Here is a 57671-nt window from a genome sequence, read left to right on the forward strand (position 1 = left end):
GCGGTGTCCTCGTTGATTTCGGGGGGATGTATCGTTTCGGGTTCGGAAGTGCGCAATTCGCTGTTGTTCACCGGGGTTCGAACGCATTCGTATTCCTCGCTCGAAAAGGTGGTGGCGCTGCCCTATACGCAGGTCAATCGAAATGCGCGGCTGACTAACGTGGTACTGGATCACGGCGTTGAAATTCCGGCCGGTTTGGTAATCGGCGAGGATCCGCAGGAAGATGGGAAGTGGTTCCGCGTTTCCGAAGGGGGCGTCGTGCTGGTGACCAAATCGATGTTGGAAAAGCGGGCGGCCGCACTGGGCTGATCCTTCGCTGAAAGAGGAAGAATGGCGCTGAATATCCTGTCGGTCACGTCCGAATGCGTGCCCTTGATCAAGACCGGGGGGCTGGCCGATGTTGCCGGCGCCCTGCCCAAGGCGATGGTGCCTCTGGGTCACCGAATGCGGGTCCTGATGCCTGCCTATCCGGGTCTGGCCGCACGGCTGGAAGACGCCCGGGAGGTGTGGAAAGAAGACGCGCTTTTCGGCGGTCCGGCGCGGGTGCTTGCCGGCACGGTCGACGGGGTAGAATTCCTGCTGCTGGACGCCGCGCATTTGTTCGACCGGAACGGCGGGCCGTACCTGTCCCCGGAAGGTTATGACTGGCCGGACAATCCCGAACGCTTTGCGGCGCTGTGCTGGGCCGCTGCGCAAATTGCGCAGTCCGGTCTGTCAGATGGCTGGATGCCAGATGTCTTGCACGCGCATGACTGGCAGGCCGGTCTGGCGCCTGCCTATCTGCGCTTTGTCGGCAACAAGCGCGTCAAGACGTTGATGACCATACACAATATTGCCTTTCAGGGGCTGGCCCCGCCGGAGCGTCTGGCGTCATTGCGTCTGCCACCTTCCGCGTTTCACGCGGATGATCTGGAATATTACGGGCAGATCAGCACCCTCAAGGCCGGGTTGGTCCACGCAGATGCCATCACCACCGTCAGCCCGACCTACGCGGCAGAGCTGATGCGGCCGGAATTCGGCATGGGGCTGGAGGGTTTGATCGCGGCACGTGCGGGGGACCTGCATGGTATCCTGAATGGCATCGACCTTGAGATGTGGAACCCCGAGACCTGCGCCAATCCGTATTCAGCAAAGACGCTGAAGAAGAAGGCCGCGGCCTCCTCTGCCCTGCGCGACCGGTTCGGATTGACCCAGACCGATGGCCCGCTTGCCATCGTGGTCAGCCGGTTGACGGGCCAGAAGGGGCTGGACCTTCTGCCCGGTCTGTTGCCGGATTTCATCGCGCATGGCGGGTCGCTTGCGGTTCTGGGCAGTGGCGATGCCGGACTTGAGGCCGCGTATAGCGGTTTGGCCAATGAATATCCCGGCAAGATCGGCGTGCATATCGGCTATGACGAAGAGCTGTCGCACGCCATGTTCGCGGGCGGCGATGCCGTACTGATCCCCTCGCGGTTCGAACCTTGCGGGCTGACGCAGCTATACGGGTTGCGCTTTGGCACGTTGCCAGTCGTTGCTGCAACGGGTGGGCTCGCCGATACGGTGATCCATGCCAATGACGCCGCTTTGGACAGGGGGGTCGCCACGGGGCTGACCTTCCATCCCACGGATGCCACGGCCTTTGCGCATTGCCTGCGGCGGTTGTGTACGCTTTTCGCTGACCGCCAAGCCTGGACCAAGATGATGCAGAACGCGATGCAGCAACCGGTGGGATGGGACAAAAGCTCGGCCCGCTACGCCGCATTATATCAAGACCTGATCGGTTGATCGTTTCGATGGCTCGGACCCCTCCAAACCGCATGAAATACCATACCCTGACCGAAGGCCGCCCTGATCCACTGGGGTCGACCTTCGACGGCAAAGGCGTAAATTTCGCCGTGTTTTCTGCGCATGCGGAAAAGCTGGAACTGTGCATCTTCTCTGATGATGGGCGCAAGGAACGATACCGCCTGCCGTTCCGGCACCGCACGGGGGATATCTGGCATCTGCATGTCGGCGGGCTGTTGCCCGGAACGAAATACGGTCTGCGCGCGCATGGGCCCTACGAGCCGCATGCGGGACATCGCTTCAACCCGTGCAAATTGCTGCTTGATCCCTATGCCAGACGCATTTGGGGCAATTTGCGCTGGTCGGATGCCACGCTTGGCTATCGCAGCGGATCGCCCAAGGCCGATCTAAGCTATGACGGTCGCGACAGCGCCTTCGCGATGCCCAAATGCGTCGTGATCGGCCCGGTGGATACCCCGCCCGATGATCGCCCCAACGTGCCTTGGGATGAAGCGGTGCATTACGAGGCCCACATCAAGGGCATGACAGCGCTGAACGAGCAGGTGGCCCCGGCCTATCGCGGCAAGTTCATGGGGCTGGCCTCTGACGCGGTGATCGAACACCTGCAAAAGCTGGGCGTGACCACGATCCAGATCATGCCGGCCCATGCCTTTGTCAACGACCGCTTTCTGGTGGAACGTGGACTGAAGAACTACTGGGGTTATCAGACCATCGGTTTCTTCGCGCCTTCTCAGCGTTACCTTGCACAAGGGCAGATCTGGGAATTCCAGGCGATGGTGCGACGCTTCCATGCTGCCGGAATCGAGGTGCTGATGGATGTGGTCTACAACCATACGGCAGAAGGCAACGAACTGGGCCCGACCCTGTCCTTCCGCGGGCTCGACAACAGATCCTATTATCGGCTGACCGACGATCTGCGCTACTATGTCAACGATACCGGCACCGGCAACACGTTGAACACGGCACATCCGATGGTCATGCGGATGGTGCTGGACAGCCTGCGCTATTGGGTCGAGGTGATGGGCGTTGACGGGTTCCGCTTTGATCTGGGAACCGTTCTGGGGCGGACGATGCAGGGGCATTTCGACCGGGACGCCCCGCTGCTGCAGGCCATCCGGCAGGACCCGATATTGCGCAACACGAAAATGGTAAGCGAGCCCTGGGATATTGGCCCCGGCGGGTATCAGCTGGGGGCTTTCTCGCATCCATTTCTGGAGCTGAACGACCGTTTCCGCGATGGGGTGCGGCACTATTGGCGCGGTGATCGGCTTCAGACCTCGGATCTGGCGAAACGGGTTCTGGGATCGGCGGATGAATTCGACCATTCCGGCCGATCGGCCGTCAGCTCTGTCAATTTCGTGACCTCGCATGATGGGTTCACGCTGACCGATCTTGTCAGCTACAACCAGAAGCACAACCACGCCAATGGCGAGGGCAACGCCGACGGCCACGGCCACAACATTTCGGACAATTTCGGCGTGGAGGGGCCCTCCGACGACCCCGGGCTCATTGCAGCCCGCGCGTTGCGGCGGCGCAACCTGCTGGCCACGATGATGCTGAGCCAGGGCACACCGATGATCCTTGCGGGCGACGAGATCGGCCACAGCCAGGGCGGCAACAACAATGCCTATGCGCAGGATAACGAGGTCAGTTGGCTGAACTGGGCCGAGGGCGACACCGCGCTCACAGCCTTTGTGCAGCGCCTGTCCGAATTGCGTCGCACCTACCCGGTGCTGCGTCAGAAGCGCTTCCTGCACGGACGTACGCGGGACTCCGATGCCCGGCTCGACATCGGCTGGCGTCGTGCGGATGGGTCGTTTCCCAAATCCGAGGATTGGTCCAACCCGGAATGGCGCACGCTTTGCGCCGAGATCCGGACAAGCGCCGATGTCGCCGATCAATTCGACGATCGCGATGCTGTTTACCTCGTGTTCAACAGTGGCGAGGCGACGGATCTGGCCCTGCCCGAGGCGGACGGGTTCGACTGGTGGCACGTGCTGGACACCACGGCGCCCGACATGGCGCCGCGCAGGATCGCGGGAAACCGTCACCGTATCGCCGCATCGTCAGTGCATCTATTTGCCCATTCCATGCCCGTTTCCGATTGCGGCGTGGACACTCAAACGAGGACGCAGCCCATGCAAGTCAAGACCTGCCAAATCACCCCGTTTCAGGATCAGAAACCCGGCACGAGTGGTCTTCGCAAGAAGACGCGCGCCTTCATGGCGCCGGACTATCTTGAAGCCTTCGTTCAGTCGATCTTTGACGGGATTGGCGGTGTGGCAGGCAAGGTTCTGGTTGTCGGCGGCGACGGACGGTTCTTCAATCAAGAGGCGAGCCAGACCATCCTGAAAATGGCCGCGGCGAATGGCGCGGCGCGCGTGATTGTCGGGCAGAACGCCCTGCTTTCCACCCCTGCCGCATCAAACCTGATCCGGAAGAACAAGACCGATGGCGGGATCATCCTGTCGGCCAGCCACAATCCCGGCGGGGTGGACGAGGATTTCGGCGTCAAGTTCAACAACCCCAACGGGGGCCCCGCGCCCGAGCATGTGACCGAAGCAATCTTTGCCCGCAGCAAGGAGCTGACAGAATACCGCATCCTTGATGCTGCCGACATCAATCTGGGGGCCATCGGTGATCAGACACTGGGGGATATGACTGTCAGCGTCGTGGATCCGGTCGAAGATTATGCCGAACTGTTGGAGAGCCTTTTCGACTTCGCAGCCATCCGCGAAATGTTCGATGGCGGGTTCCGGATGCGGTTCGATGCGATGCATGCCGTGACCGGACCTTACGCCAAGGCGCTTCTCGAAGGCGCGCTGGGGGCATCCGAAGGGACCGTCATCAACGGAGAGCCGCTGCCCGATTTCGGCGGGCATCACCCCGACCCGAACCCGGTATGGGCCAAAGGGTTGATGGACGAGATGTTCAGCCCTGACGGGCCTGACTTCGGGGCGGCCTCTGATGGTGACGGGGATCGCAACATGGTTGTGGGACGCAATATCTATGTCAGCCCCTCCGACAGCCTTGCCGTGCTGGCGGCCAATGCGCATCTCGCGCCGGGATATGCCAAGGGGCTGGCGGGCGTGGCGCGGTCCATGCCGACATCCGCCGCCTCTGATCGTGTCGCCGAAAAGCTGGGCATCGGCAGCTATGAAACGCCGACCGGTTGGAAATTCTTCGGCAATCTTCTGGATGCCGGCAAGGCCACGCTGTGCGGCGAGGAAAGCTTTGGCACCGGGTCGGATCACGTGCGCGAGAAAGACGGGCTTTGGGCCGTGTTGCTGTGGCTCAACATTCTGGCTGCGCGGAAAGACAGCGTGGCTGACATCCTCAAGGCCCATTGGGCAGAGTTTGGCCGGAATTACTATTCCCGCCACGATTACGAGGCCATTGATGCCGAGATCGCAGGCAAGCTGATGGACGATCTGCGCGACAGGCTTGGCGACCTGCCCGGGACCCAAGTGCAGGGCATGACCATCGCAGAGGCCGATGACTTTGCCTATACCGACCCGGTGGACGGGTCCGTTTCAAAGAAACAGGGTATTCGTGTGGTGATGGAGGACGGATCACGCATTGTGCTGCGTCTTTCGGGCACCGGGACGGTCGGCGCAACGATCCGGCTGTACCTCGAAAAATACGAGGCTGATCCCGCCCAGCACGATCTTGACCCGCAAAAGGCGCTGGCACCGATGATCGCCGCGGCCGAGGAATTGGCAGGCATCGAAAGCCGCACAGGCCGCGACACGCCGGATGTGATTACCTGACGGCCTTAAGCGGAGGGCCGTGCTGTCGGCCCTTCGCGCCAGTGTTCGCAGCGGGGTCCGTTTCCGGGCTGAAAATGCCGCCCAATTGATGAGATTGGCCTGCCAGGGTGACGCCATCGCCGCAAGTGTAGACAAGTGTCAGGGGGCGCGGGTTTTTGCACATCAACGTTCATCTGCCGTGGTGGGTCAGGAATCTGCCGGAACAGTCCCGATTTCTGGAGGGGCAACGTTTCTTCAACCACCTCGTTGATGCGTTGATGAAGGATCCCGACATCGTTTTGACCGTCTCGAAAAAACCGGTCAGGGCGCAGTTCTACGGCCCGGAAACCTACTGTCTTAACCATCACAGGTCCTTCACACGCAAACGGAACCTGAACGTCAAAGACGCCTATCTGCGCGGCTTTTTCTATGTCGATCAGAAAGGCTATTCAGGCTGGTCAGAGATCGCCTCGCGCACGTTCGACCCCGCTGCCATTGATGGTGATGCCGCCCGTGCGTATTTCCTGAACAAGCTGTGGAAGCCGTTTCTTCAACCCGGCAAGAGCAAATACCCGCAGCCCGACACTACGCCCAAGCTTCCCGAAGAGTTCGTTCTTGTCCCCTTGCAGGTGCCCGGAGATCAGGTGCTGAAGCTTGCGTTCTTTTCACAGGAGCGGCTTTTGAAGACCTTGATTGATCAGCCGAAACTGCCCGTCGTCATAAAGCTGCATCCGGTGGCGCAAAAAGACCATCCTGACTATTGCGAGACCATCAAAGGGCTGCATGACCCCGACAAGGGCGTCTTCGTGGTTGATGGTCACCTTCACAGGATGATCGAGGCCGCGCGGGCGGTTGTCTGCACAAATTCCGGCGCAGGTCTCGAGGCGATTTTGTTGAACCGTCCGGTCATCACCTGCGGAAAAACAGATTATCATCATCTGGCGGATGTCGTCCGAAACCCGAGTGATCTTTGGCCGACAATCATGAAGGCTACTCCCCCAGCCGAGGACATCATGCATCGCTATGCGAAATGGTTCTTTGGCGAGATGTTGATTGATACCCATCAAAGCCCTGAAATCTGGGTGGCCGAAGTCATGCGACGCATCAGGGCCTCGGGAAACTGAAGGGAGGGTCGGGTTTTGTCCGGTTTGAACATCAGGGCCAAGGTGGACTTGCAGCATGAATTGGCTGGTTCTAATGATGCGCTAAACTGGCTATATCCTAGTGGCCTTACTGGCCCTATCGGGAAGCCTCTTGCAACTATAGCATCCGCGCGAAAACCGCCGCTGTGCAGCGGCGCCAATCTCTTAAGGAGTCCCAGGATGAAAATGACGGTCGAAGAAGCCTTCGTGAAGGTGCTCCAGCGTCACGGGATTGAAGACGCTTTCGGTATCATCGGATCGGCATTCATGCCGATTTCCGATCTGTTCCCCAAGGCGGGCATCAATTTCTGGGACTGCGCGCATGAAGGTTCTGGCGGGATGATGGCGGATGGCTACACCCGCGCATCCGGCAAGATGTCGATGATGATCGCGCAGAACGGTCCCGGTATCACCAACTTCGTGACGGCGGTGAAAACGGCCTATTGGAACCACACGCCGCTGCTTCTGGTGACGCCGCAGGCCGCCAACAAGACCATCGGTCAGGGGGGCTTTCAGGAAGTCGAACAGATGGCGCTCTTCCGGGATATGGTCGCCTATCAGGAAGAAGTCCGCGATCCGTCCCGCGTGGCAGAGGTGTTGACGCGGGTGATTTCCAAGGCGTGGCAGGCGTCTGCGCCCGCGCAGATCAACATGCCGCGCGATTACTGGACGCAAGTGATCGATATCGAGATTCCGGAGCCGATCAATTTTGAACGGCCCTCCGGGGGGGAGCAATCTGTTGCCGAGGCGGCGGCCCTGCTGGACAGTGCAAAGAACCCGGTGATCCTGAACGGCGCGGGCGTGGTTCTTTCCGATGGCGGCATTGCCGCGTCCATGGAGCTGGCCGAACGGCTGGAGGCACCGGTCTGTGTGGGTTACCAGCACAATGACGCTTTTCCCGGCGGGCACCCGCTCTTTGCCGGGCCGTTGGGCTATAACGGGTCCAAGGCGGCGATGGAGCTGATCCGTGCCGCGGATGTGGTGCTGTGCCTTGGGACACGCTTGAACCCGTTTTCAACATTGCCGGGCTATGGCATGGAATACTGGCCTGCGAATGCCAAGATCATCCAAGTGGACATCAACCCTGACCGGATCGGGCTGACCAAGAAGATCTCGGTCGGTATTGTAGGTGACGCCGCCAAGGTTGCGCGTGGGATCCTGTCGCAACTGTCCGAAACGGCTGGCGATGAAGGCCGCGCGGAACGGAGGAGCAGGATTTCCGAGACGAAATCCAAATGGCAGCAGCAGCTCAGCTCCATGGACCATGAGGATGACGATCCGGGCACGAGCTGGAACGAGCGCGCCCGCGCCGACAAGCCTGACTGGATGAGCCCCCGCATGGCATGGCGTGCGATCCAGAGTGCTTTGCCGCGCGATGCGATCATCTCGTCCGATATCGGCAATAACTGTGCAATCGGCAACGCCTACCCGTCGTTTGACGAACCCCGGAAATACCTCGCACCCGGCCTGTTCGGGCCCTGCGGATACGGTCTGCCAGCTGTGATCGGCGCCAAGATTGCCTGTCCGGATGTGCCGGTCGTTGGGTTCGCAGGCGACGGTGCCTTTGGGATCGCGGTGACAGAGCTGACAGCGATCGGGCGGCCCGAATGGCCCGCCATCACCATGGTCGTGTTCCGCAATTACCAGTGGGGCGCGGAAAAGCGCAACTCGACCCTTTGGTATGATGACAATTTTGTCGGGACAGAGCTGGACGACGGCGTCAGCTATGCCGGTATTGCGCAGGCCTGCGGTTTGCAGGGCGTGCAAGCGCGTACAATGGACGAGCTGCGCGCCGCGCTGGACAAGGCGGTCAAGGACCAGATGAAGGAAGGCAAGACCACCCTGATCGAGGCGCTGATCAACCAAGAGCTGGGCGAACCCTTCCGCCGGGATGCGATGAAGAAACCCGTTGAAGTGGCAGGCATCGACGCTGCGGACATGAAGCGACAGAAGGTCTGATAGACGTCGTGCCCCGGGCTTGACCCGGGGCCTATTGGACAGACGCGCGAGGCCCCGGGTCAAGCCCGGGGCGGGGTCACTTGTCCAACGCGATGGTCACAGCTGTCGCAGCGACGATGTCTGTGGCCGAGGCGCCGCGGCTCAGGTCACAGACCGGGCGTCGGAAGCCTTGCAGATGCGGTCCAAGCGCCTGTGCGCCCGCCAGTTCCTGGCAGAGTTTATATGCGATGTTGCCGGCATCCAGAGAAGGGAAGATCAACACGTTGGCATCACCTCCGTCCACCCCTTTACGTGCCGCGATTGCCGGGTTCAGCGCCGCGTCGCCCTGTATGGGGCCAAGAAAACCCGTCGCATTGGCGGCCGTTCGAACCGTCTCGACGCTGTTTCCAGCGCCGCTGGTTCCGGTCGAGAAGGACAGAAGGGCAACCTTCGCAAATCCCATCAACGCCTGGGCTGACGCGGCAGAGGCGCGCGCGATATCGGCGAGCTCTTCGGCGTCTGGGGCCACATTCGCGCCGCAATCCGCAAAGATGATCTCCCTCCCGTCCGGAAACAGCATCACGAAGAAGGAAGAAGGCGTCGAGACACCCTCTGCAAGGCCGATGCAAATACTGGCGGCCTCGATCACCCGGCGGGTGGGAAATTCGACACCGGCGACCATGGCATCTGCGTCGCCCGCCGCCACCATGGCAGCGGCCCGAAACAGCGGCTTGGCCAGCATGCGCCGGGCAATGGCCTCTTTCATGCCGCGCGCCGCGATCAGGGCTTCGACATGGGCCTCTGTGGGGTCTGCCGGGGCCAGCGGCTCTGCCAGCCCTTCGCGTCGCAGCGTGTCGCACGCCTCTGCCACGCGTGGATCTTCAATCTCGGGGAAGACAACCCGTGCACGGCGCGCCCGCGCCAATTCGAATGCGGTATCAAGGACCGGCATGACACTCCCCCATTTTCAGTTCTGGAGACATTGATGACTGATGACGTAAAGATCAACAGGGGCCTTAAGGGCATCTATTTCGAACGTTCCGGCGTCAGTCTGATCGATGGCGCAAAGGGGGAGTTGCTGTATCGTGGCTACACGATCCACGATCTGGCGGAGCATTCGACCTTTGAAGAGGTGTGCTACCTTCTGATCCATGGCGAATTGCCGACCGCCGATGAATTGGCCGCATTTGATGCAGAGCTGAAAGCCGCGCGTCATCTGCCGTCGCAGGTCCATGACATCATCTTTGCGTGCAAGGACGGCCATCCGATGGACGTGCTGCGGACGGCGGTCTCGGCGCTGGCCGCACTTGAGGACGACAGCCAGACCACCGGCGAGGAGGCTTTCTTGCGCAATGGCATCAGGCTGACCGCACAGGTGCCGATGATCATCGCCGCGCATGAGGCGATCCGCAATGGTCGTGACCCGGTCGCGCCTGACCCGAACCTGTCGCATGCCGCGAACTGGCTTTGGATGCTGAAGGGCGAAAAGCCTTCCGAAGACGCTGCGCGGCTGGCCGATGTGGACCTGATCCTGCATGCCGAACATGGCGCCAATGCAAGCGCCTTTGCTGCCCGTGTCACGGTCGGGACAGAGGCGAACCTGCATGGCGCCATCGTTACGGCGCTTAGCACCCTGGCAGGCCCGGCGCATGGCGGCGCGGCCGAAGATGTCATGAAGATGGTCAAGGAAATCGGCAGCCCCGAAAATGCGGCCGCCTATGTCAAAGCCAAGCGCAGCAACCGCGAGGCCGTGACCGGCTTTGGTCACCGTGTCTATCGCGCCGAGGACCCGCGTGCGCGTCACATGCGCGAAGGCGTGCGCAAACTGGGCGAAGAAATGGGTGCGCCGGAATGGTACGAGATCTTGCAAGGCGTCGTCGAGGCGATGAAGCCCTATGCGCGACACGGGCTGAATGTGAATGTCGATTTCTATTCGGGCGTCATTTACCAACTGCATGGTATCCCGATGGACCTTTACGTGCCGATCTTTGCGATTGGTCGCATGCCGGGATGGATTGTGCAGTGTCTGGAACAGCAGCGCAGCAATATCCTCATCCGTCCGCTGACGCTGTACAACGGCCCGGATGTCAGGCCCTACGTCCCAGTGGGTCAGCGCGGCTAGGCCATGTCGCCCTTGGCACGGAATGCCGAGGGCGCCAAGATTTGCAGCTTCAGGCGCGGCCGGAACTACTTTGTCTTCCAGCTGTCCAGCCAGCGGCGGAACCGGCCACGGCTTTCGGCAACGCGGTCGCCCGCAGCTTCAAAGCTGTCGCCCATGTCTTCCAGCACCGGATCTATCCGCGCGCGGCGGAACCTGCGCCAGCGCACCCAGATCGCCCAGACGAAGGCGAAGAAGATCACCAGAATGATGATGCTGACCCACGGGATGATGGTCACATCCGGCCCATCGACGGGTTTGATGGCGACGGCATTGGGGAAGATCGACAATTGCCTGCTTCGCCATCCGTAATGGGTGATCGATACCCAACGCGGATTGTCGCGCGTTGAAATGGCATCATTCGCCTCGGTATACAGGTTTGCCGTGTCGAACTTGAAATAGGGCGGCCAGCGCCAGCCGGTATCCTCGTTGCGGTACACTGCCGGGTCGCCGTTCGGGCGCACCGCCTGAATGAACTGCACATCGCGGTTCACCAGAGATTCGGCCTGATCATCGGGAACGGACCAGAAGATCCGCGTCCAGTCACCCAGATCCTGCCGTTCTTCGTAGGTGTTCACGATGCGGACGACGTCGTGCTGCGGCAGCGTATAGTGAAAGAAGGCCGCGATCAGCAGCCAGAACGTTCCCCAGAATACCCACTTCACATAGCCCATAACCGGCACTCCCTTCAGTGGTTCACGACATAGATGATCGTCCCGACGATGACCACCGGAATGACATAGACTGCCAGGATCAGCTTGCGCCGCAGCGAGCTGTCATAGTCCTTCAGACCGTCGCGGACAAAACTGTCCTTGTCTCCGGTCATGCCCTCTTCGTGCCATTGGTGTTCAAGCTTGCTGCGGCGGACCGACCGGGAATAAAACGACACACCGATATAGATGGCCGTCAGGATGACAAATCCGATAATCAGAAAACGGGCCAATCCCAGCATGTCTTACCTCCCAACAGCGCCCCAGGGGCCAACTCGTGTCACAATATCGTCGCGCGGCGGCGCGGGTTCTTCCATGGGCGCGTCACGATGCCCGAACAGCGCATCCCGCGCGCCTGCCTTGTCCACCTGATACTCGCGATCAAGGAAATCGACAACGTAGGACTTCTTGGTGTCGGTCCAGCTGGCGTAAAGCCTGTAGAACAGCTGCTTGTGACAGATGAAAAGCTGGCGGATGTCCATCGGGGCAAGCTCTGCCAACAGCATGTTCACAAGGTCCCGGTCGGCGTGGTCGGCGGCGCGCAATGTCAGGAAATAGGCCGGATGCTGGGAACTGATGCGCGGCCAGTCGCCAAGCCCCTCGGCCCAGGAGGCCAGCGCGTTCAGCCCGTGCCATTCCTCGGGCAGACGGGAGGCATGGCTGCGCGCAAGTATGCGGATGTCGCGCCGCGTGGCGCCGGTCAGGTCCATGCCTGCGTCTTGCGCCGCATCCACCACGATGAAGTCCATCTTCTGGCGCAGGATCGCTGCGGCGTCGATGCCACGCGCCTTGGTGATCGGCTCTACCAACCCGTTGAGGTCCAGGAATTTCGCGATGCGGTTCCGCTCTGACATATCAAAGACGTATTTGATCGGCACATCGCCCAGCTGCGTCTTGTCGCCCGCGCAAATCGCCGCCGGATGCTCCACACCGCGAAAGATGTAGACACCGCCGAAATGGGCTGTCCAGAAATTGTCTTGCTGAAACTCCATATCCTTCAGCCGGACGGGGTTGCGCACAACATCGCCCGTACGTTTCGCAACACCGATCATTTCGGCGATCAGCACGTCATCGAACCAGGCGTCCTGTTCGGTCTTGAACCGGTTCACCATCTGCGCCAGCCGTTCAGCGTCATGCACAGTGCCTTTTGTCGTGTCCGCCTCGATCCGGATCTTGCGAATGTCGAACAGGCGGCGCGGGTCCTCGACGTCATGGACAGAGTTCACCAGCTCGCCGCCCACCGCGTCGCGGGCGCATAGCGCAAAAAGCTGCGCCTCGTTTTCCTCGATGAATTGCCGCAGGATGCCGCGACAGGTCGAGAATTTTGCGTTGAGCAGGGGTGCGGTCTTTTGCGAGGTGCTCAGCAGGATGAACTGCCGGTTCACCCCGTTGTGGTTGAGGTAGAGATGGTCGCCAAGCTCGTCGCCCACCTCGGGCGAATAGCCCGAAATGTCGATGTGAAAATCCGCCAGCGCGGTCTTCTTGCCGGTCAGATGCACCAGCGCGCGATTGTAGCGCTCTACCAGCGCGGGCGAGTCGACATGGATCAGGTTACCGAACATCAGCCCCTTTTCGATCAGGCGTTTCATGGCGGTCTCCTGTTGGGCGGGGCCCTGACCCGCGCTGCCCCTGTTCGGACAATGACGCAGCAACACTAAGGCTTTGGCGGCGCACTTGCCAAGGTTGGTTCAGATGTGGGCACTGATGGTCAGTGACCCAAGAGGGAACGGGCGATTTTGACGATATTAGACACTGATAACCCGAAATGATCGTATAGCACCTCTGCACTGGCCGAGGCGCCGAACCCATCCATGCCGATAAAGCGGTCGCCGGGACGCAGCCAGCGGTCCCATCCGAAACGCACCGCAGCCTCGATGGCGATCCGCGGGGCCTTGCCCAGCACTTGTCTCTGATAGCGTTCTTCCTGTTCGGCGAACAATTCCCAGCATGGCATCGACACGACTGCGGCGTGATGGCCCATCTGCGCCAGCCTTTGCTGCGCTTCGACGGCAAGGCCGACCTCTGTGCCGGTGGCGATCAATGTCAGGTCCCGGGCCGCGTTCCTGTCGCCAAGGACATAGGCACCACGCCGGGTGAGGTTTTCGGCGACATTGAGCCTGACCTGCGCGGCGGGCTGCTTTGACAGTGCCAGAAGGCTGGGCCCGTCCCGGCGCTCCATCGCGATTTGCCACGCTTCGGCAGTCTCTACCGCGCCGGAGGGGCGAAAGACCCGCATATTGGGCATCGCGCGAAAACTGGCGAGGATCTCTACCGGCTGGTGCGTCGGCCCGTTCGATCCCACACCGATGCTGTCATGGCTGAACACAAAGAGCGCGGGCAGCCCCATCAGCGCGGCCATCCGCATCGCCGCCCGTTCGTAATCGGCGAAGGCGAGGTAGGTGACGTTGATGGGGCGCAGCCCGCCATGTGCCGCGATCCCGCAGGTCATCGCGCCCATCAGATGCTCTCGCACCCCGCAATGCACATAGCTGCCGCTCCGGTCGCGGGATGTGAAGGCTGTCCGGCTCCGCTTGTGATTGGTCGGCGCTTCCAGATCGGCGCAAAGCACGAGTGTTTCGGGCAGGTCGGTCGCCAGCGCGTCGCAGACATCGCCCGAGGACTGGATCGTCGCGCGCGGGGTGGTGCTGCCTGCGGCGTGGCTGGCAAGCCGCGCTTCGGTGGTTGCCCAGATGCCTGGCAATATCCCGCTTTGCCAGCGGCGAAACCGCTCTGCCTTGGGGTGGTTTGCAAGCCTGTCCTGCCAGGATGCATGTCGGGCGGCCCCCTGAGCCATCGCGGCGGACCAGTCGGCGCGAATTGGGGCGGGCACGTCAAAAGCAGGGTGACCCCAGCCAAGCGCGGCGCGCATTGCGGCCGAATCTTCTGGCGTCAGGGGGGCGGAATGGCCGCCGCGTTGACCCTCCAGCCGGGGAATGCCGCGCGCGATCACGGTTCTGCAGGCAATCAGTGACGGGCGCGGATCGTTGGTGGCCGCGGCCATCGCCTCGTCCAGTGCTGTGATGTCATGCCCGTCCACCTTTTGCACATGCCAGTTGGCGGCGCGAAACCGTGCGGGGACATCCTCGCTGATCGACAAGGCGGTATCGCCGTCATCCGTTATGTGGTTGTCGTCCCAAAGGAAGGTCAGCTTGCCCAGATGCAGATGCCCGGCGAGCGAGATCGCCTCCTGTCCCATACCCTCTTGCAGACAGCCGTCACCGACAAAGGCCCAGGTGCGGTGATCCACCAGTTCGGTGCCGAATTCGGCGGCCAGCCGCGCCTCTGCCACGGCCATGCCGACGGCGCATGCAATACCCTGTCCCAGCAGGCCGGTGGTGATCTCGATCCCGGCGTCCTGTTCAATCTCCGGGTGGCCGGCGCAGACCGCCCTCAATTGGCGAAAGGAGCGGAGCGCATCGATGCCGACATGCGAGTAGCCTGACAGGTGCAGCAGCGCGTATAGCAGCATCGAGCCATGCCCGTTCGACAGGACCACCCGGTCGCGATCCGGCCAGAGCGGATCGTCCGGGTCCACTTTCAGGTGGCGGGCGTAGAGCGTGGCGGCAATCTCTGCCATGCCGAGCGGGACGCCCTGATGCCCTTCGCCCGCGTTCAGAATGCTGTCGAGGGCGAGAAAGCGGATGGCATGTGCCATGGGTTGAATGTCGGGCATGGGCCGTCCTCTCGTCAGTGGCGCGTGGCGTTGTCGGTGACAAGCCTAGCGGGTCCCGCAGTCCATTGCTGAAAAGTTTATATGATAAGAATTGCCAGCAACACCGTATTAACGCAGCCTGACGCCTGCTAGACATCTGAAGAAGATTTCGATCTGTGGGAGGATCCAATGACCCAGCAAGACCGGCCCGGCGTGCTGTCAAACACGTCGCTGGAGCGGCGCGCGTGGAATATCCGCCGCAAGGCGCTGTTGATGGGCGAAGTGCAGGGGCAGGGCTATATCGGGCAGGCGCTTGGCGTGGCCGATGTTCTGGCGACCTCCTATTTTCACGCGATGCGCTACCGTGCGGATGATCCCGAATGGGAAGGGCGCGACCGTTTCTACCTGTCGATCGGGCATTACGCCATCGCGCTTTACTCGGCCCTGGTGGAGGCGGGGATCCTGCCGGAGGATGAACTGGAAACCTACGGTATGGATGACAGCCGGATGCCGATGTCCGGCATGGCCTCTTACACGCCGGGGATGGAGATCACGGGCGGGTCGCTGGGCCAGGGGCTGGGCATCGCGGTTGGGGCCGCACTGGGGTTGAAGCGCAAGAAGAACCCGGCCTTTGTCTACAACCTGATGTCGGATGGCGAACTGGGCGAAGGGTCGACATGGGAGGCGGTGATGTCTGCCGTGCAGTGGAAGCTTGATAACCTGATCTGCATCGTGGATTTCAACAACCAGCAGGCCGACGGGCCAACCCGTGATGCGCTGGCCGTGGGGCCCGAGGCGCCGAAATGGGCCGCGTTCGGCTGGCACGCGCAACAGGTGGATGGCAATGATCTGGAGGCGCTTGTGGCCGCGTTCGATACCGCACGCGCTTTGCCAGAGCCAAAGCCGCGCGTCATCATCTGCAACACCACCATGTGCAAGGGCGTGGACTTTCTGGAGGCGCGCGAGATCACCCATTTCGTGCGGGTGGAGCCCGGCGAATGGGCGCAGGCGCTGGAAAAACTGGAAGAGGGGAAGCCGCAATGACCCTCGATTCAATGAAACGCAAATACGAACCGCGAAAGGTGGCGGATCAGAAGGTTGCGACCTCTGCCATGATCGCCTCGCTCGCTGCCGAAGGGTACGATACGGTTTCGGCGCCGTTCGGGCATGCTTTGATAGAGGCCGCGCGTGGCGACGACCGCATTGTCGGGCTGTCCGCGGATCTTTCGAAATACACTGACCTGCATGTGTTTGCAGAGGCTGCGCCGGACCGGTTCTACCAGATGGGCATGGCAGAGCAGTTGTTGATGTCGGCGGCGTCAGGCATGGCGCGCGAAGGGTTCATCCCGTTTGCCACGACATATGCCGTCTTCGCGTCGCGCCGTGCCTATGACTTCATTGCCATGGCGATTGCCGAGGAGAACCTGCCGGTCAAGATCGTCTGCGCGCTGCCCGGACTGACCACCGGTTACGGCCCCAGCCATCAGGCCACAGAGGATCTGGCGATCTTTCGCGGGTTGCCCAACATGACCATCATCGACCCTTGCGATGCCTGCGACGTGGCCGGAATGGTGCCTGAAATGGTCGCGCATCATGGCCCGGTCTATGCAAGGTTATTGCGCGGCAAGGTGCCGTCGGTTCTGACACGCTACAAGCCCGATTACCGGTTTCAGCTGGGGCGCGCGCAGATGATCCGGGAGGGCGCGGATGTGCTGGTGATCTCGTCGGGCATCATGACGATGCGCGCGCTGGATGCCGCAGAGGCGTTGGCCGCAGAAAAGATCGACGTGGCTGTGCTTCATGTACCGACGATCAAGCCTCTGGACTTGGACACCATACTGGCCGAGGCGGGCAAAGGCGGGAGGCTGGTCGTGACGGCCGAAAACCACACCGTGAATGGCGGGCTGGGCGAAGCCGTGGCCCGCCAGCTTCTGGTCGCTGGTGTCGCCCCGCAGTTCCGCATGATCGGGTTGCCAGATGAATTTCTTGAGGCGGGGGCGCTGCCGACCCTGCATGACATGTACGGGTTGTCGACGGCCAAGGTTGCTGAGCAAATCAAGGGCTGGCTTTAGAGGACAGAGGTGCCCGGTCAGGCCGGGCAAGGGTTTCGCATAATGGAGGGGGAGGCGCATATGGGCCTGCTGGACGGGAAGACTGCGATCATCACCGGGGCTGCCAGCCCACGTGGCCTTGGCAAGGCGACGGCGAGGCTTTTTGCGGAACATGACGCGCGCGTTGCCATCGTCGATCTGGATGCAGATCAGGCGGGTTCTGCTGCGGATGACCTGCCGGGCTCGGGCCATATCGGGTTGGCAGGAGACGTCACCGACAGGGATGCTTGCGATGCGGTGGCCAAGGCGGTGCTTGAGGCATTCGGGCGGATCGACATTCTGGTGAACAATGCGGGGATCACCCAGCCGCTGAAACTGATGGAAATCACGCCCGAGAATTACGACGCCGTTACGGACGTGTCCTTGCGTGGCACACTTTACATGAGCCAGGCTGTGATCCCGCAGATGCGCGCGCAGAAATCCGGCAGCATCGTGAACCTGTCGTCAGTCTCTGCGCAGCGCGGGGGCGGGATCTTTGGCGGACCACATTATTCTGCCGCGAAGGCCGGCGTGCTGGGGTTGACCAAGGCGATGGCGCGCGAACTGGCCCCGGATGGCATCAGGTCCAACGCGATCTGCCCCGGCTTCATTGCCACCGATATCACCGCGGGCAAGCTGACGCCCGAGATGAAGGCGCAGGTTCTGGCCGGTATCCCCATGGGCCGCGCGGGCGAGGCATCGGACGTGGCCGGCTGCGCGCTTTTTCTGGCCTCGGACCTGTCGGCCTATGTCACCGGGTCAGAGGTGGACGTGAATGGCGGGTCGCTGATCCACTAGCGTCCGGTTGCCTACCTGCCGTCCAGATACCGCCGCTTGGCCTCTTCCTGACGGAAAAGGTCGCGCACCATTTCTTCGATCGCGGCCTCGTCTGATTTGTCAGCGTAGCGGAATTCACTATCGGCGTAGCGGTTGATCTCCTGGATGACCATTTCGACGGTGATCGGGCGGCGCAGATCCTCGATCATGGCGCGTTTGGCGTCATAGGGTTTGAAGAGGAACAGATCAGGGTTTTCCATCCATTCGTCGGGCAGTTCGAAATCCATCGCGCGGACTTTGACAGCGTCCGTGATGTTCTTGATGGCCCGTCCGGTGAACCGCTCATCCGCCTGCTGAATCGCCTTGAGATAGATGCCAAGCTTGGCAATCGTATCCAGCGCGCCGACCTGCGAATGCACCTGATCGAAGACCCGCATCAGACCGTCCTCGTGTGGACGGGCATGAGATTCGAATGACGCCGCAACAGCGCGTTTGATTTCCTGCGCGGCGTAAAGCTCATGGTCGCCCAGCGGGATATCGTGGTTCTTGCCCATCAGCAGGGCGAGGATATCGACATAGTCCTCTCGCGTTTGCGGCCCGTCGACGAGGAAACGCGCACCCGCCCGTTGGCGGAGCGCATCATCCACATTCTCGGGATAGTTGGAGAACATCCCGAAAGTGCAGTTGCCGCGCACGACCGTATTGGCACCGGCAAAGCTCTCCATCAGAACGGCGGTGATCTCCAACTGTCCGGCGCTGGATTGCCGGTCGCCGCGCTTGCCTGCCAGCTGGTCGATATCGTCGATCGTGCCAAATCCGATGGCCGTCGGGTCGATGATATTGTTGATGAAGGCCTTCGCGTTCTGGCCGGATTTGCCCTGATAGCTGTCGATATTCTCGGTGCTGAGGTTCTGATAGCGGAAGGGATAGCCCGCGTTCTGGCAATAGTCATGCACCAGCCCGGCCATCATCTGAATGAGTGTCGTTTTGCCCGTGCCTGGTTTGCCATCGCCCATGAAGGTGAAGATGAAGCCGCCCAGTTCGGCGAACGGGTTCAGCCGCCTGTCAAAGTCATAGGCCATGAGCATCTTGGCCAGCCGCATCGCCTGATACTTGGCGATATGGTTGCCGACGACCTCGTTGGGTTTCTTGAACTGCATCGTCAGCGTGGTGGATTTCGCGCGGGTCGCGGGGGTAAAGCCGCGAATGGTGAAATCGTCGGCCTCTACCCGCCAGGTGGCACCGGTGAAGGCGGCCGTGCGGGTGGCGGTCTGTGCGCGCAGGCCAAGCTTTTCCATCAGTTGCTCGGCCACGGCGGCGACGGTGGCCACGAGATGCGCGTCGTCACTGGCCTGGGCCGCGATGTCCTGATCCATCTCCCACAGCGCGCCGTGCAGGGTAAGCTGCGCATTGTCGGTCAGGATTTCCTCGACCTCGCCCACCTCTGCCGTGACCTCCGTCCCATGGGGGCCAAGCAGAAAGGCCAGCGCATTGGCGAAGACATGGCCAACGGTCAGCGCCTCTGCCTGTAGCAGCTCTGCGAAGTCTGTTTTGCGCGCGGCGGGCAGGGATCCTTGCAGATTGGCGCGTTTCAGGTCGCCCAGACCGGTTGCCTCCGAAAAGGCCTCGCCCATCGCCAGGGCAATCGCCAGCGCGCGGCGCAGGGCGTTCATCACCGTCGCCTGCAAGGGCGAGATCAGCGCGTCATCCGCCGCTGCGCCTTCGATCCGGGCAAGCAGATGTACCCCCTCGGGCCGCGCGGTAGACCGCGTCACGAGCCCCGGTGTGGTCGTGCGGAACCGCCGCCGCGTGCCGATCCCGCTGGAGCGTTCCTGCGCAGGCGCCTCGGCCCCCTTGCCGATACGAGGCGTGTGATCAAACCCCTCCAGCATCGCGGTCGCGGCGGGATAATGTTTACGGATATCCGCTTCGCGCAGTTCCATCTGATCGGATGTGAGGCTCATTCCAAACCCTCTTTCTTGTTTGTACCGCTGACTATCCCCGTCACACGACAGGATACCCGCACCAATATTTCTCGCCTTTATCTTCCGGAATAAGGGTGCCTTTCCACGTGATCACAGGCCAAGCTGCGTCCAAGTGCCCGACGAACCACCTTGCCTCAGATCTGGCCCTGCCATCGGTACAGAGAATTGCGGCTTCTTGCGAAGTGTATGGAAGATAGGGCGCAACTTTTTCAAAGCAGACCAGCTTGGGCTGCGACATTTTCATCCAATCAGGCATATCGGATGCACAGGGGAACCTATAGCCAAAGAATCCTGTTTCACTTGTCGCCCCGTCAGATGAAATTCTTTCACCTTCAAGGTCTTGCAAGCGCATATAGGTCCAGCCTTGTGACAGTAGTTGACTTCTGACCTCTTCGAACTCGTATTCGTCCTCAAATAGCCTTGAGGCGTCACGCCGGGCTTGCTCCACGAAATGTGGCGTCGAATGCTGGTAGGCGATAACGATCAGCGCAAAGGCACAAGCCACCGCAAGACATCCAAGAAGCATCGCTTTGGTTGGGCGTCGCGTCCACATCTCAGTTGTAACTCAGCACCCGGCCACCCGGTGACACCACGAATTTGCGGACGCTGGCAAAGCCGGGCGGGTTCTTTTCGCTGAGCACCTGAAACGGGCGTTCGGGCAGGATGATGGCGCGTTCCATGCGGGTGGCGCCGGTTTCCACGCCGCGACCAGAGAAGGGATCGAGCGCAAAGACCTCGCGTTCCACTTTGCCGAACCAGCCTGCGCGCTCTTCAATCACCCGTTCGCTTTCCAGCGTTTCTTCTGTCCACGCCAGCGCCCAGTCCTGACCTGCAGGGGCATGCGCCTCGGCCAGAACGTCATGCAGCGGGCCGGATTGTTTGGTGTAGGCGTTCGAATACATCGGGCCGACATGGAAGCGGCGCAGGCGTTTGGGGTGCAGATCGTCAAAGCTTTCGTCAAAGCCTTTGGCGATGGTCAGCAGTTTCAACCCGCCAAGCGCCTGCCCCATCAGATGGGCCTGCACTTCGGGCCAGCGCTGCTGGTCGCGGGGCAGCGCCTCTCGCCCTGTATCCTCGACCTCCATCAGGTAGATCGTGGGCAGGTTGACCTGGCTGTCGTAAACCGCCCAATGCACCATGTAGCGCCGCCGGGGCTGGGCGCCGGAAAGCCATTGCGCGACTGGGTCGTTCTGTGCCCAGAACAGCTTTCCCTGTCGCAATTCCTCGTAGTAAAGACGTTGCGACAGGGCGAATTGCAGCTTGGTCGGGATCGCCTGTTCGCCGATGATCTGGCTGACCATGCGGTCCTTGAACGCGTCGACCAAGGGCGTGTTGGTCAGGTGCCGGTCGGCCTGTTGTGCATCATTGGCCATGACCAGCAGTTCGTTGAACACCGGAAAGCCGCTCTCATGCGTGTCCATCGCGAGCGAGCCGAAGAACTGCCCGGTGTCGCGGCCGACCAGCAGGTATTTCATTGAAAGCGCCCTGAAGGTGTAGGCGATGGAGCGGACATAGCGGGTCAGCACCTCGACCTCGCCCTTGTTCAGCGTGCCATCGGCCTGCATGACCGCCGCCACCCGACCCAGATGGTTGGTGATCGCCTCGAATTTGGCGAAATACCGACGGCTGGCGAATGTGTCGGTCAACCCTGAATGATCGCGCTTTTGTTCCGGCATAGTTCTTCGCCTAGTCCCAATATTTACTCGCACCCCAGAAGCCATCAGTTTCGTTCAGGAAAACGATGTCGGCACGCTGTGGATCGCTTTTGCTATACAGACGGTATGCCAGATACGGCCCACCAAAGAAAATTGTCACTGTTCCCAAAACCCAGACACACAAACCCATAACACTCGTTGGGCTGAGCCAGGCAGCGCAGGCAACGACCACCCAGCGCCCCCAAATGACTGCGTCGATCCAGAACGGGTAGGTAACACTTTCCCTCGTTTTCAATTCCGAAGAATTCTGTTCTTCAATCATCGCGGCGTCGTTTCTCATTTGTTGAGACTCCGACAAGCGCTCGCAAAGGTTTCGGCAATGGTTGCGTCAAATTATCAGCTCCGCTCTGAGCCCAATGATAAACCCACCCCAACGCGAGTATCGTTTCTACAATAAAATAGGCAAACCCAACCACAAACGTAATGAGAAGCAGTCCGCCAAACCCATACATCAGAACTGGATTTCTGATATCGAAGTCCATCGAAAGAAGAAAAGTATTACCTGCGCAGAGCAGACAGACCGTAAAATAGATCACCACTCTGTTCATCGCATCACGACCCGTACAGGTTCTTGTCGTGCTTCTCGACGATCTGCGAGAAACGGCGGGCGAAGCGTTCGTCGGCCTTGGCTTTGGCCTCCAGCACGTCGCGGGCAAAGACCATGTGTTCTTCATGCGCTTCCAGCATGTCGGCCATCCGGTTGTTCGTCGCCGTACCGATCGCGGCCATGGAGGCCTGCGCTTCCTTATCCGTCTCCACCCCGATCTCATTGATACGGTGGGCAACGTCCTGCTGCTGCGCGGTTTTCAGCGACTTGGTCAGCGCGTCATACAGCACGACCCGTTGCTTGGTGTCCGTCTCCAGCTTATTGATCAGCACCATCTGCGTCGCCGCCTGGTTTTGAAGGCTGTCGATCCAGGTCTTGCCCTTTTCGATATAGCGCTCCAGCGTCTGGGATTTCGCCAGCTTCACCTGTTCGAGCTGCACCAGCTCGTTATAGGCCTTGTTCAGATCGGCCAGCTCTGTTTCCAGCTTGGTGCGGGCGGCGGCGTCCTGTTCGACGCTGATCTTGTTTTCGACCTCGATGATCTTCGGGTCCATCGCCAGAATCTCGGCCTTGACGTCTTCCAGCTCGCCGACGGTAAACTCGCGCTCGTCCAGCGTTTCGGTCAGGTTGGTTTCCACCTTTTCCTTCTGTTCATTCAGCACCGCCAACTGGCCTTGCAGCAGCTGCGTGATGACATCGGATTTGCCGATCAGATCCTGCAGCTTGTCATCGATAGAGGCCGTCTTCATCCGTTCCTGACGCATCGAATCCGACTTGCCCTTGGAGAAGATGCCGACAAAGCTCTCCCACCCGGTTTTTGACCGCATCTGGTCGAAATCCTTGGAAAAGGCGGCGGTCACGTCATCCAGACCCATGATGAGTTCCGCGATATTCGCGTTCATCACATCGGTATGGGCGTGGACGTCATCCAGCGTCGCGTTCTCAATATCGATCATCGCGTCGTCACCGGACTTGATCTTGGCGCGCGCGGTCTCAATCCGGCTCGTCAATTCCGAGATTTTGGCCTGCGCCCCTGCCACCTGTTCCTGGGATTTCCGTACCTGCGCGTCAAAGTCAGCCATCAATTCCTCCTGCAAAACTCGTCATGGGGATGATATGGAGAGTGTTAATCCCATTTACATCCAATCTTCGTGAACTTTGCATGACTGTGGCAAACCTGCCCCAAATTGAAAAGGGCCGCGTGCACAACGACGCGGCCCTTGGGGCAGAAACCTGAGAACCAGTTCAGCCGACGATGTTGAAACCCGGACCGTAAGGATAGCCGGTGATATTTTCGTTGCCGTCCTCGGTGATGATCAGGATGTCATGTTCACGGTAGCCGCCCGCGCCGGGTTGGCCCTCGGGGATGGTCAGCATCGGTTCCATGCTGATGACCATGCCCGGCTCCAGCACGGTGTCGATATCTTCGCGCAGCTCCAACCCGGCCTCGCGACCGTAGTAATGCGACAGCACACCAAATGAATGGCCGTAGCCAAAGGTGCGATATTGCAGCAGATCGCGCTCTGCGAAGAAGGCGTTAACCTTCTCGGTCACCTCGGCGCAGGACATGCCGGGTTTCAACTGGGCCATGCCATATTCATGCGCGGCGACATTGGCCTCCCAGATTTTTAGGCTTGCGGGGTCAGCTTCGCCCACGAACAGGGTGCGTTCCAGCGCGGTGTAATAGCCAGAGATCATCGGGAAGGTGTTGAGCGACAGGATATCGCCGCGTTGCAGGGCTCGCCCCGTGACAGGGTTATGCGCCCCGTCTGTATTCAGCCCGGATTGGAACCAGACCCAGGTGTCGCGATATTCGGCATCCGGGAAGGCGCGGGCAATCTCGGCCTCCATCGCGTCGCGCCCGGCCATGGCCACGTCGATCTCGCGTGTGCCTTCACGGATCGCATCGCGGATGGCATAGCCGCCCACATCCGCGATCCGCGCGCCTTCGCGAATCAGCGCAATTTCGGACGGGGATTTGTGCATCCGCTGGCGCATGGTAGCGGGGGCGATGTCGATCTTTCGCGTAGGGGTCAGAAATTCTTCTAACAGGGCAAATTGCGCCAGGCTGATGTGATCAGCCTCATAGCCTATGGCCTTACCCGGTCCGGTCACCGACAGGATCGCACGCCAGTAGTTGTTCCGCTTCCAGTCGGTATAGGTGATGTTGTCGCCGTGGCAGCGCCGCCACGGCTGGCCCGCGTCGATCCCGGCGCTGATCGTGACGCTTTCGGTGGCGGTGACCACCAGTCCGTAGGGCCGACCGAAGGCGCAATACAGAAAGCCCGAGTAATATGCGATGTTGTGCATCGAGGTGAAGACGCAGGCCTCCACCCCCTCACGCGCCATGATGGTGCGCAGCCCGGCAAGCCGCGCGTCATATTCGGCAGGTGCAAAGGGCAGTGTGGCCTTGTCGCCATTGTGAAAGCGGGAAAAATCAGGACGTTCCATGGGGTGACCCTCCAAAAGACTGCCGCGCTGGCGGGAGGAGGGGACACCCAACCTCGCCGCGCGAACGGCAAAGAAAGGTCCCGGCGTTCAGGACGAAAAAATCGGGCGCGTGCGGTTGTCACGCTGGCGACGCCATCGCCATGCCTTGCGCCAGATAAGGCCCCCGGTAGAAGTCTGGCAAGAGGTTTTTCAATCCGCCAGAAGGGCGCGGGTCAGCGCGCTTTGCGGGTCTTCCAGCCCGTCGATCACATCGAAATGGTGGCGGTCCGGGTCCAGCACCAGATTTGCCTGCCATGCATCCGCCAATGCGGTCGCCTGCTCGATAAAGACCGGCCGTTCGTCTGCCCCAACCCAGACCGTGACCGGTGCTTTGGGCGGGCTGGCGAGGAGCGGGCTTTCAAGCTCTGCCTCGGCGGCGTCCAGCGCCAGCGCCTCATTCATGCGGGTGTGCCGCAATGGCCTGAGATCGGCTACCGGAGAGATCGGCAGGATTCTGACGACACGGCTGGCCACAGGGTCTGGCAGGACCCCGGTGACGCCCATCCGGCACACCTGCTGCCCGCCGGCCGAATGGCCGACCAGCCGGATCGGACCTGCAATTTCGCGCGCAGCAAGTGTGATCGCATGCGCGATCTGCCCCGTGATGTCCGCGATATGCACCTGCGGACACAGATCGTATGACGGCATCGCAACCGTCCAGCCTTGCGCACAAGGCCCCGCCGCAAGATGCGACCAGCTGAACCGGTCAAACCGCAGCCAATAGCCGCCATGCACGAATACCACCAAGCCCTTGGAGTCTCCGTCCGGAAGAAAGATGTCCATTTCCTGCCGTGGGCTGTCGCCATAGGCGATGCCAAGCCGCGCGCGGTGGGTCTCTGCCATCTTGTCGCGGAAAGCCCCGGCCTTTTTGACCCAAAGCGGGGGATAAGTGTCTGCCCGCGGGATATGGGCTGCGTTTGCAAATGCGTCGTCGAGATCCATATGATCCTCCGGGAGGGCAGCGCTGGACAACGAGCCTAGCACATGATCTGCCTCGCTCATAACCTCTCGATAGGAGCGCAACATGCTGGACCAGACGACAAACCTCAAGAACTTGCTCAAGGACCCGGGTCTGCTTGAAACGCGTGGCTATGTCGGCGGCGCGTGGGTGGAGGGTGACAAGGGCACTTTCGACGTCACCAACCCCGCCCGTGGGGATGTGATTGCGCAAGTCTCTGATCTGAGCCGCGAGCAGGCAGCCGAGGCAATCGCCAAGGCCGAGGTCGCGCAAAAGGAATGGGCGCAGTGGACCGGCAAGGAGCGCGCCGGGGTGATGCGCAAATGGTTTGACCTGATGATGCAGCATCAGGACGACCTTGGCACGATCCTGACCGCCGAACAGGGCAAACCGCTGGCAGAGGCCAAGGGCGAGATCGCTTATGGGGCGTCCTTCATCGAATTTTTTGGCGAGGAGGCAAAGCGTGTCTACGGCGAGATGATTCCGGGCCACCAACGCGACAAACGCCTGATGGTGATCAAGCAGCCGATCGGCGTGGCAGCCTCGATCACCCCGTGGAACTTTCCCAACGCTATGATCACCCGCAAGGCCGGTCCGGCGCTGGCGGCTGGTTGCGCCTTTGTTGCCCGTCCCGCGACAGAAACACCGCTGTCGGCCATCGCCCTGGCCGTTCTGGCAGAGCGTGCAGGTATGCCTGCGGGGGTCTTCTCTGTCGTGCCATCCTCAAGCGCGTCGGAGATCGGCAAGGAATTCTGCGAAAACCCCGGCGTCCGCAAACTGACCTTCACCGGCTCTACCGAGGTGGGGCGCATCCTGCTGAGACAGGCGGCCGATCAGGTCATGAAATGCTCGATGGAGCTGGGCGGAAACGCGCCTTTCATCGTCTTTGACGACGCCGATCTGGATGCCGCCGTCGAGGGCGCAATCATGTGCAAGTTCCGTAACAACGGCCAGACGTGTGTTTGTGCGAACCGGATCTACGTGCAGGACGGTGTGTATGACGCTTTCGCCGAAAAGCTGCGCGCGCGCGTTGCGGCGATGAAGGTCGGCGACGGGCTGGAAGACGGGACCGACCTTGGCCCGCTGATCAACCACGACGCAATCGACAAGGTGCAGGAACATATTGCCGATGCCAAAGCCAAAGGGGGCGAGGTGATCCAGGGCGGCGAGGCGGACGCGACGAACGGCAATTTCTTCGGCCCGACCATCATCACCGGCGCGACCCGCGACATGGCCTTTGCGACAGAAGAAACCTTTGGACCGCTGGCGCCTCTGTTCCGCTTTGACGACGAGGACGAGGTGATCGCCATGGCGAATGACACGATCTTCGGGCTTGCCTCGTATTTCTACGCCAAGGATTTGAGCCGCGTTTACAAAGTGGCCGAAGCGCTGGAATACGGCATCGTCGGCGTGAACACCGGTATCATCTCGACAGAGGTGGCGCCCTTTGGCGGCGTCAAGCAATCCGGTCTGGGCCGGGAAGGCAGCCATCACGGCATCGAGGATTACCTCGAGATGAAATATGTCTGCCTTTCGATCTAGACCATAGGGGCCATAGGGCGCTTGCCCGAAACCTGTCTGCTGCCGGTCAAGCGGCGGCAGGCACCCCTGCGCCGTGACACGCGGCTCGTGCGGACCTCAGATGTCAGGCGAAATCTTTCAATGCTTCGGGGTCACTGCCCAGCAGGGACGGAATTTCCTTGGCAAGCAGATCAAAGACCAGCCGGACGCGTCGGCTGGTCTGGAGTTCACGATGCGCGACGAGCCAGACGGGAAAGCGGATCGGCTCTTCATTCGGCAGAACCCGGGCAAGGCCGGGGTCCCGGTCGCCCAGATGGCATGGCCCGATACCGATGCCCAAGCCGTGCCGCGCCATTTGCCAGTGAACCAGATGATTTTCGGTCTGGATCGCGAAGTTACGGCGTGACAGCTCGTACCCGCCCGCATTCAACCCGTCTATCAACTGATCAAGGTTTTCCAACCCGATGAAATCCGCCTCGCGCAGGTCATCTGGCGTCTGGGGCTGGCCCATCTGTTCCAGAAAGTCGGGGGTGGCATAAAGCGCGGCGCGATCTTCTGCTACCAGTTTGCCGATCAGTTCAGGCTGCGTCGGGCGCGCGTTTCGGATCGCGATATCAGCCTCGCGGCGTTTGAGGTCCCGGACCGTGTTGCTGGCCACGACCTCAATATCGATCCCCGGTGCGATGTCGCGCAGCTGGGCCAGTATGGGTGGCAAGAGATAGGCGGAGTAGATTTCAGAGGCGGTGATGCTGATCTGACCATCGACCGTATCGGACTGGCCGGTCGCCGCCATCGACACACGACCTGCCGCCTCGCCCATTGCGCGGACATGCTCTACCAGATCGAGGCCCGCGGTTGTCAGCTCCAGCCCGCGCGGCACGCGTTCGAACAGGGTGACACCCAGTTCTTCCTCCAGCGCGGTGACCTGACGACCAAGCGTCGGTTGCGCCATCCCAAGAGCACGCGCAGCGGCCGACAATGAGCCTTCTTCCGCCGTCACCAGAAAGGCGCGGGCGCGGTTCCAGTCGAAGCTCACATTCCGCCAATCCATGCAATCATGCATAGCATCCCTGCTTTTCTGGTCAATTCACGCGGTTCTTTCGCATGGTTAATGTCATAGCCAATCGAAGATTAACCTTAGGTGAATAAAATGAAGGCAATTGTTTATGATCGTTACGGGCCTGCCGATGTCCTGCGGATGGCCGTCCTGCCAACACCGCAGCCTGGCAAGGCAGAGGTGCTGGTCCGGGTCACGGCCAGTAGTGTCACCACAGCGGATTGGCGCCTGCGCGCGGCCGCCTTTCCGGGAGTTCTGGCGGTTCCGGGCCGTTTGATGTTCGGGTTGTTTGGTCCACGTAATAATGTGCTGGGCGGCGTCTTTGCCGGGCAGGTTCAGGAGGTCCGGGACGATGTCACGGCGTTTCGACCCGGTGACCGGGTGTTCGGCGTGTCCGGGGGCGGGGCGCATGCCGAATATCTGACCATTTCACAGGACGCCACGATCATCCACACGCCCGATCGTGTCAGCGACGCAGAGGCCGCGGCGCTTCCCTTCGGCGCGCTCTCCGCGCTTGTCTTCCTGCGGGATTTTGCAAAGCTGAAGCCGGGTCAGTCCGTGCTGATCGTCGGTGCGTCCGGCGGCGTGGGCAGCTACGCCGTGCAGATCGCCAAACGGATGGGTGCGCAGGTCACGGGCGTCGCGAGCGCCGTGAACCACCCGTTGTTGACCGAGCTTGGGGCGGACAAGGTGGTTGATTATCACCGCACGGATTTCACCAAGGCCAATTCTGCCTATGACGTGGTGTTTGACACGGTCGGCGCGACGAATTTCCGGCGGATTCGGAGTGCTTTGAAGCCCGAAGGCCTGTTCATCCCCCTGAATTTCGGGATGCGCGAGGTCTGGCAGGCATTGTGGTCCGGAATGCGTGGCGGTAAGCGCATCCGGATCGGGGTGAGTGGCGACACGCGCCCGGATCTTGAACAACTGGTGGCGTGGCTGAAGGACGGCACATTACGTCCCGTGGTCGACAGCATTCATCCGATGGACAACGCCCGCGAAGCGCACCGCGCGGTCGAAACCCGGCACAGCAGGGGGACGGTTGTCTTGCAGATCGCCGAACCGATGTCCGGGACCGTCAGCGGCGCGGCCTGAATTCGGCCTAGAAAGAAGGCCCGGCGCGATTATACGGGCCGGGCCTTGATCGGGGTCGCAGACATTTCAAACCGGGGCCGGGGAAAGGACTCCCACCCGGCTGTCGGTCCAAGGTCAGTTGACGGACTGGGCGTCCACCACGTCTTTCTCAATCGCCTTGGTTTCGCGCGAAATCTCGATCCGGCGCGGTTTCAGCGCTTCGGGGATCTCGCGCTGCAGGTCGATATGCAGCATCCCGTTCGCATGGCTTGCGCCAACAACCCGAACGTGGTCAGCCAATGTAAAGCGACGCTCGAAGGCGCGGGTCGCGATGCCGCGATGCAGGTAGTTGCGCTCTTCGTCCTCGTCGTTCTTGCGGGCCGACACGACAAGCGCCTGTTCCTTCACCTCGACGGAAAGGTCGTCGTCGCTGAACCCGGCGACCGCAATCGAGATGCGATAGGCGTCGTCAGCTGTTTTTTCGATGTTATACGGCGGGTAGGCGGACTGGCTGACATCATTGGCCAGAACACGGTCCATTAGGTCGGCAATCTGGTCGAATCCGACGGTTGCACGATACAGGGGTGCAAGATCAAAGCTTCGCATGGTCATCCTCCATTGAGCGATACCTGAGGTGGCCTTCCCATTCGGGACAGACCAAGTTTGTGCCGGAACCTGATGATCAGCGTTTCGGCAAAGCAATAATTGGGAAAGGCCGCGCGCGTTTTCAAGCCCTTCGGTATGGGACGGCGCATCGGCTCACGAGCTGGTGATCGGCGGTCTGGTCGGGGGCCGCGTTTGGCAAAGGTCAGGCCGCGCGCATTACCTTCACCCTGTCGTGTCGATGCGCGACCACGAGGCGCGCGGCGTGACCGTGATGCAATCTGGCAAGGGGGTTTTTCTGACCGATGTGGACGGCAACGAATTGCTGGACGGGTTCGCAGGGCTTGGTGTGTCAACGCAGGCTATGGCCATGACAGCGTGGTCGAGGCCGCAGCCGAGCAGATGAAGAGGTTGCCCTATGCCACGGGTTTCTTCCATTTCGGCAGCGAACCGGCCATCGAACTGGCCGCAAAGGAGGCGAAGGTTGCGGCCCGTCTGGCCAAGGCAGGCTACGTGAACGGCCTGCTGTCCCGCGCCTTTGGCGATGACGCGATTGGCCTCGCCCCGCCGATTTGCATCACGAAAGATGAGGTCGATCTGCTGATCTCACGGCTCCGCGCGACGATTGACGCGCTTGGCGACCTTCAGGGGTAATGGGTGGAACACTCCAACCTCAAGGCTTTGACTTACGGTAGGCGGGTTGGCCTGTTCGCCCCAAATGCTGGCATGGCGGCGGGCCACAGGTCACCGAGCTGAACGGCCATTATTTGTGCAAAGCCGTCCCGCCCGCACTGAGGCAATTTGTAATAGTTGCGGCCGCGCGAATGGCGTGTATCGGATTGGGTATGGACATAAACCTGTCAGGCCGCCTTGTGGTTGCGAGGCTCGAAGAGGTGACCGCGCAGCTTTCGGCAGGGGCGGCGGCGCCCGAGGTGACTTTTGACCTCACCGCGGTCGAGGCGCTGGACACGGCGGGCGCGTGGCTGCTGATCGAGACGCAGCACCAGTTTCAGGCGCGTGGCGGCCAATGCGAGATTGTCGGGGCATCGCACGCGCAGGCTGAACTTCTGGAAGTGGTCCGCAACAGCATTCCGGAAAAGCTCGACAAGGCGAAACCCCGACACGGGTTTTATGACTGGCTGGACCACGTCGGGCAAAAGACATGGCGCGCAATCAGCGGGCTTGTCGAGATCCTGGGCTTTCTGGGCGCGGTCATTGCGCGGCTGGGCTATGTGGCGCTCCATCCGCGTCGGCTGCGGCTGACTTCGCTTGTCCATCACATGCAGGAAATCGGGCTCAACGCGATCCCGATCGTGTCGCTGATGGCCTTCCTGATCGGGGTGGTAATGGCCTTTCAGGGCGCGGTGCAGCTGCGCCAGTTCGGGGCAGAGGTCTTTGTCGTCGACCTGATCGCGATCTCTGTCTTGCGCGAATTGGGCATCCTGTTGACCGCCATCATTGTCGCGGGCCGGTCGGGTGCGGCCTTTACGGCGGCCATCGGCTCCATGAAGATGCGCGAGGAGATCGACGCGATGCAGACCTTGGGCCTCGACCCGATTGAAGTGCTTGTCCTGCCGCGTGTGCTGGCCCTGATCTTCGTGCTGCCGCTTTTGGGTTTTGTCGCGGATATCGTGGGGCTTGTGGGCGGTGGCCTGATGTCCTGGATCGAGCTGGGCGTCTCTCCGGGCATGTTCCAGACGCGCCTCTACGAGTCCGTGGACGTCTGGCACTATCTTGTCGGCCTCATCAAGGCTCCGTTCTTTGCCGTCATCATCGGCATTGTCGGCTGTTACGAGGGCATGAAGGTCGGGGGGGACGCGGAGTCCCTGGGGCGGCTGACATCCACCTCTGTCGTGCTGTCGATCTTCCTTGTGATCGTGGCGGATGCCATGTTCTCGATCTTCTTCGCCATCGTGGGGGTCTGAGCGGCATGGCGCGCGAGCCGATCATCAAGGTCCGCAACTTGCGCTCGCAATTCGGCGATCACGTTGTCCATGATGCGCTGGATCTGGACGTTTACGGTGGCGAGGTGCTGGGCGTGGTTGGCGGGTCAGGGACGGGCAAATCCGTGCTGCTGCGCTCTATCGTCGGACTGATCCAGCCGAAAGAGGGCAGCGTCAGCGTCTTCGGGACGGACATGCTGCGCGCCTCCGAAGACGCCCGCCAAAGGATCGAGCAGCGCTGGGGTGTCATGTTTCAGGACGGGGCGCTGTTTTCTTCGCTTACCGTGCGCGAAAATGTCGAAGTGCCGATGCGAGAGCAGACGGACCTGCCCGCCGACACAAGGCGCGCCCTTGCCGAACTGAAGATCTCGATGGTGGGTCTTCCGCCGAATGCCTGTGACAAATACCCCAGTGAACTGTCGGGCGGCATGCGCAAGCGTGCGGGGCTGGCGCGGGCGCTGGCTCTGGATCCCGAAATCCTGTTTCTGGATGAACCCACGGCCGGGCTAGACCCGATCGGCGCTGCTGCTTTCGACGTGCTGATCAAGAAATTGCAGACGACGATGGGGCTGACCGTCTTCATGGTGACCCATGATCTGGACAGTCTGCATGCGATCTGTGACCGTATTGCCGTTCTGGCGGAAAAAAAGGTCTTCGTGACGGGGACCATGCAAGACATGTTGAAGGTGGATCACCCTTGGGTGCATGAGTATTTCCACGGCCCCAGAGCGCGGGCCGCCGGGTTCGGGACGGAAGGCTGAGCGTAGATGGAAACCAAGGCCAATTTTGTGCTGATCGGCGCTGTGACCGTGCTGGGGATCCTTGGGGTTCTGGGCTTTCTGATCTGGTTCGCGAAGATCGAGATAGACCGCCAATACGCGTTGTATGACGTGCGCTTCGATAGCGTCTCTGGACTGGGGATGGCGGGGGATGTGCGCTATAACGGCCTGTCCGTGGGGCAGGTTGTTGCGCTTGATCTTGATCCTGAAGATCCCAGCAAGGTGCGCGTGCGGATCGAAGTGGATGCAGGCACCCCGGTCAAGACAGACACCACGGCGCAGCTTAGCTCGCAGGGCGTAACCGGTGTGTCCTTCGTGGCCCTGTCTGGCGGCAGCGCAGGGGCGCCCTTGCTGATCGATAGTGTCGACGCCGGTACTGTCCCGGAAATCCCGGCAGAGCGTTCCGTGGTGCAGGCACTGACCGAAGACGCGCCGGACCTGGTGGAAGAGGCAATCGCCGCGATCAGGGAGCTTCGCAGCTTTCTGAGCGACGAGAACCGGGCATCAGTGGCAACGGTCTTGCAGAACCTCGAAAGCGCCTCTGGCCAGCTGGAGACCGCCCTGAGTGATTTTTCGGATATCTCCCGGACGGTATCTGACGGCACGGCGCAGATATCCAGCTTTACCGGACGGCTCGACGCGATTGGCACCACGGTGCAGGAGACGCTTGTCAATGTGAGCGAAACGCTGGAGGTCGCCAAGACCGCAATCGCCGAAGTCTCGCCGACGATGCAGGCGGCACAGGGCGCGTTCACCACCGCCGATGCCACGCTCAAGGACGTTGACGCGCTGGTGCAGACACGCGTTCCCGACATTGCCGACGATCTGGAGACCGCGATCGCGTCGATCGAGACGACCTCGACACAACTGCGCACGCAGCTCGACACCGTGCTGGGCCAGTTCGGCGGCACCGCAGAGATTGCGACGCAACGGCTTGCCGAGCTTGAAGCGACCATTGCGACACTGGACCTGACTCTCGCCGAGGCCCGGACGTCGATGGCAGCGGTCGAAAGTGCGTCTGTCTCCTTCGAAGGGCTGATGGAGGGCGAGGGTGCGGCATTGGTGGCCGATGCCCGCCAGACCCTTGCGATGGTCGAAGACACGATCACGGGGCTGGACAAGACCTTCAAAGAGGATGTTCCGGCCATTGTTTCGGATGTCCGCAGCGCCGTGACCACAGCCACGAATGTGGTCGAGCAGGTCTCTGCGGATCTGTCGAAATTCTCGGACCGGCTCGATCCGCTGGTGACCAGCGGCGAGACGGCGTTGACGGCTGCGACGGAAACGCTGGGCAATGCCAATCGGACGCTGGCCAACCTTGACCGGGCGCTTGGCACGACCGAAGAGACGCTGAACGTTGCCCGCAGCACCTTTGCCGAGGCGGAAACCGCGATCACGACCGACCTGGGGCCAGCCATTGCCGATGTGCGGACCGCTGCCGGGCAGTTCGGGGACACAATGGCGACGCTATCGGACGACATCCCTGCCGTGACGCGCGATTTGCGCACGGCCATGGCGCGGGCGCTGGAGGTTATCGATCAGATAAAGGGCACGGTTTTGGCAAGCGCCCCTTCGATCCAGACATTCGCCCGGACGGGCCTGCCGGAATTCACGCAATTCGCGCTGGAGGCGCAAAAGCTGGTCACCGGTCTGGAGCAGCTGACGCGCAAGATGGAACGCGACCCCGCGCGGTTCTTCTTCGGCAACAACATCCCCGAATTCAGGAGATAACCCGCCATGACCCCAGCATCCGCGATCCGATTTGCCCTGTTCTGGCTGGGTCTTTCCCTGCTGGCGGGCTGCTCTGCCCTGTCGAGTATCGAGAGCGCCTCGCAACCGCTCAACACCTTTGAACTGAGCCCGCTGCCCGCCGGTGCGGTCGCGGTGTCCAGGGGGCGCAGCCAGTTGGAGGTTGCCGCACCGACAGCGACAGGTGCGCTGACCAGCGACCGGATCGTCATCAAGCCGAATGCGCTTCAGGTTCAGGTGCTGCCAGAGGCGCGCTGGGTGGACGAAACGACCGAGCATGTGCAGCTTCTTCTGGTGCGCTCTCTGACCAATTCCGGGATGTTCGGTCTGGTTTCTGCCGAAGGGGCGGGGCCAAGGCCGGATTTCCTGCTTCTCACGGATCTGCAGGCGTTTCAGGTCGAAACGGGCGCCGACCAACAGGCCGTCGTCATTCGCACCAACATGACGCTCTTGCGGGACGACGACGGGGCAGTTGTCTCTGCCCGCAGCTTCGAGAATTCCGTGCCCGTCGCAGACACCACCGCAGGTCAGGTCGTCTTTGCTTTCGATCAGGCAATGACCCAGCAAATGACGGACATGCTGCGGTGGCTGGACCGCTTGCCGGGCGTCTGACCGCCCGGACGCTACAGAAGCGCGTGCATATCCTGTAGCTTGTTGCGAATCCGGTTGGCCGTCTCACCCAGAGAGCCGCTATCGGGTGAAGGTTTGCCATCTTCGATTTGGCGCGCCCATTCGGAAATCTCGGTGAAGCCAAGCACAAGCGAAGAGCCTTTGAGGGAATGCGCCTCTTTCGACATGGCGTCTTCATCGCCTTCGTCTATGGCCGCGGTGATCCGGTCGATCCGCAGCGATGAATCCAGCACAAATTTACGCACGAGGTCGCTGAGATCCTCGACCGTGAACATCTGCAGCAACTCGTCAACCGCGCCGGGCGACATCAGTTTCAACAGGGGCGCCTCATCCCCCGAGGCCGGTGCGTCCTCGCTGGGCGTTTCGGCGGGGGCCGCTGCGGTTTCGACCTTGCGGGGCTTCCTGCTAAGCGCGGTTTCCAACGCCAGCTTGAGCTCGTCGAAGGGGATCGGCTTTGAGAGCACTGTATCAATGCCAACAAGCGTTGCTTCTTCCTCGATGGCGTCCATGACATGGGCAGTCAGCGCCAGGATCGGGGGAAGCTCCCGGTCCGACCATTTCTGCCGGATGCGGCGCGTGGCCTCCAGCCCGTCCATTTCCGGCATGGCCACGTCCATCAGCACCAGATCATGCTTGTCGGGCGAAAACATCTCCAGCGCGATGCGCCCGTTTTCGGCCAGTTCGGCGTTCAGCTGCATCCGGTTGGCATAGGTCAGCAAAAGCTTCTGGTTGATGATGTTGTCTTCGGCGATCAGAACACGTTTGCCGACAAGGCTTTCCAGACTGTCGCTGTCCTCCAGGCTGCCCGTCTTGTTCTGGTTCGAAGCCGGCAGGGCCACGACCTCGACCGGCAGTTCGATCCAGAAGGTCGATCCGACACCGGGAATGCTCTGCACGCCGATCTTGCCGCCAACGCCCTCGATGATGCGTTTGCAGATCGCAAGCCCAAGCCCCGTGCCCTGCGCGGCGGCGGTCAGGGCGTTTGAAACCTGCGAAAAATCCTTGAACAGGTCGCTCAGCTTGTCTTCGGGGATACCGACGCCGAAATCTTCAACCTCGACCCGCAGCAACGCATCTTTCGGATGCGGCGTTGCCTGCGCGCGAATGATGATCGGCCCCTCGGTCGAGTAGCGCAACGCATTGCTGATCAGGTTCGAAATCAACTGCCTGATGCGCGTCGCGTCGCCAAGGAACAGCTTGGGAACGCTCGCATCGATCTTGGCGATGATCTGACGGTTGGCGCCCTTGTCGTTCGACCCGGCAAGGATGCGCACACTTTCGACAAGCGCGCGGATATCGACGCTTTCTTCCTCGAAGACAAAGACACCGGCCTCCATCTTCGAGAAATCAAGCACATCATTGACGATACGGCTCAGACCCACGCCCGCAGTCTTGGCGTAATTCAGCAATTCCTTCTTCGCCGGATCGGTTTCGTCCATGGAAAGCAGGTCGATCATGCCAAGCATTCCGCCAAGCGGCGTTCTGATCTCGTGGCTCATCGTGGCCACAAACCGGCTTCTGGCGGTCGAGGCGGCTTCGGCGCGTTCCAGTGCGGTTTGCAGTTCGGCCGTTCGTTCAGAGACCCGCTGCTCCAGCTGCGTCGAATGGGCGCTCAGCTTTTCATTGGCCAGAAAAAGCTCTCGGCTCTTCTGTTCCAGAAGAGCCTCCGCTTCCTGACGCGCCATTTGTTCGCGCTGGTATCGCCGCCGAGATACGCGGTCAGCGGGCTCTTCATTCATGCGGCTTTTCCGGCTTTCTTGGTCAGCGTGATGTCGAATTTGGCCGAGTCTGCCTGTGCGGCAACCGGACAACGCTGAATGTCGGCTGCCTCATTGAACCGTTCCAGCGAGGCTTCGATCATGCCGTGGCAGAATTCCACCAGGGGGCGCGGCGAGGTATAGACCATTTCCAGATGATCTTCGGCGATCCGCTCGGTCGTGAATTTCGGAAGCTCCGCATCGGGGTAAAGTTTCTTGACCTCGACGTGAATTTCTCCGTCCACCGCTTCGAGCAGGCCGAACGTGTCTTTCTTGTCCTTGAAAAAACCGGGGTAGTTTTCGACGAAGTGATCCATGATCCAGTGACCGAACTTGCGTTGCAGGTCTTCCGGGCTGATCCCGGAATGTTCACTGAAAGCCACGACGATCTTGACCAGCTCGGAACAGGGATAGTTGCCGACCGCAGTAAAGGCGCCGCCGTTTTCCAGATCTGCCTTGTCGAGCACGTCGTCCACGGTGTCCTCGCCAAAGGCGTCCTCTGCCATCTTGATGAGTTCTACGAAGATTGTGCCTTTCATGATGGCGCCTCCCTTGCGATCCACCTGCCGTTTTGCGGCCTGTCTTACATGGCCGGTCCGGGGTTGCCCGACTTTGCGGGGGTCGGATCAGCCGGTTACATTGCGCGATCTGTGATCGGAATTGCGCGGCCATGCAAGGTGACTCCGGGGTCAACTTTCCCAGTAGAACCACTCACCGGCTATTACGCCCACCTTTTTCGCATCGTGACGAAGCTGCGCCACTCAACCATTGGAAGATTACGAGGGAATCGCATTCGTGGCAACAAACGCCGACCGCTCGTCTTGCGTGGCGACGTTAGGGAAATACCCGACAACGGGTGGCGTCGCCCGTGGCGGGACGACCCCCGCCGGTTCTGGCGGTCTTTTTGCCGGGGTTTGCGGGGCGGTCAGCGCGAGGATTCAGGCTCCACGCACGACGTGTATGGCAGGTGGTCCAACCACAGCGATTCGATCCTGCCGCTGCCTCGCATGTCTCAGCTGTCCAGCCCGCGGGGTCTTGGGCCGCCCGTTGCCCAATCCAGCAGTTCGACGGTATGGACGACAGGCACCCCCGTGCCAGATCCGATCTGCATCATGCATCCGATATTCCCTGCAGCGATGACGTCTGGTCTCAGCGCTTCGAGTGTCCCGACCTTGCGCGCCTTGAGCTGGCCGGAGATTTCGGGCTGCATCAGGTTGTAGGTCCCCGCCGAACCACAGCAGAGATGCGAATCCGCAGGTTCCGCCACCCGGAACCCCGCGCGTTTGAGCAGCGTCTTCGGATGCGTCTTGACCTTCTGGCCGTGTTGAAGCGAACAGGCGGCGTGATAGGCGACGGTCAGATCCTTGGTGTCCCCCTCGGGCAGGTCCAGCTTCATCAGCAATTCGCTGATGTCCATCGCAATAGCGGAAACGCGCGCGGCATCCCCGGCCATGGGCCCGTTCCGGAACATGTGGCCGTAATCCTTCACAGTGGTCCCGCAACCGGAAGTGTTGATGACGATGCCGTCCAGACCGTCGCCATCCATTTCTTCCACCCATGCACGGATATTCGCCGCAGCAGAGCCATGCGCCTCGGCCTCGCGGCCCATGTGATGGGTCAGCGCCCCGCAGCAGCCAGCGCCCTTGGCCACCACCACCTCGCAGCCCAAACGGCGCAGAAGACGGATGGTGGCATCGTTGATGTCAGTGTTCAGCGCCTTCTGCGCGCAGCCCGTCATCAGCGCCACCCGCATCTTGCGCGGACCCTTTGGCGCAAATCTTTGCGGGTCGTCGTTGCGGCTGACCGGGGGTATGCGTTTGGGTGCCATTTCAAGCATGGCGCGCAGCCGCGGATCGGGCAGAAACCGCGCGAAGGGGCGCCCCAGCTTTGCCCCAAGCAGGGCCAGCCGGAACCGGCCCGGATAGGGCAGGATTTTCGCCAGCATCCAGCGCAGCGCGCGGTCATGCCAGGGCCGGGTGTAGTTCTGCTCGATATAGGCGCGGGCGTGGTCCACCAGATGCATGTAATGCACGCCCGAGGGGCAGGTCGTCATGCAGGCGAGGCAGGACAGGCAGCGGTCGATGTGTCGAACGGTCTTTTCGTCCGGCACGCGCTCGTTTTCCAGCATGTCCTTGATCAGGTAGATGCGGCCGCGCGGGCTGTCCAATTCATCGCCCAGCACCTGATAGGTGGGGCAGGTCGCCGTGCAGAACCCGCAATGCACGCAGGAGCGCAGGATCTCGTTGGCGCGGGCGGTGGCGGGATCTTTCAGCTGGTCCGGGGTGAAGGTCGTCTGCATCGGTTATCCCATCAATCCGGGGTTCAGAATGCCGCGCGGATCAAATTTGCCGCGCAGGCCGTTGGCGATGTTTTGCAAGGGCGCAGGTTCGGGATGGAAGACGCCCAACCGTGCCTTCGTTTCGTCCGAGGCGCGGATCAGCGTGGCATGTCCTGAAAACGCCCCAAGTGCTGCGCGCAGATCGGTGCCCTCGGCAACCCGGAGCCACACCAGACCGCCTCCCCAATCGTAAAGCGCATCCAGCGGGGCGACACGCGCCACCAATCCGGGCGCATCGCTTGGCTTGATGGACAAGCGCCAGACGTCGCCGGGCGCGCCGACAAAAGGTTGGACATCCCGCGCCCAGAGCCAATCAGCGTCAGCCACCTGCCAGTCGCCGTTACCGCCAAGCAGTTTGCAAAGCGCATCCGCCCGATAGGCGACCGAGTCGGTGAACCCTTCGACGCGCAGCATGGTGACGCTCTTGCCCCCTTGCCGGTCAATGTGATGCACCGCCCCGTTGACCTCGAAGGGAGACCCCAGTGCGGCCGACATCGCGCGCACAGCGGTCACATCGTCCAGCCCGTAGGCGCGCACGGTCTTTGTGGCATCCGGGATCGGCAACACTTTGAACGACACTTCGCTCAGAACCCCCAGCGTGCTAAAGCTGCCCGCCAGCAGCTTTACCAGATCATAGCCGGTGACATTCTTCATCACCCGGCCACCGTTCTTCAGGATCGTGCCCATGCCGTCGACAAATCGTACCCCGATCAGCGAATCGCGACAGGCTCCGGCCTGCACGCGGCGCGGGCCGGACACATTTGCCGCCACCACGCCGCCAATCGTCGGGATGCCCTCGGTGCCAAGCAGCGCGCGGTGATCCATCGGCTCAAAGGGCAGGCGCTGTCCTTCTGCGGCCAGCGCGGCCTCAACATCAGCCAGGGGTGTGCCTGCCTTGACCACCAGCGTCAGCGCGCCGGGTTCATAAAGGCTGATACCGCTCAGCCCGGCCAGTGACAGGACCTCGCCCGCCACCTTCTGACCGATGGTCCGCGTCCCGCCGCCGCGGATTGCAAGCGGACCTTGCGCGGCGGCAATCATCTCGGCCAGTTCGGTCTCTGTCTCTGGTCGCATTGTCTTTGGTCCCTGTATTCTGCGGGGGGTAGGCCGGGGCTGGCCCCTATTCGGCCGCCAGCCGCGCCACGCGCCGCGATTGCGACGATGCAAGCGGAAAGACCTTGGCGGGGTTCAGCAACCATTGCGGATCGAAGACGTCCTTCACCGCCATTTGCGCCTCCATATCCGCCGGGTCAAACTGGTCCACCATCAGATCGCGCTTTTCGATGCCGACGCCATGTTCGCCGGTCAGGCAGCCGCCGACTTCGACACAAAGCCGCAGAATGTCGGCGCCCAACGCCTCGCACAGTTCCAGATCGCCGGGCTTGTTGGCATCGAACAGGATCAGCGGATGCATATTGCCGTCGCCCGCGTGAAACACGTTGGCCACGTCCAGCCCGTAGGATTTCGACAGCTCACCAATCCGGCGCAGCACCATTGGCAGCGCTGTCACCGGGATCGTGCCGTCCAGACACATGTAATCGTTGATCTGCCCCATCGCGCCAAAGGCGGACTTGCGGCCCAGCCAGATGCGCGCGCTTTCATCCTCGGACTGGCTCTCTCGCAGCTCCACCGGGTTATGCTGCCGGGCGATTTGCAGGATCAGGCCAAGCTGTTCGTCAATCTCGGCGGGCGAGCCTTCGACCTCGACAATCAGCAGCGCTTCGCACATCGGGTAGCCGGCATGCGCGAAGGCTTCGCAGGCTTCGATGCAGGGGCGATCCATGAATTCGATGGCGACGGGCAGAACACCAGCCTTGATGATGTCGGACACGCAGGCACCGGCAACCTCGTTGGAGTCAAACCCCATAAGAACGGGCCGCGCGCCTTCAGGTTTGGGCAGAATGCGCAAGGTTGCCTCTGTCACCACGCTTAGCTGTCCTTCGGACCCGCAGATCACGCCAAGCAGATCCAGCCCGGCGGCATCCAGATGCGCGCCGCCCATCTCGACCACGGTGCCGTCCATCAGCACGACCGTGGCACCCAGCAGATTGTTCGTCGTCACGCCGTATTTCAGGCAATGCGCCCCGCCCGAATTCATCGCAATGTTGCCAGCAATCGCACAGGCCAGCTGCGAAGAGGGGTCGGGCGCGTAGAAAAAGCCGTTCTCCTCGACCGCACCGGTTACCGACAAATTCGTGCGTCCGGTCTGCACGCGGATAAACCGGTTGTCGTAGTCGGTTTCCAGAACCGCATTCATCCGCGCAACGCCCAGAATCACCGAGTCTGCGGTTGGCAATGCGCCGCCCGCAAGGGACGTTCCCGCGCCGCGCGGCACCACGGGCACGCCTTCCTCATGGCAGATGCGCAGCACGGCAGAGACATCCTGCGTGCTGGTGGGCAGCACCGCAGCCAGCGGCGGGCAGCGATAGGCCGTCAACGCGTCGCATTCATAGGCGCGGGTTTCCGATATGTCCGAAATCACGGCACCCTTGGGCAGCACCTCTTGCAGTCTGGCAACGATATGACCCTTGCGGGCAAGGATCGAAGCATCGGGGTCTGGCATCTGCATCTGGAGTCCTTCCGCATGATTGGTCAGAAAATATAACCAATTTTTCCATCTGGCAACCGCAATGCCGCGGACCTATGGTCGCAAGCATGACATGGTCCGAAATCCTCTCTGTTTTCTCGCCGCTGGATTTCGCCGCGGTTGCTCTTTTGTTCGTTGCCTGGGTAGCGATCGGACTGGTGATAGAATACCCGCCCGCATCGCGCCCGTCAGTCTCTGCTTTGATGGCAGAATACAGGCGCGAGTGGATGAGACAATTCGTAACCCGCGATCCGCGCATCTTCGACGCCCAGATCGTTTCAAACCTTCGGCAAGGCACGGCTTTCTTCGCATCCGCCAGCATGATTGCGGTGGGGGGCGGGTTGGCGCTGGTCGGAAATTCCGAACAACTGACCGGCATCGCCGAGGATCTGATCCAGACGAACGAACCGGACGTGTTCTGGGAGATCAAGCTGGTCGTCATGCTTTTGTTTGCGGCCAATGCGTTCCTGAAATTCGTCTGGTCGCATCGCCTGTTCGGCTACTGTTCGGTGCTTATGGCGGCAACGCCGAACGATCCGTCGGACCCGCGCGCCTATCCCGCCGCGGCCAAGGCGGCAGAGATCAACATCACCGCCGCGCGCGGCTATAATCGCGGGCTGCGCAGCGTCTATTTCGGGATCGGAGCCTCGGCCTGGTTGCTGGGTGCCTTGCCGCTGATCCTTGCGGTCATAGCGACGCTGATCATCGTCGGCCGACGGGAATTTGCGTCGGATTCGCGGATAGTGTTGCTGGATAACCCCGCTCTCGAAGGCCACACGCAGACGTGAGTGCAAGAGGTAATCGGCAGTGTTAACTTCTGGCGCATGAAAACAGCTGCCCTTATCCTCGCCCTATTGCCGCTCGCCACTCCGGCCCTTGCGGATTTTCCGAAGATCGAATCCGTCGATGCCGTGAAATCCGGCATGGGATGGCGGTTCTCGGTAACCCTGTCCCATCCCGATACCGGGTGGGATCATTATGCCGACGGTTGGGAAATCGTCGATGCAGAGGGCAACATTCTGGGAACTCGCCAATTGATGCACCCGCATGTGTCAGAGCAGCCCTTCACCCGGTCGCTTAACGCCGTGATGGTGCCTGACGGCGTGCGTGAGGTTTTCGTGCGCGCCAAATGTTCTGTCGCCGGATGGTCCGGTGACCTTGTCCCGGTCGCCCTGTCACCCGGTGGCTAAGCGGCACTGGCCCAACGCCGTTTCAGTTTCTGCCCTCGCGCAGCCAAGCGCCCACAATCAGCCCTGACGCCAGCAACAGGACAAGCCACGCAGGCAGCAGTGGCGTTTGTGTTACGTCTTGCGTGCGGAACGCGCCTCGCGGTGTCAGTCCGATCCAGCCGCGCCCGGCTGCGGGCCGACCTTCCCGAACCTCGCGCAGTGTCGGCAGCCCGTCTTCGAGCCTTGGCGTTCCGCCGCGCATCGTGTCGACAACAGGTTGCAGAAGCTCTGCCGTGGCGATGGTCTGTTCAAATTCCCGGGGGGCGGCGGGGCCAAGGCCGATCACGCTTTCCATCTCGCCTTCGGCCAAGCGGTACAGCCCGATTTCCGGCCCTTCATACAGCGCCTCGAACCGGCCCGGAGAGACTTCTTCCAGCGGCAGTTCGATCGTTTCGCCGTCTGGCCGCGTGATCGTGACCGGCCCAGCTGCCTCTTCCAGCGTGCGGCGGATGATGCGCATCGTCTGGCCGGTCGGTTCCGCCCAAAGCGCCTCTTCCTCAAGCTCCGGCTCTTTCATCATCCAGTGGGCAAGGCGGCGCAAAAGCTCCAGTTGAGGCCCGCCCCCTTCGAAGCCACGGTTCCAAAGCCAGGCATGGTCCGACGCCAGAAGCGCAACCCGGCCCTCGCCAACACGGTCAAGGATCAGCAGCGGGCGCTCCTCGACCCCTGACATCAGCACATCGCCTTCTGTCGTGGTGACATCAATCTGGCGCAGCCATCTGCCCCAGCTTTCTGGATCGCCCAGCCCGTCGGTCACCGGGTGACGCTGGCCAAGATCCGTGACTTGCGGGCGATACCCTTCGTCGATCACCCGTGCAGAGGGTTCAGCGGGCAGGATGGTGCCCAGTGGCGAGCGGTAAAGGCTGTCTGCGCTGGCGAAATCCGGCCCGGCAGCGACCAGAACCGCGCCGCCATTCGCCACGTAATTGCGCACATTGTCGAGGTAGATGGACGGCAGGATGCCGCGCCGCTTGTAGCGGTCAAAGATGATGAGGTCGAAATCGTCGATCTTCTCAAGGAACAGCTCGCGGGTTGGAAAGGCGATCAGGGAGAGTTCTGTCACCGGCACGCCGTCCTGCTTTTCGGGTGGGCGCAGAATGGTGAAATGCACCAGATCCACCGAAGAGTCGGATTTCAGAAGGTTGCGCCATGTCCGCCCGCCTGCATGCGGCTCGCCCGACACCAGCAGCACGCGCAGGCGGTCGCGCACGCCGTTGATCTGTACCAAAGCCGCGTTGTTGCGGTCGGTTAGCTCGCCTTCGGCCTCTGGCACGGAAAAGCGGATCACGTTGCGCCCGCCATGGGGCAGGGTGATTGGCAGCTCGATATCTTCGCCCAAAGGCACCTGAAAGCGCTGCGCATCGGCACCGTCGATGGAGATGTCGAGCGGTGTAAGGCCGGTCTCGCCGGGTGCGGCGCCGCTATCCTCGATCTTCAGGGTCAGCGTGACAGGTTCGCCCAGAATGGCAAAAGCAGGCGCGTTGCGAACGATCAGGCGTCGGTCCCAATCGGTTTCCTTTCCGGTCAACAGGAGGTGCAGTGGCGCGGGCAGATCGGGCGCGCGCTCCAGGTCGTGCAGGCGACCGTCCGACAGCAGCAGGATGCCTGCGATCCGGGCGCGGGGTTCCTCTGCCAGTGCGGCATTCAGGGCGGTCATGATCTGCGTGCCGGCGTCTTCTTCGCCATCACCAATCTCGATGCGGCGCAGCTCTGTATTGGGGCGCGCCTCTATCCGGGCGGCGAGCGTGTCTGCGGCCTCTTGCGTGATGCCCGCCCGGTCGGCCAGCGTTTGGCTGGCGCTCTTGTCGACCAGCATGATGACAATGTCCGACAGGGCAGCGCGGTCCTCCACCTGCCAGCTGGGTTGCGCAATCGCCCCAATCAGCGCCAGCGCGGCGAGGGCGCGCAGGGCCCAGCCTGACAGGCCCCGCCACAGTGCCAGAACGACGCCAAGCGCCGCGACGCCTGCCAGAACGGCGAGGATCGGCCAGGGCAGAAGCGGATCGAATATGATGTTCCCGGTCATTGGCCCAACCTGTCGAGAAGTGCGGGGACATGCACCTGATCGGATTTGTAATTGCCGGTCAGCACATGCATCACGAGGTTGACGCCGAAGCGGTAGGCAAGCTCGCGCTGCCGCTCCCCGGCAAAGCCGCGGCCCACCGGAAACAGGGGCGTTCCGCGATTGTCCATCGCCCAGGCGGCCGCCCAGTCATTGCCGCCGATCACCACCGGTGTCACATTGTCGTTGAGGTTACGAAAGGGCATGCCTTCGACCAGTTCGGCATCGGGTGGCGCGGCCTCGACCCACACATCCCGTACGTTGTAGCGCCCCGGAAAATCCTGAAGCAGGTAGAAGGTGCGCGTCAGCACGTGATCCGCCGGGATCGGTTCCAGCGGCGGAATGTCCAGCGGCGCGGCAAGGGCCTGCAATTTGCGGCCATTGGGGCTGCTGGCACCAAAGCGGGCAACATCGGCATCGCGCGTGTCAAACAGGATCATGCCGCCTGATCTGAGATAAGCGTTGAGCTTTGCATAGGCCTCGTCCGAGGGGGTTGGCTGGTCGGGTGTGACCGGCCAGTAGAGCAGCGGAAAAAAGGCCAGCTCGTCGGTTTCAAGGTTCACGCCGATCGGTTCTGCCGGTTCAACGGATGTGCGGAAGAACAGGGTTTCGGACAGGCCCAGCAGGCCGGCCTGCGCCATGTCATCCAGTGCGCTGTCGCCGGTCAGGACATGGGCCAGCGTCACCTCGGACGCCGCGCGGATCGCGAAAGCCTCTTCGCTGGCGCTTTGCGCCGGGGCGTCTTGCGGCACCAGCATCAGGGCAAGGCCAATTCCGGCCACGGTGGTGCCTGCGCTGCGCAGCCGACCAGACAGCGCGAGGCTGGCGATCACATCGGCCACCAGCAACAGCGTCGCGAGGCCAAGAAGATAGCCCGAGAGCGGAGTTTCCTGCGGCCGTTCGAGCCCGGTGACGGCGATACGCGCGGGCCAGTCCATCGCGGCGAGTTGCGTGTCGGCGCCGATCACATTGCGTGCAAGGCTGCGATCCTCGCCCTGATACAGCCCCGGTTGCAGCTCTGACCCAAGCGGTGCAGCAGCCAGATCTTCACCCGTGACACCGGGCAAGGTGTCGGCCTTCTCCAACTCTCCAAACCCGTTCAACACGGAAACGGGCTGCCAGATCGTGCCTGCCAGATCCTCGGCATTCGGGGCCTCATTGGCGGAGGAGACCGAAAGCCGCTCCAGCATCTGCACGAAGAGGCCCGACAGCGGCAAGCTGGACCATTCGGCATTGGCGGTGACGTGCACCAGCACGACCTGCCCGGCACCGATGCGCTTGCGCGTGACCAGCGGCGTGCCATCGCTGAGCGAGGCAATGACGCGGTCAGCCAGCGTCGGATCGGGCTGGGCCATGACCTGCGCAGACACCGTGACCTCACCGGTGACCGGAAGGCCGAAGAATGGGCTGTCCTGCGGGAATTCGGCCAGTTCCTTGGGTTCGCCCCAGCTCATCGCGCCACCGACGGTGCGGCCACCGACACGCAGGCGCACGGGCATCAGGGGGTTTTCCTCGGCGCGGCTGATATCGCTGGCAGCAAGGCGTGGCCCGGCAAAGCGCAACAGCATGCCACCCTTTTCGACCCAGTCCAGCAGGCCCGCCTCCTCGGCCTCTGACAGCGTGGCGACATCGGCCAGAACGATCACGTCCGGGTTCGCAGGCAGGATCTCTGCCAAGGAGCCGTCCAGCAGGTCGGCGGTGGGGGCAAGCGCCTTGGTCAGGTAGTGCAGCGGCGAAAGCAGCTCCAGCCCCTCGCGATCTTCGCGGCCCGCGATCAGGGCAACTTCGCGACGCCTCAGGCTGTCATCGGGAAGGGACACGGCGCCGGCACTGCGCTGGCCTTCGATCTCGAACCGGTTGATGCGGGCGCGCAGTTCCGAAGGAAGGGAGAGTTCGACACTGGCCTGCGCGGAATCGACGGGGAATGTCGCGGGGACACGCGCCAGCACGGCCGGGCTGCCAGACGGGTCAACCCCATGCGCCACGACAGAGATTGTGCGCTCGCCCACGCCGCCCAGACGTTGCGCGGTCAGCACGACATTGCCTGCGTCGAATTCCGCCGGATGCAGCGCCATCAGGCTGCGCGGGCTTTCGATCACCCGCACCGCGCCGTGGCCTTCCAGGGCGCTCAGAACGGTGTTGCGACTGTCACGGGCCAGCCCGTCGGACAGCCACAGCGTATCGAACGGGCCATCCGGCAGGATGTCAGCGCTGCGCGCCATGTCGGCGTCTGTCGGCTCCCATGCGGCGGGGAGAATGCCGGTCAGACGCGCGCGGATGGCATCGGCGCTTTGGAATTCCGGCTGCTCTGGCGCGGTCAGACGCAGCAATGCGACAGGGCGGCTTTCGCGGGTCGCTTGCGCAAGGGCGGCATCCAGCGCGTCCTGCCGCGCCGACCAGTCGGCAGCGCTGGCCCAGCTTGCATCCATCACGATCAAGAGCGGCCCCGTGCCTGCCTCTTCCTCTGTCTCGGGGTTCAGGACAGGGCCGGCCAGCCCGATGATCACCGCGGCAACGGCCAGCATCCGCAGCAGGAGCAGCCACCACGGCGTGCGGTCACTGACCTGTTCGTCGTCTTTCAGCCCCAGCAAAAGGATCACGCCGGGGAAGAGGCGACGGACCGGCGCAGGCGGCACAGCGCGCAGGATCAGCCAAAGGATCGGCAGAGCCAGAAGCCCCAGCAGCAGCCAGGGCGCGGTGAAACCCAGCGAACCCAGTGTCAGCATCTAGCGACCCCCATCAATGGCGCGGTACATCCAAAGCAATGCGGATTGCGCGCTGTCGCTTGTGTGATGCGTGTGAAATTGCCAGCCCGTCAGCCGACACAGTTGCGACAGCTCTGCCTTGCGGGACGCCAGCCGTTGCAAGTAGCGCTCGCGCAGCTCTGCCGCTTTCAACGTCTCGTGCCGGACCGTATGACCGACGCTTTCGAAAATGGTGCGGCCCTTGAAGGGAAAGCTTTCCTCCAGCGGGTCGAGCACTTGCACAAGCACGCCGCGCACACCGCGATCCGCTGCCTTGGTGAGTGCCTGTGTGATCTGGTCGATCTCGCCCAAAAAGTCGGACACGAAAATGGCGCGCGAATGGGGCAGCATCCCACGCGCTTCCGGTGCGGCGTAATCCTCTTCGGCATCGTGACCAAACGCTTCTGCCAGCCGGGCTATCTGCACCTCGCCAGAACGCGGCGGCAGGCTGCCCCCGGTCAGCCCGACGCGTTCACCGCCCCGCAGTAACATGATGCCCGATGCAAGCGTCAGCAGCCGGGCCCGGTCCGCCTTGGTCGGCAGGTTCTTGTCAGAGTGAAACCGCATCGACGCGCCCTGATCGACCCAAAGCATGACGCTCTGCGCGATCTGCCATTCGCGTTCACGGACAAACTGGCTGTCGCCCCTTGCGGAACGTCGCCAATCGATCATGCGCAGGCTGTCGCCCGCCTGCACGGGCCGGTATTGCCAGAAATCATCGCCCAGACCGGCGCGCCGCCGACCGTGTTCGCCCAGCAGGACGGTGCCGGCCAGATGCTCTGCCCGCGCCAGAAGCGGCGGCAGATGGCTGGCCTCTTCCTCTGCCTGCTGGCGAAGGGGGATGACTGGGTTCACGCGGCGGCCTCTTTGCCCGCCATCCCGGCGGCGACAGAGGAGATGAGGTCTGGCAGGCTTTCGCCCCGTGCCCGCGCCGAAAAGCTAAGCGCCATGCGGTGGGTCAACACAGGCTGCGCAAGGTTGAGCACATCCTCGGGCGAGGGGGCGAGGCGCCCTTCGAGCATGGCGCGCGCCCGGACGGTCAGCATCAGCGCCTGCGCGGCACGCGGGCCGGGGCCCCAGGCGACGGTTTCGCGCACCCGGTCGCTCGCGCTGGGATCTTCGGGGCGGAAGGCGCGCACCAGATCAAGGATCATCTCGACGACGGCGTCACCTACCGGCATCCGGCGCAAGAGTTGCTGCGCCGCGACCAGTTCGGACGCGGTGAAAACCTCATGCGCCTCGTCCTCTGCCACGCCCGTGGTGGCCAGCAGAATGTCCCGCTCTGTCTCTCGGTCCGGGTAATTCACGTCGATCTGTACAAGAAACCGGTCAAGCTGCGCCTCGGGGAGCGGATAGGTGCCTTCCTGCTCAATCGGGTTTTGCGTGGCAAGTACGTGGAATGGCGGGTCCAGCGGGCGGTTTTCGCCCGCCACGGTGACAACGCGTTCCTGCATTGCCTGCAACAGCGCCGATTGCGTTCTGGGGCTGGCGCGGTTGATCTCATCCGCCATCAGAAGCTGGCAGAAGATCGGCCCCGGAATGAAGCGGAAGGCGCGGCTGCCATCGGCGGCTGTATCCAGAACCTCGGAGCCGAGGATGTCGGCGGGCATCAGATCCGGCGTGAACTGCACGCGGTTGCCTTTCAGCCCCATCACCGTTGACAGCGTTTCCACCAGACGCGTCTTGCCAAGGCCCGGAAGTCCGATCAACAGCCCGTGCCCCCCGCATAGCAATGCGGCCAGCACCAGCTCTACCACCCGTTCCTGGCCGATGAACCGCCGGGTGATGGCCGACTTCGCAAGCGCCAGCTTTTCCTCCAGCGCCTCTATTTCGGCGACGAGGTTTTCGGCTTCGGCCATGACAGTACTCCCTTGAACGCTAGTTCGTTTGGTAGGAGTGTATCGCGCAGTACGGAAATGGCAAAAGCAATGAGCGGACAAAATACTGTGACACCGACGGCAGAGACGCTGGCAAGCGCGGCGAAGGCTGCGAAAAAAGGCAAGGGCCTGCCGCCCGTGCATCTGTGGAATCCGCCCTTTTGCGGTGATCTGGACATGCGGATCGCGCGGGATGGCACGTGGTTCTATCTTGGCACGCCGATTGGCCGGAAAGAGCTGGTGCGGCTGTTTTCGACCATCCTGCGCAGGGATGGTGACGATTATTTTCTGGTCACGCCCGTCGAAAAGGTTGGAATCACTGTCGATGACGCGCCCTTCGTGGCGGTGGATTTCACCGTGACGGGCGAGGGGGAGGCGCAAACCCTGTCGTTCGAGACCAATGTCGGGGATCATGCGATGGCCGGTCCCGATCATCCGATCCGCGTGCTGCGCGATCCCGAAACGGGAGAGCCGTCGCCCTATGTTCTGGTGCGCGCAAATCTTGAGGCGCTGATAGACCGCAAGAGCTTTTACCGTCTTGTCGATATCGGAAGCCACCACGAGGTTGATGGCGAAAACTGGTTCGGGTTGTGGTCCGGCGGGCAGTTCTTTCCGATGATTCCTTCGGCTGAACTGCCGGACTGAGGCTCAACCGACCTGCCAATCCCGCAAGTGCCCGATGGTTCGGCTGCTTGGCCCGCTGGCCAGTTCCCAAGACGCGAAGCGCGCCCGCGTTTGTGCGATCGGGGTCGGCAATGCGGGCCCCGATCAATGCTGTCAGGTCGCGCGTGTCAGCCGTAGACCAGCCGTGGCAACCAGGTGATGATCTGCGGGAAGACCATGCACAGCACCAACCCCACGATCTGGAGGAACAGGAAGGGCAGTGCGGATTTGAAGATATCCGTCATCGGGATGTGGTCCGGCGCCACGCCGCGCAGATAGAACAGCGCGTAGCCGAAAGGCGGCGAGAGAAAGCTCATCTGCATGTTCACGAGGTAGAGCACGCCAAACCACAGCACCAGATCCTCGGTACTGTCGAGCCCGAATGCCGCCGCGCCCAGCACCTTGATGATCGGCACGAAGATCGGCACGCAAAGCAGCAGGATGCCGACCCAGTCAAGGAACATGCCGAGGATCACCAGCAGGATCTGCATCAGGATCAGGATGCCCCACGGGCCCAGCCCGGTTGCGGCCAGCGCGTCCTGCACGAATTGCTGCCCGCCCTCCAGAACGTAGAGACCGACAAAGATCGTGGCACCGAACATGATCCAGATGACCATTGCACTGGCCTTCAGCGTGGTGGTGCAGGCCTCACGAACCGTGGGCCAGTCCAGCTTGCGGTGAATGGCGGCGACGATGAAGGCACCGAAGGTGCCGATGCCTGCGGCCTCCACCGGGGTGGCGACGCCCGAGAAGATGATGCCCAGCACCACGACCACCAGCGTGATCGGTGCGGCCATCTTGCCCACCAGTTGCAGCTTTTCAGCGTTGGACACGCGCTCTTCCACCGGGATGGCGGGGCCAAGCGCCGGGTTGATATAGCTGCGCGCAACCACGTAGAAAATATACATCCCCGACAGAAGCAGCCCCGGAATGACGGCGCCTATGAACAGCTCTCCGACCGATTGTTCAGCCACGACCGCATAGATGATGGCAAGGATCGAGGGCGGGATCAGAATGCCCAGCGTTCCGCCCGCCATGATCGACCCCATCGCGATCTTGGGGTCATAGTTGCGTTTCAGCATGGCAGGCAGGGCAATGATGCCCATCGTTACCACCGCCGCGCCGATCACCCCGACCATGGCCGCAAGGATCGTCGAGGCGATGATCGTGGCGGCCGCCAGCCCGCCTTTCAGCCCGCCCATGACCTTGTAGATCACGTCGAACATGTCGTTGATGATGCCCGCCCTTTCCAGCATCGCCGCCATGAAGATGAAGAGCGGGATCGCCGAAAGCTGGTAGTTGGTCATCAGCGGAAAGATGCGCGACGGCACGATGTTCAGCGCGCGCTGATCGCCCAGTATGAACAGGAAGACACAGGCAAGGCCGCCCGTGACGAAGGCAAGCGGCAACCCGGCCATGAGAAGCGCCAGAAGGCTGCCGAACATGATCAGCGTCAGCCACGCGATGTCGATTTCGATACCCATGTAACTCAGTTCCCCCGCGCGATTTCACGGATGTCTTTCGACAGTTTCGACACGCCTTGCAGCACCAGCAGAACCCCGCCAATCACCATGACCCATTTCATCGGCCATAGCGGCACCTCCCATTCGTTGAAGCTGATCTCGCCCCAGCGGATGTTGCTGTCAGTCCATTGGTTCAGGCCAAACCCGCCCAGCATCTCGCCAAAGCCGATCTGCCCGCGCGCCCAGTCCGACAGGACGGAATTGCCCGACGGTACCGCGATGGCGTCCATGGCAAAGATCCACGAGGTCACCAGCAACGTGCCCGCGAAGATGAAGAAGAAGATCGAGGTCAGCAGGTCGACCCATGCCTTTTTCGGCCGGGTGAGCGGCGCATAGAAGATATCGACGCGCACATGGCTTTCGGTCAGCATCGCGTAGGATCCCGCGATCAGGTATTGCATGCCGAACATCAGGTACATCGCCTCGTGTGCCCAGTTGGTGGGGCTGCCAAAGACGTAGCGGGCGATCACCTCGTAGTAGTAGACGAAAACCGCGATCACCGCCCAGTAGGCCACGAACTCGCCGCAGAAAAGCGACAGCCGGTCGATCCAGTTCTCGGCGTAATCGGCGTCTTTCTTCGGGGCCTCCTCGGCCTCGGCGGCGGCGAGCGCCTTTTCCGCCTCTGTCATCTCTTCATGTGCGGGCAATTGCGCGTTCGCGCGGCGCACGAGGCCCGGCAGCAGGATGAAATCGATCAAGAGCAGCGCGAGGATCAGGTAGAGCGCATATCCCGCCGCCTTGTCCCAGAAGGCATGCGCCTGTGCGGCCGTGTCGCGCTGAGGGGTGATCTGCTCCAGCGTAGTGCGGGCGTCTTCCAGCCGCGCCTCGCCTTTGGAGATCGTGTCCTGCGCGCGCGTCAGGCGACGCTCTGCCGATTTCTGCGCGAAAGATCCGCTTTCAGCCGCGTCATATGTCGCCTGCAACTCTGCTAGGTTTGCGCGCGCTTCACCCACGCGGCCTTCTTCGCGCGACACGGTGCGTTCGGCCACACGCAATTCGTTGGCAAAACCCGAGAGCACGGTGCGGGCATCGTGCGTCTGGCCATTGGCGTAAAGCACAAAGAGGAAAATCGGGATATAGACCAGGCCCAGCAGGTTCTTCAGGTAGAACCGGTGCAGGCCAATGATGCCGCCGGTGACGGCGATCATGTAGGCCAGCGGCAGGGTATAGCGTTTCTCTTGCGGCTGCGGACGGCGCGACAGAACCATCGCGACGAGGGGAAAGACAATAAGTCCAACCCAGTACAGCCAATGCGGCAGCGTGAAGCTGAGGCCCGGCATTGCGATCCTCTTTGTGTAAGGTGGTCAAAAAATGCCGCCCGGAGCGCACCCCGGACGGCGAGAGGTAAGTGTCAGATGATCAGAGCTTGAGCTCCAGCCCGTCGGTCAGGGCCGGATCCACATAGCCCAGCGAGCCGGACATCATGTAATCAAGCTGGATCTTGAACACACGCGCGGCCTGCGGGTCGCGGTTGGCATAGTCGAACCAGATCGGCACGGCGACCTCTGTCATCAGCTCCACATCGTCCTGCGTCAGGCGCGTGACCTCTGTGCCGTCAGCCTCGAACTTGCCCCAGGCTTCCTGATCGGCGGCCTGGATCGCGGCATGGTGCATGTCAGAGTAGACATGCGTTTCCATCTCGACGAATTGCTGCATCTCGGGCGACAGCGCGTCCCATGCGGCCTGACCCACCGTGATGTCCATGATGTCGACCGGCTGGTAGAGCGACATGAAGCCCGGAGGGCCCATGACGATGTAATCGGTCACCTGGCTGAAGCCGAGCGCATAGTTCACCGCGGGGCCCACATAGTCGGCCACGTCGATCGTGCCCTTTTCCAGCGCCGGGAAGATTTCCGATCCGGGCAGAACCGTCGTCTCGGCGCCGATGGCGTTGAAAATCTCGGCCACCATGCCGCCGGGCAGGCGCATCTTGCGCCCCGCGAAATCGTCGATGGACCGGATCGGCACCTTGGAGTGGATGATGTTCGGGCCGTGATGCACGGGGCCGACGAAATGCAGACCCTGCGCTGCATAAAGCTCGCGTGCGATATCGATGCCACCCAGCCCGTAATAGAACACGTCGAATTCGTGCGGGTTGCGCAGACCCAGCGGGATCGAGGTCAGGAAGGTTGCCGCGGGAATGATGCCCTGCGCGTAGATGGTGAACGGGTTCACCGCTTCCAGCACGCCGTTCTTCACCGCGTCATATAGCTGGAAATCACCGACGACGTCATTCGCGCCGAAGGGTTGAAACGCCAGTTCTCCGCCGGTCTTTTCCTGAATCGTGCCACACCAGTCCTTGAAGATCTGCAGGCCGGCGCCACCGGGCCAGCTGGTCTGGATCTTCCAGGTCGTGCCGTGCGAAGCAGCTGTCGCGATATGCGGAGCAGCCAGTGTAGCGGCGCCAGCACCGGCAAAGGCGCGCAGCGCACCGCGGCGCGTTGTGAACTTAGTCATGATGTTCTCCTCCCAAAGACAGGCCGGGAGGCGAAATTTCGCGTTCCGCTCGTCCCGGCTGTTCGTAGCGTAACGGCAATTGGCGAAATTGGTAAAGTTTTTTTACACCAAAGCGTTGAACCTTCATCTGCGCCCGTGGAGTCAGGGGGTGTCTTGGTCAGTCGTCCAGATCGCCGTGCACCGCGAATTGATCAAGCCCGGCATCCTGCGGCTCGATCACGCGGAACGCCTCGCGCACGCCTGCCTCGGTCAGCTCGCGGGCGACCGTCAGCAGCGTGTTGGGGGTGTGATCCTCGCAAAGCTCGGCCATATGCGCGATTTCTTCGGCTGCGACGGGGCGGGCGGCCTCTGCCGATGGGGCGCCGTAATAGGTCACGAAATGCTGCGCCAGCAAAGCGGTCAGGGTTTCAAGCTCTGCGGGTTCAACCGCTGTCACGGCAACGAATGTCACGCGCCCCCCCGTTTCCAGCCCAAGCCACCCGTTGGAAAAAGCCTGTCGAGCCTTGCCGGTCAGATCAGCCTCGGTCCAGTTGGAAAATTCGAACCCGCCGGGGATGCACCATTCCCCCGTGCGGGCGGGGCTGGCAAAGACGCGTTGGTCGCTTTCGTCGAAATGAATTGCGCGGGCGAGTTTCATGGCGGGCTCTCCAGTAGGGAGGTGAGGGGGATCAGGCGGGTTTCCTTGCCGGTGCGCAGCAACATCCCGAAATCTTCATCGACACCAAGGAAGGTGCCGGTCTGGCCTTCGGGGCTGGCATCTTCGCCAAGGCCATGTGCCAGACCGCGCCATTCAGCATGCACCGGGCGTGTGCCTTCGGTTTCCCAACGGTTGATCCAGTTGAGCGTGTGGCGCGTCCAGGATTCAACCAGTGCAACCGGCGAGACATCGGCGCAGCCTTCGGCATAAAGCGCCGTCCGGTCCGGGGTGACGCCAGGACTGTCCAGCGGAAGAAGCGGCAGCGCGAAGCCGACGACCAGCCAATCCGGCACGGTGGCCGGGTCGACATCGGACGCCATGACGCGAAACTGACCGCAGCTTGCCCCGTTGACCAGAATGCCGCCTTCCCAGCCCAGATGCACCGCGACCTCTGGCGGGGCGAGCGCACCAAGCGCGTTCTGCAGGCCCACACCGCAAAGCGGCAGCATCGCCATCGCCTTGGCAAGCGGAACCTCGGGGGCAAAGACCAGCGCGGCCTCGACCTGCGTCGGGCCAAGCACATAGGTGACCAGCCCGGCGTCGCACCCCATCGTGGCGCGCATGCAGGCATGATCGAACGCGTTGTCCTGCGCAGGTTCGCCCCACATCAGGGGCGGCAAGGTCGGCGTTTGATCGCCTGACGTCATGCCACCCCCTTTGCCACCAGCGCCACTGCGATATCATGGAAAGCGCGGGCCTGCGCGCCGTCCGGCTGGCTGACCGCGATGGGCGCGCCCCCATCTGCGGCGAGCCGGATCTGAAGATCCAAGGGCACCTCGGCCAGCAATGGCACGCCCAGCTTGGCCGCCTCTGCCGCGACACCGCCATGGCCGAAGACATGTTCCTCGTGCCCGCAGGCAGAGCAGATATGCGTGCTCATATTCTCGATCATGCCCAAGATGGGTACGTTGAGCTGGTTGAACATGTCGATCCCCTTGCGCGCATCGAGCAGGGCAATGTCCTGCGGGGTCGAGACGATGATCGCGCCGTCCACATGAGCCTTCTGGCTCAGCGTCATCTGCACGTCGCCGGTGCCGGGTGGCAGGTCGACCAGCAGCACGTCCAGCGCGCCCCATTGCACCTGCATCATCATCTGCTGCAGCGCGCCCATCAGCATGGGGCCACGCCAGACGACGGCCTGATCCTCGTTGGTCATCAAGCCGATCGACATCATGGTGACGCCGTGGTTGCGCATCGGCAGGATGATCTTGCCATCCGGGCTGGCCGGACGGCCCGAGATGCCCAGCATGCGCGGCTGCGACGGCCCGTAGACATCGGCATCCAGCAGGCCGACGCGGCGGCCCTGCTGCGCCAGCGCACAGGCGAGGTTGGCCGCGACGGTGGACTTGCCCACGCCGCCCTTGCCGGACGCGATGGCGATGATGTGATCCACACCCGGTATCCGCTCTGGCCCCTTTGGTTCTGCGGGGCGTTGCGGGCGCAGATCCGGCGGCGCTTTCTCGGTATGGCCGGTCATCACCACAGACACTTCTGTCACACCGTCAAGCGCCTTCAATGCGGTCTCTGCCTGCGTCTTGATGGCGGCATAGGCTTCGGCATGGCTTGGGGCGATCTCCATCACGAAGCGCACCTTGCCTGCGTCCACGTTCAACGCCCTGACAACGCCGCTGGCGACGATATCGCTGTCCGCGACAGGGTCGGCAATGACCTTGAGCGCGGCCAGAACGGCCTCTCTGCTGGCACTCATGCGGTCAGTCCTGATTGGTGATCGTGCCGGTGACCTCGTGGGTCATGTCCAGCTCTTCAATCGTCACCACGGCCTTGACGGCATAGGATTTTCCCGGCGCACCCTGATCGCGGACGGCCTTTTCGATTGCCTGCTGAGAGGTCACGCCGACCTGTTTGAGGAACTTGCGCATCGACATGTTGAAATCGTCGCTCATATTCATGCTCTTTCTTGCTGGTGATTGACGCAAGCCACAAGGGACGCCTAAGCTGACCCTATGCCGTGGCGCATCCTGATAGCGGTTCTGGTCCTTGGTATGATGCCAATCGCAGGCTGGGCGCAAGACAAGCTGGTGCAGCTTTACGCTCCGCCCGCCTTGGTCGAGACTGGCCTCTTGCGTCATATCCTGCCGCGCTTTTCCCTGAAAACGCAGGTGAAGGTCAATCTGATGGACCAGCCTGACGGGGCTGACATCGTGTTGGGCGGGGATGGGCGCGCGCTCTTTCATGGCGCAGGGCAGACCTGGCGCATGGCGGTTGCAGCGCCCGATCATCCCGGATCGAAACGTCTGGCCGATTGGCTGACCTCCGAAGTGGGCCAGCGCACGGTGGTTGGCTTCGCGCCGGAAGGCACGCCGCTTTTCGGTCCACCGAAAAAGGCCGCGCCCCAGGTTGTCAGTCTTGATTTGGCGGGTGATCCGGCATTGGGTCAAACCGTATCGCGCAGCAAATGCGGGCGGTGCCACGTGATTGATATCGCGAGCGGGGGTGGCATCGGGTCCACCCCCAGCTTTGCCGTTCTGCGCAGCCTGCCCGACTGGGAGCAGCGGTTCCTGAGTTTCTACGCGCTGAACCCGCACCCCGCCTTTACGATGATAGACGGCGTTACCCCGGAATTCCCGATTGACCGCCCGTCGCCCATCGTGCCCGTCACCCTGACGCTGGACGAGGTCGAGGCCGTGCTGGCCTTCGTCGCAACGATGGTGGCGGCCGATCTTG

The 57671-nt window shown here is 61.9% G+C and carries 51 protein-coding genes and 1 pseudogene (2 of these 52 running past the window's edge); 22 read left to right on the forward strand and 30 right to left on the reverse strand.

Annotated features, from left to right (window positions below; genetic code table 11):
- From glgC to xsc, 6 genes and pseudogenes are all read left to right on the forward strand, one after another.
- Nucleotides 1–309: the 3' end of a glucose-1-phosphate adenylyltransferase gene (gene glgC / locus EDD52_RS05460; RefSeq protein WP_132242635.1), read on the forward strand. 963 nt of this gene lie to the left of the window's left edge; only the last 309 of its 1272 coding nucleotides appear in the window; its start codon lies off the left edge, out of view; its stop codon occupies nt 307–309.
- 27 nt (nt 310–336) lie between these two features.
- Entirely contained in the window at nt 337–1764 is a 1428-nt protein-coding gene (glgA, locus tag EDD52_RS05465) for a glycogen synthase GlgA (protein WP_165907468.1), read from the forward strand.
- A 32-nt stretch (nt 1765–1796) separates the two neighbouring features.
- Nucleotides 1797–3896 (forward strand): annotated as a pseudogene (glgX, locus tag EDD52_RS05470) (glycogen debranching protein GlgX); the annotation flags it as partial.
- A gap of 27 nt (nt 3897–3923) precedes the next feature.
- Nucleotides 3924–5555, forward strand: coding sequence for an alpha-D-glucose phosphate-specific phosphoglucomutase (locus tag EDD52_RS05475; RefSeq protein ID WP_132242974.1), 1632 nt, complete (start codon nt 3924–3926; stop codon nt 5553–5555).
- Nucleotides 5556–5812: 257 nt separating this feature from the next.
- Nucleotides 5813–6658, forward strand: coding sequence for a capsular polysaccharide export protein, LipB/KpsS family (locus EDD52_RS05480; RefSeq protein ID WP_207905971.1), 846 nt, complete (start codon nt 5813–5815; stop codon nt 6656–6658).
- A 198-nt stretch (nt 6659–6856) separates the two neighbouring features.
- Complete coding sequence (gene xsc / locus EDD52_RS05485) at nt 6857–8635, forward strand: sulfoacetaldehyde acetyltransferase (RefSeq protein WP_132242641.1); 1779 nt, start codon at nt 6857–6859, stop codon at nt 8633–8635.
- A gap of 76 nt (nt 8636–8711) precedes the next feature.
- Here the strand turns inward: xsc and EDD52_RS05490 are convergent, their stop codons facing one another.
- Entirely contained in the window at nt 8712–9566 is an 855-nt protein-coding gene (locus EDD52_RS05490) for a phosphate acyltransferase (RefSeq protein ID WP_132242643.1), read from the reverse strand.
- Between the two features lie 33 nt (nt 9567–9599).
- On the opposite strand from EDD52_RS05490, the gene EDD52_RS05495 reads away from it, so the two are divergent.
- Nucleotides 9600–10736 carry a citrate synthase gene (locus EDD52_RS05495; RefSeq protein WP_132242645.1) on the forward strand — a complete coding sequence of 379 codons (1137 nt, stop codon included), beginning with the start codon at nt 9600–9602 and terminating at the stop codon, nt 10734–10736.
- Nucleotides 10737–10801: 65 nt separating this feature from the next.
- Here EDD52_RS05495 and EDD52_RS05500 read toward each other — a convergent pair whose 3' ends face one another.
- The 4 genes from EDD52_RS05500 to EDD52_RS05515 all read right to left on the reverse strand — a co-directional run bounded on the left by EDD52_RS05500 (nt 10802) and on the right by EDD52_RS05515 (nt 15155).
- On the reverse strand, nt 10802–11446 hold the full coding sequence (locus EDD52_RS05500) for a DUF1523 family protein (RefSeq protein ID WP_132242647.1): 645 nt from the start codon (nt 11444–11446) through the stop codon (nt 10802–10804).
- A gap of 14 nt (nt 11447–11460) precedes the next feature.
- Nucleotides 11461–11724: a hypothetical protein gene (locus EDD52_RS05505; RefSeq protein ID WP_132242648.1), complete on the reverse strand. Its 264-nt coding sequence runs from the start codon at nt 11722–11724 to the stop codon at nt 11461–11463.
- Nucleotides 11725–11727: 3 nt separating this feature from the next.
- A complete protein-coding gene (locus EDD52_RS05510; RefSeq protein WP_132242650.1) occupies nt 11728–13071 on the reverse strand; it encodes a DUF6638 family protein in 1344 nt (447 codons plus the stop codon).
- Nucleotides 13072–13190: 119 nt separating this feature from the next.
- A complete protein-coding gene (locus EDD52_RS05515) occupies nt 13191–15155 on the reverse strand; it encodes a transketolase family protein (protein ID WP_132242652.1) in 1965 nt (654 codons plus the stop codon).
- Nucleotides 15156–15323: 168 nt separating this feature from the next.
- Between EDD52_RS05515 and EDD52_RS05520 the strand changes: the two genes are divergently transcribed.
- From EDD52_RS05520 to EDD52_RS05530, 3 genes are read left to right on the forward strand one after another with little or no spacing between them, the layout of a single operon-like run.
- Nucleotides 15324–16178, forward strand: a complete 855-nt coding sequence (locus EDD52_RS05520) for a transketolase (RefSeq protein WP_132242654.1) — start codon at nt 15324–15326, stop codon at nt 16176–16178.
- Nucleotides 16175–17206: a transketolase family protein gene (locus EDD52_RS05525; protein ID WP_132242656.1), complete on the forward strand. Its 1032-nt coding sequence runs from the start codon at nt 16175–16177 to the stop codon at nt 17204–17206. The genes EDD52_RS05520 and EDD52_RS05525 overlap by 4 nt, the downstream gene beginning before the upstream one ends.
- A gap of 60 nt (nt 17207–17266) precedes the next feature.
- Nucleotides 17267–18022: an SDR family NAD(P)-dependent oxidoreductase gene (locus EDD52_RS05530; RefSeq protein ID WP_132242658.1), complete on the forward strand. Its 756-nt coding sequence runs from the start codon at nt 17267–17269 to the stop codon at nt 18020–18022.
- 11 nt (nt 18023–18033) lie between these two features.
- Here EDD52_RS05530 and EDD52_RS05535 read toward each other — a convergent pair whose 3' ends face one another.
- From EDD52_RS05535 to EDD52_RS05565, 7 genes are all read right to left on the reverse strand, one after another.
- Nucleotides 18034–19965: an AAA family ATPase gene (locus EDD52_RS05535; protein ID WP_132242660.1), complete on the reverse strand. Its 1932-nt coding sequence runs from the start codon at nt 19963–19965 to the stop codon at nt 18034–18036.
- A 40-nt stretch (nt 19966–20005) separates the two neighbouring features.
- Nucleotides 20006–20491 (reverse strand): hypothetical protein, encoded by a 486-nt coding sequence (locus tag EDD52_RS05540; RefSeq protein WP_165907464.1) that lies wholly within the window; start codon nt 20489–20491, stop codon nt 20006–20008.
- A 49-nt stretch (nt 20492–20540) separates the two neighbouring features.
- Complete coding sequence (locus EDD52_RS05545; protein ID WP_132242664.1) at nt 20541–21662, reverse strand: hypothetical protein; 1122 nt, start codon at nt 21660–21662, stop codon at nt 20541–20543.
- Nucleotides 21663–21672: 10 nt separating this feature from the next.
- Nucleotides 21673–21981 (reverse strand): hypothetical protein, encoded by a 309-nt coding sequence (locus EDD52_RS05550; protein WP_132242666.1) that lies wholly within the window; start codon nt 21979–21981, stop codon nt 21673–21675.
- A gap of 272 nt (nt 21982–22253) precedes the next feature.
- Nucleotides 22254–23330: a hypothetical protein gene (locus EDD52_RS05555; RefSeq protein WP_132242668.1), complete on the reverse strand. Its 1077-nt coding sequence runs from the start codon at nt 23328–23330 to the stop codon at nt 22254–22256.
- Between the two features lie 163 nt (nt 23331–23493).
- Nucleotides 23494–24699 carry an aminopeptidase P family protein gene (locus EDD52_RS05560; RefSeq protein WP_132242670.1) on the reverse strand — a complete coding sequence of 402 codons (1206 nt, stop codon included), beginning with the start codon at nt 24697–24699 and terminating at the stop codon, nt 23494–23496.
- A 189-nt stretch (nt 24700–24888) separates the two neighbouring features.
- On the reverse strand, nt 24889–25680 hold the full coding sequence (locus EDD52_RS05565) for an alpha/beta hydrolase (protein ID WP_132242672.1): 792 nt from the start codon (nt 25678–25680) through the stop codon (nt 24889–24891).
- 82 nt (nt 25681–25762) lie between these two features.
- Between EDD52_RS05565 and EDD52_RS05570 the strand changes: the two genes are divergently transcribed.
- Nucleotides 25763–27238 carry an NAD-dependent succinate-semialdehyde dehydrogenase gene (locus EDD52_RS05570; RefSeq protein WP_132242674.1) on the forward strand — a complete coding sequence of 492 codons (1476 nt, stop codon included), beginning with the start codon at nt 25763–25765 and terminating at the stop codon, nt 27236–27238.
- A 103-nt stretch (nt 27239–27341) separates the two neighbouring features.
- On the opposite strand, the gene EDD52_RS05575 is transcribed toward EDD52_RS05570, so the two are convergent.
- A complete protein-coding gene (locus EDD52_RS05575) occupies nt 27342–28268 on the reverse strand; it encodes a LysR family transcriptional regulator (RefSeq protein WP_207905972.1) in 927 nt (308 codons plus the stop codon).
- A 99-nt stretch (nt 28269–28367) separates the two neighbouring features.
- On the opposite strand from EDD52_RS05575, the gene EDD52_RS05580 reads away from it, so the two are divergent.
- Entirely contained in the window at nt 28368–29369 is a 1002-nt protein-coding gene (locus tag EDD52_RS05580; RefSeq protein WP_132242678.1) for an NAD(P)-dependent alcohol dehydrogenase, read from the forward strand.
- Between the two features lie 114 nt (nt 29370–29483).
- Here the strand turns inward: EDD52_RS05580 and EDD52_RS05585 are convergent, their stop codons facing one another.
- A complete protein-coding gene (locus EDD52_RS05585) occupies nt 29484–29954 on the reverse strand; it encodes an Hsp20 family protein (protein ID WP_132242680.1) in 471 nt (156 codons plus the stop codon).
- Nucleotides 29955–30117: 163 nt separating this feature from the next.
- Between EDD52_RS05585 and EDD52_RS05590 the strand changes: the two genes are divergently transcribed.
- The 6 genes from EDD52_RS05590 (at nt 30118) to EDD52_RS05610 (ending at nt 35034) form a co-directional block, all read left to right on the forward strand.
- Nucleotides 30118–30357, forward strand: a complete 240-nt coding sequence (locus tag EDD52_RS05590) for a hypothetical protein (RefSeq protein ID WP_207905973.1) — start codon at nt 30118–30120, stop codon at nt 30355–30357.
- Entirely contained in the window at nt 30354–30605 is a 252-nt protein-coding gene (locus tag EDD52_RS23805; RefSeq protein WP_207905974.1) for a hypothetical protein, read from the forward strand. The genes EDD52_RS05590 and EDD52_RS23805 overlap by 4 nt, the downstream gene beginning before the upstream one ends.
- Before the next feature lie 191 nt (nt 30606–30796).
- On the forward strand, nt 30797–31876 hold the full coding sequence (locus EDD52_RS05595; protein ID WP_132242682.1) for an ABC transporter permease: 1080 nt from the start codon (nt 30797–30799) through the stop codon (nt 31874–31876).
- Nucleotides 31877–31881: 5 nt separating this feature from the next.
- The gene (locus EDD52_RS05600) at nt 31882–32655 is read left to right on the forward strand and encodes an ABC transporter ATP-binding protein (protein ID WP_132242684.1); all 774 of its coding nucleotides are present in this window, start codon (nt 31882–31884) and stop codon (nt 32653–32655) included.
- Between the two features lie 6 nt (nt 32656–32661).
- Entirely contained in the window at nt 32662–34404 is a 1743-nt protein-coding gene (locus tag EDD52_RS05605) for an MlaD family protein (RefSeq protein ID WP_132242686.1), read from the forward strand.
- Nucleotides 34405–34410: 6 nt separating this feature from the next.
- Entirely contained in the window at nt 34411–35034 is a 624-nt protein-coding gene (locus EDD52_RS05610; RefSeq protein WP_132242688.1) for an ABC-type transport auxiliary lipoprotein family protein, read from the forward strand.
- An 11-nt stretch (nt 35035–35045) separates the two neighbouring features.
- Here EDD52_RS05610 and EDD52_RS05615 read toward each other — a convergent pair whose 3' ends face one another.
- From EDD52_RS05615 to EDD52_RS05635, 5 genes are all read right to left on the reverse strand, one after another.
- A complete protein-coding gene (locus EDD52_RS05615; RefSeq protein ID WP_132242690.1) occupies nt 35046–36791 on the reverse strand; it encodes an ATP-binding protein in 1746 nt (581 codons plus the stop codon).
- Nucleotides 36788–37348 carry a heme NO-binding domain-containing protein gene (locus EDD52_RS05620; protein WP_132242692.1) on the reverse strand — a complete coding sequence of 187 codons (561 nt, stop codon included), beginning with the start codon at nt 37346–37348 and terminating at the stop codon, nt 36788–36790. The genes EDD52_RS05615 and EDD52_RS05620 overlap by 4 nt, the downstream gene beginning before the upstream one ends.
- Before the next feature lie 473 nt (nt 37349–37821).
- Nucleotides 37822–39108: a glycolate oxidase subunit GlcF gene (gene glcF, locus EDD52_RS05625; protein ID WP_132242694.1), complete on the reverse strand. Its 1287-nt coding sequence runs from the start codon at nt 39106–39108 to the stop codon at nt 37822–37824.
- A gap of 3 nt (nt 39109–39111) precedes the next feature.
- Complete coding sequence (locus EDD52_RS05630) at nt 39112–40221, reverse strand: FAD-binding protein (RefSeq protein WP_132242696.1); 1110 nt, start codon at nt 40219–40221, stop codon at nt 39112–39114.
- A 46-nt stretch (nt 40222–40267) separates the two neighbouring features.
- Nucleotides 40268–41716: an FAD-linked oxidase C-terminal domain-containing protein gene (locus EDD52_RS05635; RefSeq protein WP_132242698.1), complete on the reverse strand. Its 1449-nt coding sequence runs from the start codon at nt 41714–41716 to the stop codon at nt 40268–40270.
- An 86-nt stretch (nt 41717–41802) separates the two neighbouring features.
- Between EDD52_RS05635 and EDD52_RS05640 the strand changes: the two genes are divergently transcribed.
- Nucleotides 41803–42522, forward strand: a complete 720-nt coding sequence (locus EDD52_RS05640; protein WP_132242700.1) for a DUF599 domain-containing protein — start codon at nt 41803–41805, stop codon at nt 42520–42522.
- A 36-nt stretch (nt 42523–42558) separates the two neighbouring features.
- Nucleotides 42559–42924 carry a hypothetical protein gene (locus EDD52_RS05645; RefSeq protein ID WP_132242702.1) on the forward strand — a complete coding sequence of 122 codons (366 nt, stop codon included), beginning with the start codon at nt 42559–42561 and terminating at the stop codon, nt 42922–42924.
- 22 nt (nt 42925–42946) lie between these two features.
- Here the strand turns inward: EDD52_RS05645 and EDD52_RS05650 are convergent, their stop codons facing one another.
- The 4 genes from EDD52_RS05650 to EDD52_RS05665 are packed head-to-tail and all read right to left on the reverse strand — an operon-like array spanning nt 42947 to nt 49628.
- Nucleotides 42947–44989 (reverse strand): DUF7408 domain-containing protein, encoded by a 2043-nt coding sequence (locus EDD52_RS05650; protein WP_132242704.1) that lies wholly within the window; start codon nt 44987–44989, stop codon nt 42947–42949.
- Nucleotides 44986–47751: a DUF4159 domain-containing protein gene (locus tag EDD52_RS05655; protein WP_132242706.1), complete on the reverse strand. Its 2766-nt coding sequence runs from the start codon at nt 47749–47751 to the stop codon at nt 44986–44988. The genes EDD52_RS05650 and EDD52_RS05655 overlap by 4 nt, the downstream gene beginning before the upstream one ends.
- A complete protein-coding gene (locus EDD52_RS05660) occupies nt 47752–48624 on the reverse strand; it encodes a DUF58 domain-containing protein (RefSeq protein ID WP_132242708.1) in 873 nt (290 codons plus the stop codon).
- Complete coding sequence (locus EDD52_RS05665; RefSeq protein WP_132242710.1) at nt 48621–49628, reverse strand: AAA family ATPase; 1008 nt, start codon at nt 49626–49628, stop codon at nt 48621–48623. The genes EDD52_RS05660 and EDD52_RS05665 overlap by 4 nt, the downstream gene beginning before the upstream one ends.
- A 69-nt stretch (nt 49629–49697) precedes the next feature.
- Between EDD52_RS05665 and EDD52_RS05670 the strand changes: the two genes are divergently transcribed.
- Nucleotides 49698–50291, forward strand: coding sequence for a DUF1285 domain-containing protein (locus EDD52_RS05670; protein WP_132242712.1), 594 nt, complete (start codon nt 49698–49700; stop codon nt 50289–50291).
- Nucleotides 50292–50437: 146 nt separating this feature from the next.
- Here the strand turns inward: EDD52_RS05670 and EDD52_RS05675 are convergent, their stop codons facing one another.
- The 7 genes from EDD52_RS05675 to EDD52_RS05705 form a co-directional block, all read right to left on the reverse strand.
- Nucleotides 50438–51793 (reverse strand): TRAP transporter large permease, encoded by a 1356-nt coding sequence (locus EDD52_RS05675; RefSeq protein WP_132242714.1) that lies wholly within the window; start codon nt 51791–51793, stop codon nt 50438–50440.
- 5 nt (nt 51794–51798) lie between these two features.
- Nucleotides 51799–53112 carry a TRAP transporter small permease subunit gene (locus tag EDD52_RS05680; RefSeq protein ID WP_132242716.1) on the reverse strand — a complete coding sequence of 438 codons (1314 nt, stop codon included), beginning with the start codon at nt 53110–53112 and terminating at the stop codon, nt 51799–51801.
- 79 nt (nt 53113–53191) lie between these two features.
- Nucleotides 53192–54289, reverse strand: a complete 1098-nt coding sequence (gene dctP / locus EDD52_RS05685; protein WP_207905975.1) for a TRAP transporter substrate-binding protein DctP — start codon at nt 54287–54289, stop codon at nt 53192–53194.
- A gap of 157 nt (nt 54290–54446) precedes the next feature.
- Nucleotides 54447–54926: a DUF6505 family protein gene (locus EDD52_RS05690; RefSeq protein ID WP_132242720.1), complete on the reverse strand. Its 480-nt coding sequence runs from the start codon at nt 54924–54926 to the stop codon at nt 54447–54449.
- A complete protein-coding gene (locus EDD52_RS05695; RefSeq protein ID WP_243651847.1) occupies nt 54923–55633 on the reverse strand; it encodes a biotin/lipoate--protein ligase family protein in 711 nt (236 codons plus the stop codon). Before EDD52_RS05695 ends, EDD52_RS05690 begins: the two co-directional genes overlap by 4 nt.
- Complete coding sequence (locus EDD52_RS05700) at nt 55630–56694, reverse strand: Mrp/NBP35 family ATP-binding protein (RefSeq protein ID WP_132242722.1); 1065 nt, start codon at nt 56692–56694, stop codon at nt 55630–55632. Before EDD52_RS05700 ends, EDD52_RS05695 begins: the two co-directional genes overlap by 4 nt.
- A 4-nt stretch (nt 56695–56698) precedes the next feature.
- On the reverse strand, nt 56699–56890 hold the full coding sequence (locus EDD52_RS05705; protein WP_132242724.1) for a DUF6494 family protein: 192 nt from the start codon (nt 56888–56890) through the stop codon (nt 56699–56701).
- Nucleotides 56891–56950: 60 nt separating this feature from the next.
- On the opposite strand from EDD52_RS05705, the gene EDD52_RS05710 reads away from it, so the two are divergent.
- On the forward strand, nt 56951–57671 hold the 5' portion of the coding sequence (locus tag EDD52_RS05710; protein ID WP_132242726.1) for a hypothetical protein. It continues 23 nt past the right edge of the window; the window shows 721 of its 744 coding nt (coding positions 1–721); the start codon lies at nt 56951–56953; the stop codon falls past the right edge of the window.

It is taken from the genome of Primorskyibacter sedentarius, assembly GCF_004342065.1.
In the GTDB taxonomy this organism is placed as follows: Bacteria; Pseudomonadota; Alphaproteobacteria; order Rhodobacterales; family Rhodobacteraceae; genus Primorskyibacter; species Primorskyibacter sedentarius.

Excerpts from the sequence above, each read along its gene's own strand:
- EDD52_RS05475 (WP_132242974.1), top strand. The coding sequence starts at position 3,924 with ATGCAAGTCAAGACCTGCCAAATCACCCCGTTTCAGGATCAGAAACCC.
- EDD52_RS05480 (WP_207905971.1), top strand. The coding sequence starts at position 5,813 with ATGAAGGATCCCGACATCGTTTTGACCGTCTCGAAAAAACCGGTCAGG.
- xsc (WP_132242641.1), top strand. The coding sequence starts at position 6,857 with ATGAAAATGACGGTCGAAGAAGCCTTCGTGAAGGTGCTCCAGCGTCAC.
- EDD52_RS05490 (WP_132242643.1), bottom strand. The coding sequence starts at position 9,566 with ATGCCGGTCCTTGATACCGCATTCGAATTGGCGCGGGCGCGCCGTGCA.
- EDD52_RS05495 (WP_132242645.1), top strand. The coding sequence starts at position 9,600 with ATGACTGATGACGTAAAGATCAACAGGGGCCTTAAGGGCATCTATTTC.
- EDD52_RS05500 (WP_132242647.1), bottom strand. The coding sequence starts at position 11,446 with ATGGGCTATGTGAAGTGGGTATTCTGGGGAACGTTCTGGCTGCTGATC.
- EDD52_RS05505 (WP_132242648.1), bottom strand. The coding sequence starts at position 11,724 with ATGCTGGGATTGGCCCGTTTTCTGATTATCGGATTTGTCATCCTGACG.
- EDD52_RS05510 (WP_132242650.1), bottom strand. The coding sequence starts at position 13,071 with ATGAAACGCCTGATCGAAAAGGGGCTGATGTTCGGTAACCTGATCCAT.
- EDD52_RS05515 (WP_132242652.1), bottom strand. The coding sequence starts at position 15,155 with ATGCCCGACATTCAACCCATGGCACATGCCATCCGCTTTCTCGCCCTC.
- EDD52_RS05520 (WP_132242654.1), top strand. The coding sequence starts at position 15,324 with ATGACCCAGCAAGACCGGCCCGGCGTGCTGTCAAACACGTCGCTGGAG.
- EDD52_RS05525 (WP_132242656.1), top strand. The coding sequence starts at position 16,175 with ATGACCCTCGATTCAATGAAACGCAAATACGAACCGCGAAAGGTGGCG.
- EDD52_RS05530 (WP_132242658.1), top strand. The coding sequence starts at position 17,267 with ATGGGCCTGCTGGACGGGAAGACTGCGATCATCACCGGGGCTGCCAGC.
- EDD52_RS05535 (WP_132242660.1), bottom strand. The coding sequence starts at position 19,965 with ATGAGCCTCACATCCGATCAGATGGAACTGCGCGAAGCGGATATCCGT.
- EDD52_RS05545 (WP_132242664.1), bottom strand. The coding sequence starts at position 21,662 with ATGCCGGAACAAAAGCGCGATCATTCAGGGTTGACCGACACATTCGCC.
- EDD52_RS05550 (WP_132242666.1), bottom strand. The coding sequence starts at position 21,981 with ATGAGAAACGACGCCGCGATGATTGAAGAACAGAATTCTTCGGAATTG.
- EDD52_RS05555 (WP_132242668.1), bottom strand. The coding sequence starts at position 23,330 with ATGGCTGACTTTGACGCGCAGGTACGGAAATCCCAGGAACAGGTGGCA.
- EDD52_RS05560 (WP_132242670.1), bottom strand. The coding sequence starts at position 24,699 with ATGGAACGTCCTGATTTTTCCCGCTTTCACAATGGCGACAAGGCCACA.
- EDD52_RS05565 (WP_132242672.1), bottom strand. The coding sequence starts at position 25,680 with ATGGATCTCGACGACGCATTTGCAAACGCAGCCCATATCCCGCGGGCA.
- EDD52_RS05570 (WP_132242674.1), top strand. The coding sequence starts at position 25,763 with ATGCTGGACCAGACGACAAACCTCAAGAACTTGCTCAAGGACCCGGGT.
- EDD52_RS05575 (WP_207905972.1), bottom strand. The coding sequence starts at position 28,268 with ATGGATTGGCGGAATGTGAGCTTCGACTGGAACCGCGCCCGCGCCTTT.
- EDD52_RS05580 (WP_132242678.1), top strand. The coding sequence starts at position 28,368 with ATGAAGGCAATTGTTTATGATCGTTACGGGCCTGCCGATGTCCTGCGG.
- EDD52_RS05585 (WP_132242680.1), bottom strand. The coding sequence starts at position 29,954 with ATGCGAAGCTTTGATCTTGCACCCCTGTATCGTGCAACCGTCGGATTC.
- EDD52_RS23805 (WP_207905974.1), top strand. The coding sequence starts at position 30,354 with ATGAAGAGGTTGCCCTATGCCACGGGTTTCTTCCATTTCGGCAGCGAA.
- EDD52_RS05595 (WP_132242682.1), top strand. The coding sequence starts at position 30,797 with ATGGACATAAACCTGTCAGGCCGCCTTGTGGTTGCGAGGCTCGAAGAG.
- EDD52_RS05600 (WP_132242684.1), top strand. The coding sequence starts at position 31,882 with ATGGCGCGCGAGCCGATCATCAAGGTCCGCAACTTGCGCTCGCAATTC.
- EDD52_RS05605 (WP_132242686.1), top strand. The coding sequence starts at position 32,662 with ATGGAAACCAAGGCCAATTTTGTGCTGATCGGCGCTGTGACCGTGCTG.
- EDD52_RS05610 (WP_132242688.1), top strand. The coding sequence starts at position 34,411 with ATGACCCCAGCATCCGCGATCCGATTTGCCCTGTTCTGGCTGGGTCTT.
- EDD52_RS05615 (WP_132242690.1), bottom strand. The coding sequence starts at position 36,791 with ATGAATGAAGAGCCCGCTGACCGCGTATCTCGGCGGCGATACCAGCGC.
- EDD52_RS05620 (WP_132242692.1), bottom strand. The coding sequence starts at position 37,348 with ATGAAAGGCACAATCTTCGTAGAACTCATCAAGATGGCAGAGGACGCC.
- glcF (WP_132242694.1), bottom strand. The coding sequence starts at position 39,108 with ATGCAGACGACCTTCACCCCGGACCAGCTGAAAGATCCCGCCACCGCC.
- EDD52_RS05630 (WP_132242696.1), bottom strand. The coding sequence starts at position 40,221 with ATGCGACCAGAGACAGAGACCGAACTGGCCGAGATGATTGCCGCCGCG.
- EDD52_RS05635 (WP_132242698.1), bottom strand. The coding sequence starts at position 41,716 with ATGCAGATGCCAGACCCCGATGCTTCGATCCTTGCCCGCAAGGGTCAT.
- EDD52_RS05640 (WP_132242700.1), top strand. The coding sequence starts at position 41,803 with ATGACATGGTCCGAAATCCTCTCTGTTTTCTCGCCGCTGGATTTCGCC.
- EDD52_RS05645 (WP_132242702.1), top strand. The coding sequence starts at position 42,559 with ATGAAAACAGCTGCCCTTATCCTCGCCCTATTGCCGCTCGCCACTCCG.
- EDD52_RS05650 (WP_132242704.1), bottom strand. The coding sequence starts at position 44,989 with ATGACCGGGAACATCATATTCGATCCGCTTCTGCCCTGGCCGATCCTC.
- EDD52_RS05655 (WP_132242706.1), bottom strand. The coding sequence starts at position 47,751 with ATGCTGACACTGGGTTCGCTGGGTTTCACCGCGCCCTGGCTGCTGCTG.
- EDD52_RS05665 (WP_132242710.1), bottom strand. The coding sequence starts at position 49,628 with ATGGCCGAAGCCGAAAACCTCGTCGCCGAAATAGAGGCGCTGGAGGAA.
- EDD52_RS05670 (WP_132242712.1), top strand. The coding sequence starts at position 49,698 with ATGAGCGGACAAAATACTGTGACACCGACGGCAGAGACGCTGGCAAGC.
- EDD52_RS05675 (WP_132242714.1), bottom strand. The coding sequence starts at position 51,793 with ATGGGTATCGAAATCGACATCGCGTGGCTGACGCTGATCATGTTCGGC.
- EDD52_RS05680 (WP_132242716.1), bottom strand. The coding sequence starts at position 53,112 with ATGCCGGGCCTCAGCTTCACGCTGCCGCATTGGCTGTACTGGGTTGGA.
- dctP (WP_207905975.1), bottom strand. The coding sequence starts at position 54,289 with ATGACTAAGTTCACAACGCGCCGCGGTGCGCTGCGCGCCTTTGCCGGT.
- EDD52_RS05690 (WP_132242720.1), bottom strand. The coding sequence starts at position 54,926 with ATGAAACTCGCCCGCGCAATTCATTTCGACGAAAGCGACCAACGCGTC.
- EDD52_RS05695 (WP_243651847.1), bottom strand. The coding sequence starts at position 55,633 with ATGACGTCAGGCGATCAAACGCCGACCTTGCCGCCCCTGATGTGGGGC.
- EDD52_RS05700 (WP_132242722.1), bottom strand. The coding sequence starts at position 56,694 with ATGAGTGCCAGCAGAGAGGCCGTTCTGGCCGCGCTCAAGGTCATTGCC.
- EDD52_RS05705 (WP_132242724.1), bottom strand. The coding sequence starts at position 56,890 with ATGAGCGACGATTTCAACATGTCGATGCGCAAGTTCCTCAAACAGGTC.